Here is a 57,499-nt window from a genome sequence, read left to right on the forward strand (position 1 = left end):
AAGCCCCGCGAGGGGCGCGGGGTCGGGGGTCGGAGCGGCTCGGAGCCGTCAGCCCTTGAGGCCCTCGCCGAGCTTCTCGTCGGTCTCGCTGAAGGTGGTGCCGACCTGCTTGAGGTACTTGGCGATGCCCTCAAGACCCTTGTTGACGTCCTCGAAGCCGCTGTTGAAGTCCTCGAAGAACGGACGGAAGTGCTTCTCCGCGGCGGGGGTGCTGTAGCCGTCCGAGATCAGCGCGTCGACCTTGGTCTTGATGCTCTGGAGGCGCTCGGTGAACTCGTTGAACTCCTGGGTGAGGGAGCCCGAGGTCTCCTCGGTCTTGTCGCTGTCGACGTTGTACGCGGGCATGTGTCTCTCCTCGTGTGTGTGCTCTCCGGGCGGCCGCGTCCGGCCGAGGCCCCGAGGGCCTTTCTGTGCTCATTGTGGCTGATACGTATTCGTGGGTGCTGGTTCGCCCCGGAACCCGCTGACCCGCACCGGTTGGCGGAGATTCAGGTGTCCTCGTCCGCGGGGACGTCGCGCTCCCAGAACCGCGCGGAGCCGGTGATGGCGTCGAAGAGGTCCAGGACCTCGTCGACCTCGTGTGAGTTGGGGCTGGTGCAGCTGACCAGGATCCGCTTGTCCAGGCCCGGGTACTCCATGGCCGTGTGCATGGCCACCGTGCGCACGATCGCCTCGTCGGTCTCGTAGTCCGTGATCCCGTGGATGCGCCCGCACTGCCCCAGCCCGGACTCGGTCAGGTCGACGACGCTCTTGCGCAGCCAGGTGCCCTCGCGTGCGGTGGCCGAGTCCTGGTAGACGTAGTCGACCAGGCGCAGCGGGTCGATGGTGTTCTCCCCCCGTCCCGCAGGGAAGGCGAACACGCAGACGGTCGCCATGAAGAACCCGTCGTCGTACTCCTGGAAGGCCCCGGCTGCCGAGATCAGCCCGGACCCGGTGGCCTCGTTGGTCACCCTGGACATGTCGGCGATCAGCTCGTTGAGCGCCTCGGCCTCCTCCGGCCGGTTCCCGTATGTCTCCAGGACCTTGGCGCGCAGCTCGGCGAGCGCGTTCCCGGACAGGTCGTACTGCGTCCAGCCTTCCGGAAGCGCGTAGTCGAACAGGATGTCCCGCTTCGGGACGTCCTCCTCGAACAGATAGGGCATGGCGGTCGGTTCTCCTCGTGCGGGCGGGTGTGGCTCTCCGCGGTCTGGCTAGACGGCGGACTGGTTGGGGTGCCCGGGGGGCGGAGGGCCTGCGGGCGCGGACTTGTCCTCACTCAGGCTCGTGCCCAGTTCCGTGTCCGCCTCCTCGAAGGTCTCGATCACGGGGGTGAGCGCCTGGAGTAGGGCACCGAGGTCCTCGGCCTGGCGCTCGTAGTTCTTCTTGCAGTCCTTGCCGTAGTCCTTGGCCTTGTCGACCAGGTTGCCCGGACCGATGTCCTCGGCCCGGTCCTCGGGGCTCCGGTAGGAATCGCCCTCCTCGGCTTCGGCGAAGGCGCTCTGGATCCTGCCGAGCGACCCCCGCATGTCGATCAGGGCGTCGGTGTCGATACTGACGATGGTGGCCATCCGGCCCCCTTCCTGGTTCGTGCGTCATCCGGCGGTGCGGTGTCAGCCCTGGTCCCGCATCTTCTCCACGTCCTCCAGGCTGACGTCGTAGAGCTTCGCGAGCCTTGCTTCGAGGACCTTCCTCTGCGCCTGGGCCTCGGCGAGGAAGCGGTCCGCCCGCTCCTGCTCCTCGACCGCACCGGGGTTGGAGTGCTCGGTGTCGCGGGTGGCCTCGTACTCCTTGAGGTTCTCCTCGGTGAGCAGCTTGTTGAGCGCGTCGAGCTGGTCCTCGACCTTCTCGCCCTCGCGGAAGTCCTCGTGGAACTCGTCAAGGTACTCGTCGCGCAGGTTGTTGCGCATGGCCTGGTGGCCCAGCTCCAGGGGGAGGCCGGGCAGGCCGTCCGCGCCCGCGTACCGGCCCTCGGCCGCCGCCTTGGGGATGGCCGTGCCGAGCTGCATGAAGGACTGCACCACGTAGCTGGGGTTGGGCGTGCCATCGGGCCCGAAGGCGATGCCGTCCGAGAGCCAGTCCAGTCCCGTCGCCTCGGCCGCGAAATGGCGGGCGAAGTCGAAGCCCGTTCCCGCGACCACGTTGAGGATGTTCTTGAACAGCTCGAAGGGGATCGCCTCGACGGCCGCCCTCCGGGTGTTGGGCATGTCGGTGACCGGATCGCGGCCCGGACGTTCCGGGCGATCGGAGCCGCGTCGTCCCTCCCCGTCTGAGGTGGTTCCCGACCCGTCGCGGCCGGAGCTGGCGGTGCCGCCGTCGGCCGACGGTCCCGGCACGTCCACCCGGTGCTGGGTGCCGTCCGGTGCGCTGACACGGACGTGGTTCTCGGTGACGCGCAGCTCGGGGCCACCCCCTCCGGGGTCGACCCGTGCTCCTCCCCTGGCGTCCCTGACCGTGGTTCCGTTGCTCGCGTCGGTGACCTCGGTCCGCCCCGAGGCCGTCCGACTGCCCGCGACGTCCCCGCCGGTCTCGAACCTGATCTGCTCGGGTGAGTTCCTCGGGTTGCGCCACTGGATCCCGCCGTCGCCGGTGTGCACCGGACTGCGCACTCCACCCCTTCCGGGGTCGGCCGTGACCTCGATGCTCTGGGCACCGTTGCGCCCGCTCGTTCCAGCGGGACCGGTGGACACCTCCCACGTGCCGGAGTCACGGCCGGTGCCCCGCGCGCTCAGGCCGTCGGGCGTGATGTCGACGGTCCGGTCGCCGGAGCCGACGGTGCCGGGTTCCCGGCCCGGGGCCATCGTCGTGTTGACCTCGTTGCCCCTGGCCCAGACGCTCGTCCCCTCGCTCGTGGACACCGAGTTCTCGTGCTGCGAGCTCTCCCCGAACGATCGACGGGGTTCCCTGTCGCTCCTGGTCTCGGCCACCCTCTCGCCCGGGATCACGCTGCTCTCGTCCGTACGCGCGGTCGTGGAAGCCTCGCCGTCGGACACCCGCACCCGGTCTCCGTCGGTGTCGCCCCTGAGCTGTCCGGGGCCGGAGACGCTGAGCCGTCCGCCACCGTTGTCCGCCCGGTGGCTCCCGTCCCTGGTGCTCACCGCGACGGAGCCGTCACCGCGGCGCGTCACCTCCAGGGAGTTCTCCCTTCCGCCCGGAGCCGCCATGCTCACGTCTGCGTCTCCCGATGTGCGCACCGACCAGCCGTACGGGCTCTCGACGCGCATCGCGGGGGCCGAGCCCGGCCCGCCACCGCCACGCCCCGGCTCGATCGTCACCCTGGTGAGCGTGCTGCCGTCCGGGGAGCTGATCACCATGAAGGGTGAGTCGGCACCGGGGCTCAGGGGCAGACTCGGGTAGGTCTCGCCCCTTACGGGCGTACCGTCCATGTTGTAGGTCCGCTGTCGGCCGCCGTCGACCACGCGAATCGCCCTCGTTCCCTGGTGGTCCACAACCTCGACCCGGGCCCCGTGGTCGAAGCTGACCTGTCCCGGTTCAGCGGTGACGTTCCCGGCCCTGAACACGGGCCGGGTACCGCCCCGGGTGTCGGCCTCCTGCCGGAGGGTGGCGTCGTTGCTCTGTGAGAAGACGGATGCCCGGAGGTCGATGCCGCCGTCCGCGCGGATCTCGGCGCTGGAGGGGCCGCCCCTGACCCTTCCGGTGCCGTCCTGGCGCAGTGCGAAGTCCACGCCGTGGTCCGCATGGGACAGGTGCGCGGAGTCAGGCCTGACCTCGGCTCGGGCGTCGCCGGATTCGACCCGGACCGTCCCGTCGGCACGGTCGAAGCCGTGCGAGGAACCACCGGGGACGTCGACCCGGTAGCCGTCGACCCCGACCTCCGCGTTTCTGCCCGTGGTCGGGTCGGTCACCTGGGAACGGGGAGGACGCCCCGTGCTGTCGGCTGCCGCCCGGGTGACGTCGGGGCCGTCACCGTCCATCCTCTGGTCGACGGGGCCGTCGCCGGTGTGGCTGACCCGCAGGCCGTCCGCGTCCTGGCGGACGGTGAGACCGTCCTCGGTCCGGACCTCGTTGCCGTTCGCGTCCCGCGAGACCGAGACGTCGCCGTCTCTCGTGGACACCGTCAACTCGCCGTCGCGGTAGGAGGCGCGCCCCCTGCCGCCGGGGCCGGTCACCGCCAGGTCGCCCGTGCGGATGGCGCCGTCGCGCTGGGAGCGGACCGACGAGCCGTCCGTCGAGGACACCTCGAAGCCCCTGCCCGTACTCCGCACGCCCGTGCCGTTGACGTCCGCTCCGTCACGGGTGACGTTCAGGGTGAGGTCCGATCCGCCCTCGCTGGCGGCCGGGTAGCGGTAGGAGGTGTTCTGCTCGCCGTCCGGTCCACGCGTGGTGGTGAACTCTCCCCGGCCGGTGGTTCGTGTGTGGGTGACGGTCGAACCGTCCTGGGCGGAGGCACCGGAATCAGCACGCGGGGAGTCGGGGGGCTGGGTGTCCTCACCGCGCTGGCGGGGCGCGGCCTCGCTGGAGGTCTGCCCCGGGGACCGCTGCTCGGGCCGGATCGGTTCCTGCCCGCCGCGCGCTGGCGCGGACTCCTCCGCTGACCGCCGAGGGCTCTGGGAGCCGGGCTCGCTCTGGGCCCGGTCAGCACTCGGGGTCGGGGACTCGCTCGGGTCCTGACCGGTGGTCCGAGGAGCGGGGTTCGGCTCTGTCCCGCCGTGCGTCGATGAGGCGCTCCCGTCAGAGCGCGCACCGGGTCGGGCGGAGGCATCGAGGGCCTGACCATCGCGGTTCCCGGATGAGACGTCCACGTCGTCCGGTTCACCGACCCGTGTCCGCGAACGATCGGGGGGCTGCGGTGTGTTCGTGCCGCCCCCGGACCGGGTCACCGGCGCGAACTCCTCCCTGGGTTCCCCACCGGCGTCGCGTCCACTCCGGCCCTCACCGGAGTCACGGCCGCCCGCTCCGTCCCCGGACTCGGACGCCGAATCCCGCGAACCACCCTGGTTGGTCGGGTTGCTCGCGTCCGAGTCGGGGGCCGGGTCGGCGGAGGTCCGTCCGTCACCGGACCCACCGACGACACCATCCGCGCTACCGGCGTTCGGGGCACCAGCCGTGTCTCCAGTCCCAGAGACGTCACCGGAACCGGTGGGTGTGGCACCCGTACCGGCGTCACCCGAGCCTGCGGAACCGGTAGCCTCCCCGGCACCGGAAGCATCACCAGAACTCATGGTCGCAGCACCCACAGCAGAAGCGCCGGGACCTGTGGCACCGTCAGCACCGGCACCCGACACGGATGGTCCACCGGTGCGGCCGCTGCCCGAATCCTCCCCCGTGCCGGAGGGGCTGGTGTTCCCAGAGCTCCCACCGTCGGCACCAGCGAAGCCACCAGAGTCCGTGGAAGCAGCGGCGTCAGCGGAACTGGTCGCGTTCTCGGCCCCACCGGACGACGTGTTCGTGGCTGCCCCAGTCGCGGGATCAGCTGGGGACGGACCGGCAGCCGTTCCGCCCTCCGGGCCTCCCCCGTCCACGGAGCCACGTGTGCCCGTTCCGTCCCCGGTCGTCGCGGTGCTCGACTCTCCGGAGCCGCCGCGGCCCCCGGAGTTCGTCCCGTTGTCCGAGGACGCGCCCGAGTCCGGGGGTCCATCCACGTCAGGCCCGGAACCGCCGGGGTCCGGCGTCGAGTCGGTTCCACCGCCACCGGAACCGCCGTTGTCCGCACCGCCCCCGAAGAAGGTGGGCAGCGTCCCGTTGTCCTTGAGTACCCCGGCGGTGGACCCTGCCGCGCTGGTCCCGACAGCGGTCAGCGCCTCGCTGGTCCAGTTGATGTCGCTGAGGCTCCTGCCCTCACCCGCGACCTGCACCGTGACCGACGATGCCATGCTGGCCGCGCTGTCCTTGGCGATGGTGGTGGCGATCTTCCCACCCGTGGTGTTGGCCGCCTGGCTCACCCTTCCGGCCGTGGTTCCGGCCGCCCGGCTCACCCTGGCGGGAACCGCGCGGCTGGCACCGCTGCGGACCGAGGAGGCCGCCCTGGACACACCGCCGCGCAGGCGCCCCGGGGTGCGGGTCGCCGCCTGGCGCGCCATCCCGGTGACCGCGCGCCCGCCCTTGAGCAGGGTGCCGCCGGGGATGAGGGAGAGCGCGTCCATGCCGAGGGTGACCACGGTCTCCATGTTGAGACCGAACTTGCCCTCCTTGACGAGGGAGGACGTGCTGATCGCGAGGACTGCGGCGGCCAGGGCGATACCGAGTCCGGGGATGAAGATGGCCGCCAGGCCCGCGACGACCATGGCCACCGCGTACAGCAGAGGGTTCTCCTCGACCCATGTGACGATCTTGTCCAGCCAACCCCACAGCTTGCGCGGGCTGCCCTGCTTGGCCTCCTCCAAGGCGTCGGCGCACTCGCGGGCGGCCTCGTCCATGTCGTTGAGGACGCTGGTCAGCCTGGTGATGAACGCGTCCCGCTCGGGGTCCTCACCGTCGACCCTCTTCTTCCAGGCGTCGGTGTCCTCCAGCGCCGTGTAGGCCGAGGCGGCCTGGTGGGCGATCGACGCGCTGTCCTGACGGGCCGTTCCGAGGGAGATCTCCCACTTGTCGAGGGCCCTGTACCCCTTCTCGTAGGCCTCCTGGGCCTTGTCCAGGTGCTTGGGCAGCTCGTTGACGAGCTCCTTGAGGGCCGCGACGGTGTCGCCCTCACCCAGGGAGTTGCCCTCGAGGCGCCGCATGTCGGCGGCGGCCTGTTCGGCCGCGTCCGACAGCCTCTCGTAGAACCTGCTCAGGGTGCGGACGTCACTCGTCTGCCACGGAACGGGGTCGTCGGGGCGGTCGAGCAGGTCCCACCGGAGGTACTCACGAGGTTGTTTGGCCACGTCCCGAAGTACTCGCTTTCCAGGTCCGACAGGGCACCGTCGTGATCCGCGCACAGGCAGCGGCACGAACAGCCAGGGGTTCGCGGGGCTCGGGGGCGTAGGGCAACGCGCGAGTCCGACATCATAGACTCCCACCCCCGTGAGTGAACAGATGCCTCGAAAGGCCCCCGAGTTCCCGTGAACCGGGAGGAGTCTTTCCGCATCTTCCCCCCGGACGATCCCACCAGCGCAGACACCAACGGGAGAGAGCGCGTGACCCTGACAGCGGCGGCACGACCCCTCGGAACACGGTCGGCGGCGACGCGGACGGCCCGCACCGCCACCGGCCTCGCGGTCAGCGCCTCCCTGGTGGCGGCTCTCCTGTCCGCGACCGCGTCCCCGGCGAGCGCCGACACTGGGGGCACCTACGACATGTGCCCCCAGGTCTACTACTACGTGGTCCCGGAGGGCTCCCCCGGGCTCGAGGCGATCGCCGACCTCATCCTGGACGACCCCGAGCGCGCCGACGAGATCCACGAGCTCAACGCGGGCCGCACCCAGTCGGACGGCCAGGCTCTGGGCGAGGACCGCGCGCTCCAGGCGGGCTGGCGGCTGGTGGTCCCCTTCGACTCCGGCGGGGAGGGCGTCTACGAGGGCCGCGACCCGCTCTGCGTGGTCGCGGTCGACCAGGCCAACGCCCAGGGGGTCGCTCCACCGAGCCCGCACCCGGCGCCGCCCGCCTACTCCCCGCCTCCCGAGGAGGAGCCGTCAGCTGAGCAGGGCGAGGTCACCGACGTCACCCCGCAGGACGACAAGCCCAAGATCGACCCGCGTCTCCTCGCGGCCGGTGCCGCGGTGCTGATCCTGCTGACCCTGCTCACGCTGTTCTGGCAGCCGATCGGCCGCGCCATCGCCTGGCCGTTCCGCAGGATCGCCGCGCTCCCCTGGCGCAGGCCCCGCAAGCCCAGGTCCGCTCGGATCGCAGCGGCGACGCGTCGCCGCCGGGCCGCGACCGAACGCGTCACGGCGGACCCCGACGCCGTCCACCGGGCGGGGGGCGCCCACGCCGACCTCCTCGGAGCCCCCGCCGAGGTTCCCGCCCGTCCCGTCGCCATCCTGACCACGCCCGGGGAGACGACCGCGATCGTCCCCGCCGGAGCGACCCCTCCGGCGACCTCGTGGCGGGTCGTCGACACCACCACGTGGCGCTACGCGCGCGGCTCGGGGTCCTCCGGCCCGCTCAACTTCGCCGCGTCCACCCACACGATGGTCCGCCCCGTGGTCAACGGGGTCCTGGCGTGCCTGGGCACGCTGGAGGACGGAGACGCGCTCGTCCACGTCGACCTCACCAGGACGCGCGGTCTGCTGGCCGTGGGCGGGGACCGCACGATCGCCGCCGACGCGGTGCGCGTGATCGCCGACGCGCTCCACTCCAAGGGCCTGACGGTCCGGGTCCTGCGGTCGGGTCAGCCGCTCCACTCGTTGGTGACCGCGGCTCCGCCCGACCTGACCGCCCCGGACCCCGTCCACGGCCTGGAGCACAGCGCCGAACACCCGCTTGTGGTGGTGGTGCCGCGTCCGCTCGGAACCGCCGACGAACACGTGCTCGGCGGCATCCCCCCGAACACCCTCGTGGTGGGCACCGGGGAGTCCATCCACGCGCGCTGGCAGTGGGAGGCCCACGAGGACGGCACCGTCGACACCGGGGCACTCGGCCTCAGGGTGGTCCTGCGGTTGCCCGAACGCCGCCAGTGAGCGGGGCCGCCGCCCTCGGGGGCGCCGGGCTGTCTCAGCCCGGGTTCCCGGTGCGCTCCTCGCGCTGGATCTCGCGGACGCGGCGGTAGCTGACGACCTCGTGGGGGAAGGGGACGCGGAGGGCGTTCGGGTCCATGCCCTCCGCGAGCAGCGCCCGGAAGAGTTCGTCGGGGGTGTCGGTGCGGGCGGTGACGTACGTGCCGTTCCGGCTGACGATCTCGACGCCCTCGCCCGCGCGGGCGTTGGTCAGGTTGAACCTGCCGAGGCGTCGCGCGTGACGGCCCTCGAAGCGCGCCCTGCCGACGTACCCGACCGAGCCGACCCGAAGCCTGACGCTCCGGTAACCCGCGTTGATCTCCAGTTCGCCCTTCGCGACCCTGACGTGGACGCTGGAGACGTACACGAGGGTGCCGCCGAGAGCGGCGGCGAGAAACAGCACCGCGCCGAAGGGCCACCAGAACGCGCCCTCGTCCACGATCAGGATCCCGGTGCCGACCACGACGATCGCCAGGGCGGTCACCATTCCCGCGATCCGCAGCACCGGGTTGGTGACGACACCGCGCTCGTAGCGGGGCCCGGGGGCCGGTGTCCGGTCGCTCACCGGATCAGCTGGCGGCGTCGGAGGGGGCGGGGGACTCGGAGTCCTCGGCGTCCCCGTCCTGCGCCTCCTCGGTGGCTTCGAGGTCCTCGGGCGCGGGACCGAGGACGAAGCGCTGGCGGTCCTGGACGAGGATGGCGTGACCGGTGTCGGTGATCGCCTCCACGTAGGCGGAGAGCTCGTCCCCCACCACGTCCATGGTCTCGGCGTCCAGCACCAGCTGGAGGTCGCCGTCCTCGTTGGAGCGGGAGTCCCCGTAGACGAGGCCGCCGTGGGCGAAGGCCGGGGAGATCGAGCCGTCGTCCTCCTCCAGGCCCCAGCGGACCTCACCCTCCACGAGGTCGACGGCGACCATCGTGGCCTCGCCGCTGGCCTGCGACAGCAGGAGCGTCCCGGTGTCGGGGTCGTGCAGGAGCCCGGGGTAGCCGGCCTCGTCGAAGTGCCGGGAGACCGGGTTGGTGCCCGCCTCCTCCAGGGTCCACAGCGGCTCGCCGTCCACGGTGTCGTGCGCGGAGAGCACCGAGGGCGCCTCGGGCTGGGCCCAGCGCAGCAGCACCGTCGCCGGGTCGTCCGCGTCCTCCGCGTCCTCCGCGTCCTCCTCGGGCTCGGCCTGGGGCGCCGGGAACACCCCGAGGATCTGCGGGACGGGGGTCGGCGCGGTGGCGGGCAACCCCAGTTCCTCGTCGCTCGCGGCCACCGACCACAGGAGTTCACCCGCGTCGTCGGGGTCGAGCGAATGGGCGCGCAGGACGGAGTCCCCGGAGTCCAGCAGGACGGTGTCGTCCCAGGCGGCCACCGGCACGCCCAGGCGCTCGGGGTCGTCCGCGCTGGCCTCGGTCTCCTCCCGGTCGGTCTCCTCGTCGGCGTCGGTCTCGCCGTCCTCCGACTCCGGATCCTCCGACTCGGGGTCCTCCGCCTCGAAGGTGTAGGACCACAGCTCCTCGCCCTCGGTGTCCAGCACCGAGAAGTCGCCGTGGGGCTCCTCCGCGCTCCACTGGGCAGGGCGGCGCACCGCGAGGCCGTCCAGGTAGAGGTCGCCCTCCTCTGCCGGTTCCCAGAGTCTGTCCCCGTCGGCGTCCAGGACGAAGGGGGTGTCGTCCGCGTCCGTCATGAGCAGGACCGACGCACCCTCGGTGTCGGTGTCGAATCCCCGGAAGCGCGCCTCGCCCTCCCAGAGGGTGTCACCGGTGGCGGCGTCCTGGAGCAGGTGGCGGTCCTCACCGCCGGAGCTGATCAGGAAGGCACCGCCGACCGAGCTGATCCGCACGCCCAGGGGGTCGTCGAGGATGTCGTGGGAGTCCGCGCCGTCACCGTGCAGGTGGCGCAGGACCTCGCCCTCGATGCCGGGAGGCGCGTCGCCCTCGAACTCCGTGGGGATCGGAGGTGGCTCCTCCTCCGGTGCGGGAGCGGGCGGCTCCGGTTCAGGATCACCGGTGCACCCCGCGACCAGCAGCGCCGCAAGGCCACAGGTCAGCGCCTGAAGCACCCGTGAGCTGCGCATTGACGGTATCTCCCCACGAAACGATGACGTTTACGGCAAATCCTAAGCCGGGGAGCGGCCAGGTGGATACACGGTGTCGGCCACTCGTTACGGCCCTGTGAGCGCGCCGTTCCCGGGCTCAGGCGCCGATTTCGGGCTCCACCTCGATGGTGGTGACTCCCCTCACCTCGGACTCGGCCCGGCCTCCGGTCAGCTCGGCGAGGCGGACCTCGAAGTCGGGAAGTTCGGCCTCGGGCAGCGCCACCTCGATCCGGACCCGCTCCTCGTAGGCGACATCCCGGACGGTGACCGAGGAGTCGCGCAGGTCGCTCTCCAGCCGACCTCCGAGGACGTAGTCGGCGAACACGTCCACCACCAGGAGTCGGCGCCGTTCCAGCAGGCCCAGTTCCTCGACGGCGGCCGACACCGCGTTGCCGTAGGCGCGGATGAGCCCGCCCGCGCCCAGCTTGGTCCCGCCGAAGTAGCGGGTGACCACCGCCACCGTGTCGGTGATCCTCCGGTGGCGGAGCACCTCGAGCATGGGCACCCCGGCGGTCCCGGCTGGTTCGCCGTCGTCGCTGGACCGCTGGACGCCTCCGTCGTCGCCCAGCACGTAGGCGGTGCAGTTGTGGTTGGCGCTCCAGTGCTCCTTGCGGCGCTCGGCGATGAACGCGCGGGCGGCGTCCTCACTGTCCACCCTGGCCATGGCGCAGACGAACCGGGACTTCCTGATCTCGATCTCGTGTTCGCCGCCGCGCTTGATCGTTCTCATGTCGCCTGTTCAGAAGGGTTCGTGGTGGGACGCACCAGTCTGCCATCCCTGAGGGGGCCGGCCTCCTGCCGCACGGTCTGCTGGTACGGTCCCCTCACCGGAGGGGCCCAGGAGCGCCGGGAGAGCCCGCGCAGCGGGGGCCGGGCGCACGGGCGCGCCCTCACGAGGGCGGTGCCGCCCCTCCGCCCACACCACAGTTGCCGCACTGGTAGTTATCCCACATGCACTTTGGGTAACGTTGCGGACAGCCACAGCACTGATCCCCGGGGAGTCCCGACATGCGCACCACGCCACCCGCCGTCGGTCTGGTCCTGACCGCCCTTCTCGCCACCGGGTGCGCCCAGGGCGCCCCCTCCACGAGCGACGGGGCGACCTCCACGGACAACCCCGCCGCCCAGCCCACCACCGCCCCGAGCGTGACCGCTTCGATCTTCCTCCCGCCGGGCGAGAGCGCCGGGGCGATCACCTACGACGAGACCGCGGTGCCCGAGGGCGCCACCGCCGACGTCCAGGTCCGTGTCCAGGACGGTTCCACGTTCGTGCAGTTCACCGGGACCGGCCTGGAGGCGGACCGGGACTTCGGCGCCCACGTGCACACCCGCCCGTGCGGTGACGACCCCGCCGACGCCGGGCCGCACTACCAGAACGAGGTCGACCCGGCGGCGAAGGACGACGAGCCCTCCACGGACCCCGAGTACGCCAACTCGGAGAACGAGGTCTGGCTGGACATGACCACCGACAACAGCGGCAACGCCTTCGTCACCTCGACGGTGGACTGGGAGTTCCGCGAGGGCGAGGCGCACTCCCTGGTGCTGCACGACGAGCACACCGCCACCCACGAGGGGCACGCGGGCACCGCCGGGGACCGCCTAGCCTGCGTGACCGTCGAGTTCTGAGGCCCGCGGGCGGCCCCGGCGGCGGGGCTCAGTCCGGCAGCACCCTGCGCAGCACCACCTTCTCCGCGAGCGCCCAGGTCGTGGAGGCGAACAGGTAGATCCCGGCCGCCAGCGGCACGCACGCGGCGATGACCACGGTCATGAACTGCATGTAGGAAAGCGCCGCGAGCATCGGGGGCTGCGCGGGGTTCTCCCGCATCATCGGCAGCACCACGTAGCGACGGTTGGCCCAGGCCACCAGGGCCAGGAGGACCAGCAGCGCGGCGAAGACCGGCGGGACCAGGAGCCCCTCGACGCTGGCGACCAGGGTGGATCCCAGTTCGATACCGCCGAAGGTGTGTGCGAGCAGGGGCTCCTCCCCCGGTCCGGCACCGATGAACAGCCCGTACAGGGCCACGACCAGGGGGATCTGCACGAGGCCGGGCAGGCAGCCCGCCAGCGGGGAGGTGCCCGCCTCCGTGTAGACCCGGCGCTGTTCGGCGAGCATCCGCTCCGGGTTTTTGCCGTGGCGTTTGGTGATCTCCGCGAGCCTGGGCGCGATCCGGGCGCGCTGCTTCTCCGCGCGCACCTGGGCCACCCCCAACGGCAGGAGCAGGAGGCGGACGGCGACGGTCAGGCCGACGATCGCCAGCCCTGCGGCCAGGGCGCCCGCGAGCGGTGTGAGCGTGGTGGTGAGGGCGGCGAGGACCGCCGAGAGCATGCTGATGACGGCCGCGATCGGCCCGAAAGTGTACAAGGTCGGGACCCTTCGTCTGGGTGGGAAGTTCAGACGTCAGGCCGCTCGGAGCCGAGCCACGGCACGGGCGTGCGTGGGCACAGCGGCGTGCGTGGGCACGCGTCCGGGCGTGGGTCAGCGAGCGGCCGGAAGGGCCGCGCCGGGGGCTCGGGGACGCGGTCTGCCCGCCGCGTCGGGGTCGCACAGGGTGAGGACGGGGAGTTTCCTGGCTCTGCGGCGCATCGCGTGCGCCGTGCCGGTGGCGGTGTCGCCCACCGGCCACAGGGCCGTACCGCGCAGGGCCAGCCAGGTCAGGGCCGCGCCGACCGCCACGACCAGCAGGGTCAGGGCGCCGCCCTCCACACCGGGGAGCGGGAGGTCGACGGGGAGGAAACCGAGGGTGAGGAACTCGAAGAAGGGCATCAGGTACTGCACGCGCGCCCTCCCTTCCCGTCCGTTGGCACTCATCGTACCCAGTCGCCACCAGGCCGACGAAGGGCCCCTCACCCCGCGGAGAAATCCGCCGACACTCCGCGGCGGCTCCCCACCTTTCGCGTGATCCTGTAGCTAAATGACACAGAGTAGCCAACTCCGCACACGGCAGCGCCCTTCGGTGCCCGGCCGCGTCTCCAGTACCTGTGTCCCAAGGGCTCGCGCGAGCCCGGTGAAAAGGGGAATCCCGTGCCGATCCGCCCTGCGAACCTCGCCACCATGTCCGCGACCATCGCCGGGGCCATCTCGGGGATGGCCAGCAGGGAGGAGACCGCCCCTGTCCTCGTCACCTTCGAGTCCGGCCACGAGCAGTCCGTGGAGAACGGCGGCTGCCGTGTCCTGGAGACCGGTCAGGGCGGGGTGGTCGAGATCGAGGGCGAGTCCCGGTTCGCGCTCTTCGCGGGCACCAGCTGCCAGGGCAGCCGCACCCTGGCCTCCGGTCAGGGCTCCGTTCGCTTCGGCACCCCGGTCCTGGCCGGGGCCATCGTGATCGGCTAGGCGTTCCCCGCACGGATGCCGGGGACCTCGTCCGGAACGCGGTCGAGGACGTCCCCACGGGAGCGCAGCACCTGTCCGGCGGCCGCGTGCCCGAGGCTGAGCCGCCGGTCCGGTACGAGGTCGTCGAGCAGCCCCGACAGGAAGCCCGCGGCGAAGGCGTCGCCCGCACCGACCTCCTCCACCACGTCCACCGACGGGGCGGGCACGAACACCGTGTCCGCCCCGTCGAAGCTCGTCGCCCCGTGTTCGGCGTCCTTGACCACCAGGGTGGGCACCTCGGGGAGGATCGCCCGGACGTCCTCCACCGCCGGGGTGCCCCAGAGGCGTTCGGCCTCGTCGCGGCCGACGAACACCACGTCGGCGCGGCGCGCGAGGTCCAGCAGGACCGGCCCGGCCTCGCGGGCCTCCCATAGGGCGGGCCGGTGGTTGACGTCGAAGGAGCGCAGCGCACCGTTCCCGGCCCGCCGGTCGAGGAGCTCCCGGACCAGCGCGGCGGCGCGTGGGGACAGCGCCGAGGTGATCCCGGACAGGTGCACCAGCCGGGGCCCCCGTGACCACACCTTCTCGGCGTCCACCACGGACATCGTCGATGCGGCCGACCCCTTCCGGTAGTAGAGGACCCCGGCTCCGCCGGGCGCGGTGTCCTTCACGTACAGCCCGGTGGGGAGCACCGGGTCCACCTCCACGCCGCGCACGTCCACCCCGCAGCGGGCGACGGAGTCGGTGACCATCCGTCCGAAGGGGTCCGCCCCCACCCGGCTCACCCAGGCGGAACGGTGGCCGAGCCGGGCCAGCGCCATGGCCACGTTGGACTCGGCGCCACCGGTGCCCACCGTCAGGCGGGCGCCCTCGGCGAGGGCCCCTGGGGAGGTGAGCACCGCCATGGTCTCCCCCACGCAGACCGCGTCGATCCTGGTCATCGGGCGTTCCTCCGAATGGATCGGCCGGGCAGGCGGTCGGTGCGACGCCCGTCCCGGACGGTGAACTCTCCGGCGATCATGACGTGCTCGATGCCCACGGGAGCCTGACGCGGTTCCTCGTAGGTGGCCCGGGCGTGGACGGTGTCGGGGTCGAAGACGACCAGGTCGGCGACGCCCCCGACGTGGATGCTCCCCCGGTCGACGAGGCCGAGGCGCAGGGCGGGCCGCGAGGTGAGGTGCCGGACGCACTCCTCCAGGCTGAGCAGCCCGAGTTCGCGCACGTAGTGGCCCAGGTAGTGGGGGAAGGTGCCCCAGCCGCGCGGGTGGGGGCGCTCCCCGACGAGGATGCCGTCACTGCCCGCCGTGTGCGACCCGTGACGCATGATCGTGCGGATGTTCTCCTCGTTGCCGACATGGAGGAGGCAGCCGCTGCGCAGCTCGTCGGCGATCAGGAGGTCGACGAAGACCTTCCCGGGGGCCTCGTCGCGGGCCCTGGCGAGGTCCGAGACGGAGGACCCCACCGCCCAGGAGAGGGCGGGGTCGGCGGTACCGGAGACCACGAGGGTCGTCCAGTCCATGGGGACGCCGTGGTTGCCGTCCGTGCCCTCCACCTCGATCTCCCGCAGGACCCGGGTGCGGATGGCGGGGTCCCGCAGGCGTTCGAGGGTGGCGGTGGTCCCGCCCTCCTGGACCCAGGAGGGCAGCGGGGCAGCGAGGTAGGTGGCGCTGGCCCGGTAGGGGTAGGAGTCGAGGGTGACGTCCAGGCCGTAGCGGACGGTGGCCTCGTCGATGGCGTCGAGCACCTCGGGGGCGCGGCCCCGGTTCTGCGGGAAGTTCACGTGGCAGTGGGCCAGGTGGAGGGGCACCTGGGCGCGGCGGGCCACCTCCAGGCACTCCTGGTAGGACTCCACCACGCGCGAGCCGTAGTTGCGGTGGTGGGGGCAGTAGTAGCCGCCCGCCGCGCGGACGGGTTCGAGGAGGGCGACGATCTCGTCGTCGCTGGCGTACATCCCGGGGGTGTAGGTGAGCCCGGCGGAGAGTCCCTGCGCGCCCTCGGCCATGCCCCGGGCGATCATCGCGCGCATGCGGTCGGTCTCGGCCTCGGTGGCGGGTCGGTCGTCGTTGCCCACGACCGCCATGCGGACGTTGCCCTGGGGGACGAGGTAGGCGGCGTTGGTGGGGGACCCCCGGTCGATGAGGTCCAGGTACTCGCCGACACCGCGCCAGGAGTAGTCGAGGTCGGGGGTCCCGTTCCACGCGGCGATCTGTTCGCGGACGAGGTCGACGGTGGCGTCGGTGACGGGCGCGTAGCCGAGCCCGTCCTGGCCGAGCACCTCCAGGGTGACGCCCTGGAGGACCTTGGCCTCGTGGGCCGGGTCGGCGAGCAGGGCGAGGTCGGAGTGGGCGTGCATGTCCACGAACCCCGGTGAGACGGCGAGGCCGCTCACGTCGATGATCTCGCCGGTGCTCCTGGCGCTCCCGGGTGGGACGATGTGGCTGATGCGGCCGTCACGCAGGACGAGGTCGGCGAGGCGGGAGGGACCGCCGGTGCCGTCGATCACCCGTCCCCCGGCGAGTACGGTCTCGGGCTGCACTGTTCCTCCGTTCGGGGTCCCCGACACCCGGTTCGGCGTCTCCGCCGTCGGAGTGTCAGTGTGGCCCAAGATACGCTTCAGCAAAGATAATTGGTAACTTTGTTGCCAATAAATGTGTTCGCGGACCTGCGTGACCACACGATCCCCGGCGCGCGCAGGAGCACGCGAGACCCGACCGAAGGAGACGCATGTCCAAGAAGGCGGTCCAGACCGACCAGGCCCCCGCTCCCGCCGGTGCCTACAGCCAGGGCGTCGTCGCGGGCGGTTTCCTGTACACGGCCGGGTTCGGCCCGCAGGACCCCGAGACCGGCGAGGTGGCACCGACCGTGGGTGAGCAGACCACGCGGGTGCTGGCCAACGTCGCCGCCGTGCTCGCCGAGCACGGGCTGACCCTGGACGACGTCGTCAAGGCCACGGTCCACCTGGAGAACCTCAAGGCGGACTTCCCGGAGTTCAACGCCGTCTACGAACAGCACTTCACCGCCCCCTACCCGGTCCGCACCACCGTGGGCTCCGACCTGGCCAACATCCTGGTCGAGATCGACGTCGTCGCCAAGCTCCGCGACTGACCGATCGCCTCGGTCCGCATCCCGGTCGCGGCCCGATCGCGCCCCGGCCACCCGTTCACCGCCCGGTGAGCGGCCCCCGGGGACGCGGCTCATCGACCGGCCGTCCCCGACATCGGCTCCCCGGGGGCGGCCGGTTCCCTCGTGTCGGCCCCGGCGCGCGGCTGCCGGGGCGTCCGCGCCGGACGCCCTCCCGGATCCCCCCGGTGTCATCAATCCGAGAGGCCGCCACGCACCGGGCCACGACGGCGCGCCCGCACCACGAGGTCGTGGACGGTGTGGACGGTCCCGTCCAGGGTCTGCTCCGACGGCCGCGCCTCGTTGACGATCACGTCCCACTCCCCCTCCATGAGCGCGGCGGTCACCGCGTCACCCTCGTAGAACAGCTCCGGGTACGGCGGACGCGGCACTCCCGTCTCCAGGTCCCTGGGGTGGTGGGCGACCACCAGGAGCTCCCCGCCGGGCACCACCGCCGCCGCCAGGTCCGCGAACAGCAGCGCCCGGGGGTTCGGGTACAGGTGCATGAACTGGACCGTGACCAGCTCGTACTCGGGGGTCGGCGGAGCCCACCGGGTCACGTCCGCGCGCAGCCAGGTGATCCGGTCCGCCACCCCCGCACCCGCCTCCACCGCGTGCGCGGCCGCACGGTCCAGCGCCACGGACGAGATGTCCACGGCCGTCACCCTCCAGCCCCGCGCGGCCAGCCACAGGGCGTCCGCGCCCTCACCGGCGCCGACGTCCAGCGCCCGCCCGGGCTGGACGCCCTCGATCTCGCTGACCAGGTGCCGGTTGGGCCGCCCGCTCCAGATCCGGTCACCGGAGCGGTACCGGTCGTTCCAGAAGTCCTCGCCCATCTCCTCGGGCAGGGAGCCGTACTCGTCGGTCATGTGTCGACCACCTCCTCCCCCACTCTGCTCAGCGCGGTGCGGTGATGCGAGTTCCCTTGCCGAACCGGCAAAGGAGTCGCACGAAAGAGGATGAGAAGACGGTCCGGATATTCACAGGAATCTCAGAACTGATCCCTATTCACACGTATCCCACGAGACGTCCACAATTCCCCCTCACTGACACCTCAGAGGACTCACAGAAATGATCATCTGGCGCGGCTGGGGCATTCTGGTCCTACTCATCGCTGCGGCCATCGCCGTCCCCTGCGGCATCGTCGCCGGGCACCTCATGGGCTCCCAGGCCTCCGGCCTCGGCGGAGCCGTGGGCTGCGTCCTGGCCGCCGTCGCCGTCCACTTCGTCGGCCGGAAGCTGAACGCCCCCACGCAGGCCTTCGACCCGGCCACCGGGCAGCCCGTCCGGCACCGCAACGCGCACACGCTCTTCTTCGTACCGATGCAGTACTGGGCGTTCATCCTGCCGGTCGTCGCCGTCGGCATCGCCGCCACGGCCTTCCCGCTCTGACACCCCGCGAACCCCCGGGTCGCCCCCCGGCCCGGGAACGCCCCCGCCCCTCCCCTGCCTGGGAGGGGTGGGGGCACCTCTCAGGAAGCCTCCGACTCCGGCTCGCCGAAGTCCCTCAGACACAGCTCCAGCAGGGCCAGGACCCGTTCCTTGAGCTGCTCGCGGTCGTGCGCGCGCAGCGCGGTCGCCCCCTCCACGCGCCGCACCCGGCCCACGCCCAACAGGACGGCGGCGACCAGCGAGGCGTGCACGCGCGCGTCGGGTCCGCCCAGGTAGACGGCGAGGGGATCGATCAGCGCGCTCTTGAGCCGCCCCTGGTAGACCGACTGGAGGTCGGGGTCCCCGGCGGAGTCGTCCAGTGACAGCTGCAACGGGGTGCCCTCGCCGTGCAGACGGCCCACCGAGTGCTCCGCCAGCCGTTCCGTCAGGTCCTCCGGGGAGCCCTCCTCGATGAGCCGGGGGAACACGCCGTCCTCGCGCAGGATCTCGGTGAGCAGACCGGCCTTGGAGCCGAAGTAACGGTTGATGAGCGCGACGTTCACCCCCGCGTGGGACGCGATCTTGCGCGAGGAGACCGCGCCGTACCCCTCACTGGTGAACAGTGTCTTGGCGCTGGCGAGAATGCGCTCCCGTGTCGCCTCACGGCCACGCGTCGGCGCCTCGGCGCCGGCTCCGGTCCGTTCCGGACGCTCCATCTGCACACCCCTTGGTGGCCGCGATCGGGCTTTCAGTACTCCAGGTTGACACCTCGGTACACCCCACGCATACCGGAAGCGCCCGAGAGATACCGATTTGACAGGTCAACAGCGTTTACATATACCTGACGTGGATGCTTGCCCCCGGTGTGCGTGCCGTGGGGCTTTCGTGCGTCCGGAATCGGGGGCCTCATGGAACAGTCAGTACAAGGGACATCCACCACCCGGGGCTCCTCCCCGGGGACCGCCTCCCCCCAGGACCTCCCGGCCCCCGCACCACTGCCCGAACCCACACCCGAGTACCCCTCACGTCCGGTCGTACGGCGGATCATGGTCGGGCTCGTCCTGGCGATGCTCACCTCGATGCTCACCAACTCGATCATCGGCACGGCGCTGCCCACGATCATGGGCGAACTCGGCGGACAGGACCGGCTGGCCTGGGTGGCGACCGCCGCCCTGCTGACCATGACCGCCTCCACCCCCGTGTGGGGCAAGCTCTCGGACATCTGGGGGCGCAAGCTCCTCTTCCAGATCGCCCTCGGCATCTTCATCGTCGCCTCGCTGGCGGCGGGATTCGCGCAGGACATCAACTGGCTGATCGCCGCCCGGGCGCTCCAGGGCCTCGGCGTCGGCGGCCTGGCCACACTGCCCAACATCATCCTCGGCGACGTCGTCTCGCCCCGTGAACGCGGTCGCTACAGCGGCCTGATCGGCATGGTCTTCGGCGTCTCCACCGTGCTCGGACCGCTGGTCGGCGGGTTCCTGGTGGACAGCCCGCTCGGCTGGCGCTGGTGCTTCCTCATCACCGTGCCGCTCGCGGTCGTGGCCTTCGGCGTCATCCAGTTCATGTTCCGCATGCCGTTCACGCCGCGCCACCGGCCCACCGTGGACTGGCTGGGCGCCGGACTCATCTTCAGCGCCGCCAGCACGGTGATCGTCCTGCTCAGTCTGGGCGGCACCCAGATCCCGTGGAACTCCGTGCCCGCGTACGCCATGGGCGCCGCAGCGGTGCTGCTGACCGTCGCGGCGGTCCTGGTCGAGCGCCGCGCCAAGGAACCGATCATCCCCACTCGCCTGTTCCGCGACCGCACGTTCGTGCTGGCCTCGGCGGGTTCGGTCACCGTGGGCATGATGATGTTCGGCCTGATCATCTACATGCCCCAGTACCTGCAGATGGTGCACGGCATGAGCCCGACCGTCTCCGGGCTGATGACCCTGCCGCTGGTGGCCTCGTTCCTGCTCACCTCGATCGGCTCCGGCTTCGCGATCAGCGGTACCGGCCGGTGGAAGGTCTACCCCGTCGTCGGCATGGCGCTCTGCGTGATCGGGTTCACCGTGCTGAGCCTGGCCCAGTTCGACCCGGGGCTGACCACGGTGGTGGTGGGACAGATGCTCGTGGGCCTCGGGTTCGGCCTCAACATGCAGATCCTGCTGCTGGCCACCCAGAGCGCGCTGCCGGTGAGGGACATGGCCTCCGGGACCGCCTCGGTCACCTTCTTCCGCAACCTGGGCGGGGCCATGGGGGTGGCGGCCTTCGGCGCCGTCATGGTGAGCCGTCTCAATGCCGAACTCGCCTCGGCAGCGACCTCCGCGCAGGAGGCCCTGGCGCTGGACACCGCCAACGGCACTGACTCGGGTGCCCGGGAGCTGACGGTGGGACTGGAGCAGGCGGCCGAGTCCGCCCAGGGCTCCCCGGAGCTGGTGCACTCGCTGCCGGGCCCCGTGCGCGACGTGGTCGTGGGCGCCTTCGACCACGCCATGCAGGGGGTGTTCGTGGCCGGTGTCCCCATCGCCGTGCTGGGCCTGGTCGCGGTCTCGTTCATGAAGGGCGTGCCGCTGCGCGGTGGCGGGCCGAAGCGGGCCCCGCGGGCTCAGAGGTAGCGGCGGAAGCCCGCGGCCGAGGTGTCGAAACCCAGGGCGGCGTAGAAGCGGTGCGCCCCCTGGCGGCTCTCGTGGGAGAGCAGCTCCACCTTGTAGCAGCCCGCGCGCGTGGCACGGTCCAGAGCGTCCTCCATGAGCGCCCGGCCGATGCCCTGGAGTCTGGTGTCGGGGTCGACGACGAGGTTGTCGACCACCGCCCAGGGCTGGGCGTCGTGGGTCAGGTTGGCCACCGTCAGCAGGTCCAGGGTCCCGATGATCTGCCCCCGGCGCTCCGCCACCAGCACGGTGCGGTCGGGGTCGTTCTCCATACGGGTCCAGGCGCGTACGGCGGCGGAGGACATGCGAACATGAGCGCTCTGCGTGTGGGTGGTGTCACCGAGTTCGCGCAGGAGACGCAGGATCGCACCGAGGTCGGACCGAATGGCCGCGCGGATAATCATGGCTGTCGGCATCGTAGCCGACAGCCTGCGACAAGGCGGACGTCACCCTACAACTGACCACAAAACGCCAAGGGCGGGACCGGCCGGTCCCGCCCTCGTGACACACCTGACGACACCGGTGCGAAGCCCGGTACGGCGCCGTGTCAGGGCTTACGGATGACCCGCACGCCCTCGTCGTTCGTGGGCGGGTGCTGCTGTCCGCTCTCGGGGCGACGGTACACGCCGGTGATACCCGGGTCACCCCCGGCCTCCTCGGCGGGCGGAGCCGACGGCGCCTGCTGCGGACCGCTCGGCTGCTGGTGCGCCTGCTGCCCCGGGGCCGGGGCGTCGAATCGGGCACCCTGCGGGGGCTGCGGGGCGATGACCCTGGGCTCACCGCCCTTGCCCTCGTCCTGCTTCGGGCGCTGCTGGGCCTCGGGCCTGGGGGCGTCCTGCTGGCCCTGCTCGGGCTTGGGCAGCGGCTGGATGCGCACGGTGGCCTGGTCCGGCTCCTGCTGGAGCGGGGGAAGCTGGGTGGTGGCCTCCTCCTTCTTCTCCGGCTGGGCGGGCTTGGGGGCTTCGGGAGCCTTGGTGGCCTCGGCGGCCTTGCCCTCCGGAGCCTTGCCCTCCGGAGCCTTGGCCTCGGGGGCCCTGTTCTCCGGCTTGACCGCGGGCTTGGGGCGCACCGGGTTCTGCGGGCCCGAGTTCGGTTGACCCTTGGGGGCCTCGGCCGGAGCGGGAGCCGTCTCCTCGCGGGACAGCCCGGTCTCCAGGGCGCCGGCCTTGTCCTCGGCGACGACGAGGTCGGCCAGCGTGGAGTGCATGTCCTTGAGGCGGCGCAGCGCCTCGGCGTGCGTGGCCGTCAGCGTGGCCAGACGACGGTCGGCCGTGTCGTGGATCTTCTTCGCACGGGCCTCGGCCTCGCTCAGGCGGCGGTCGCCCTCCTGCTTGGCCTGCTCACGGAGCTGGTCGGCCTCCTTCTTGGCACCGCCGACCATCTCGTTGGCCTCGGAACGCGCGGAGGAGACGATGCGCTCGGCGTGCTCCTCGGCGTCCTTGCGGTGCTTGGCGACCTCCTCCTGGGCCTTCTTCTGGGCCTCCTTCACCTCGGTCTCGACCCGGGAGCGACGCTCCTTGGCCTCTTCCTCGGCGATGCGGAGGATCTCCGCCATGCGCTCGCTGATCTGCTCGTGCTCAGGCTTGACCTGGGCCTTCTCGCGGGCGATCGCGAGGTCGCGCTTGTACTGCTCCAGTTCGTCGTCCATGCGCTGGAGGCGCTCACGGAGATCCTTGAACTGGTTGTCCATTCGGACGTAGTAGTCGTCGACGTGCGCCTTGTCGTAGCCGCCCTTGCGCACCGTCGGAAAACGGTCTTGTTGCAGTCCGCCGCCCGGCAACATATCGCTCATGTGCCTTTCATGTCCTTAACACCGTCGCTGCGCGTCGCAGGTGGTGAGAGATGGTGAGAGTTGCCCCGTGCCCATTTGTCGTCGAAGCACCCGTCGAACCGTTCGGTCTGGTTCGCCCGCGGATGCCCGTTGTCGAGCTCCGGCTCGGCACGATGAGGGGCACCGGCCGAGAGCGGAGCGTGAAGCCGTGGACACCGTCCAAACGACCAAGGTAGACACGCGCTGCGCCGAGGCGTCAAGAGCCCCGGCGCATACGTCGCCGTGCGGACCCTGGTCACGTTCTTACTAAGGTATGCGCGATCATCCCCGTACGGGGGCGTAGCGGTCAACTTCCTGCCCTCTCGCCCCAGGGGACATAAAGCGAGAGGACCCACGCATGGACAGCGAGACGGACGGATTCGCCATGGAGCCGCGCCCGGGGGCCAGGATCGGCGGGGCGCCCTTCGGCGAACCGGAGATCCATCCCACAGCCTGGATCGCCCCGGGCGCGGTGGTGGTGGGACGCGTCCGTCTGGGCGCCGAGAGCAGCGTCTGGTACGGATCGGTCCTGCGTGCGGACACCGAGGACATCGTGGTCGGCGAACGGGTCAACATCCAGGACCAGTGCGGACTCCACTCCGACCCGGGTCAGCCCGCCGTCCTGCATGACGACGTGAGCCTGGGGCACAAGGCGATGGTGCACGGCGCCATCGTGGAGGAGGGTGCGCTCATCGGCATCGGCGCGATCGTCCTGGGCGGGGCCAGGGTCGGCCGGGGCGCGCTGGTGGCCGCCGGTTCGCTGGTCGCCCCGGGCAAGGTCGTCCCCCCGAACACCCTGTGGGCCGGGCTCCCCGGCAAGGTCGTCCGGGAACTGAACGACGACGACCGCCTCGTGCTGGAGCACACCCCCACCGCGTACGCCGCCTACGCCATCCAGCACCAGGACGTCGCCTGGCGCTGATGGCGTCGGACCTGCGGAACCGGTGCGCGGGTAACCGCGTACCGGCTCTGCGTGCGGTGAGGGGCCCGGCGCCCTGTCGGACGTGCTCCCGCACCCTGCGGGTCGGTTTCGGGGGAGGGATCCGTGAGTCGGGGGAGCCGCCCTCGAAACCCCCTTCCCGCCCGAGCGGTCCTCGGCGAGCGGCCCCGAGCACCGCGCACGCCGTCACGGGGACGGCGGGACGTGTGGCTCCCACCGCCGCAGGGACGTCGGGCGGCGCCCCGTCCGACGGTGGCTCGCCTGGGTGACATCCCGCATCCCCTCCCCCCAAGGGGATGTGGGGCACTGGCTAACCCGGATGAGCCCGGCACTGGCCCACAAGAGTCATGCGCTCCGGGGTCCTGCGGCCGTAGCCTGGTGGTCCTCTCTCCTTGTGGGATCGGTTCCGTCGCGCCGCGCCCACATCGCCCCGGCGCGCGGGGTTTGCCGTCCTGTCCTGCGACACCGGTGCCCCGGGAGGTGAGTGGTGGTGAACGGCCTGGGTGCGAACGGGCTGAGTGTGTGCGACCGGCTCCACGACCACGTCGCGCTCGACGAGATCGAGCTGTACGCCGAGGTCCTCATCGCGGTGGCCGACACCGACCACAGGCTCAGTCCCGCCGAGATCGACCGCGCACTGGGGCTGACCGGGCGCACTTTGGTCGGCGACCGACCCGGCGGCGGCAGGGCCCGGGGTGCCGACACCGCCGCGAACCCACCGGTCTCGCCGACCGAAACCAGCGCACCGGACGAGGGCACCCGGCACGCCGCGCCCGGCTCCACGAGCACCGCTCCCACCAGGAGGAAACGGCCGCGCCGAGGGGCCGTACCCGAGCAGCCGTCCGAAGTCAGGTACGCCGGACCGGTACCCCCGGCCCGTGACGGCCACCGTCCGCCCACCTTCGTCGTTCCCGTCCACGGCGGCGTCCAGGACGGTCCCTCCGCGTCGCATCCGCTGTGTGACGTGGTCCTGCCACACTTCGTCCCCTGGCGGGCCTGGCACCTCTGAGGTCACATCCGCCCCCGCGGCCTCCGTTTCGGAAACAGAACCGTCCGAAATCGGCCTGATCCGGCCACGTTCGTCCCGCTCCGCGTCGGCTCGTACTGGGTACTGCTCCTTCAGGGCCCCTCAGCCCACAAACGGCCAGCAGCCCCTTCAGGAGCCGAGATGCACGCAGGACCCGACAGGCCGGAACGCGAGGTTGAGCGCCCGGACCCACACGCCCCCGCCGACCGCCCTCCCCGCCGCGTCGGCGAACCCGACAACGCGCGCCGCGTCACCCTCACCATCGCCGTCGTGGTGACCTCCCTCTTCCTCCTGGTCACGGCCGGAGGCATCGGTTGGTTCCTGGCCAACGGCACCGGAAACGGAACGGGACCCGCAGGGGACACCGCTTCGGCCGACGCCGCCGAGGAGGCGGAGCAGGCCACCGGGCCACCGCCCGGCGACGAGGGCACCGTCACCGACTCCAGGGCGGGTCTGGCCTACCTGCTGCCCGGCGAGGGGTGGGCCCGGCTCGGCGATGACCAGGTTCCGGCAGAGTACTCCTCGTACACGGTGTACGGCTCGGAGGAGGACCCGGACGCCATCATCGTCACCGGCACAGAGGACCTCGGCCCCCTGGAACCCATCGCGGCCACCGGACTGTCCCTGGCCACGGAGATGGTCGGTGAGCTGGTCACCGGGGGTGCGGACCTGCGGATCGAGCCCTCCGGCGAGACCACCCTGAACGACCGGCCCGCCTTCGGCGCCACCATGGACGACGCCTCCGACGAGGACGGCGGCTACGGTCGGTTCCTGGTGGTCCAGATGACCGACGACCGGGGCGCGTTCATGCTCGGCCTCAACACCAGCGGCGGCGAGGACGCCACGGCCGGGATCGACGCCGCCTTCGACTCCCTGGGCACCGTCTGACCACTCCCCCGCGAGGCCCCCCGGACGTTCCGCGGCGCCCCGGTCCAGGGCGCCGCGGGACAGGGAGGACCTCGGACGGGGTCACGCGGAACCCGGCCCGCTCCGCGGCCGGTCACCGCCACCGATCACGCCCCTCGGGGGACGGTCAGAACGGGATCACGGCGCGGAGCAGGAAGCCGCCGTCCCTGGTCCTGGCCCGGGACAAGGTTCCCCCTGCCAGGGCGACCCGCTCGGAGAGGCCCGCCAGTCCGTTGCCGTCACTGCCCCCGGGCGTCCGCACCCTCGCGCTGTCGTTGTGCACCTCCACCACCAGCCCCCTCGACACGTTCGCGCCGTCCCGGGTGAGCCGGAAGCTGATCTGGCACTCCCGCGCGTCGCTGTGCCGCAGGACGTTGGTGCCGCCCTCCCGGACCACCCAGGCCGCCAGCCCGGCGACCTGCGACGGGAGTTCCAGGCCCTCGAGGCCGGTGACCACGGTCCGCGTGCCACCCGAGTCCAGGACGGCGCCGACCGCGGCCACCTCCCCCTCCAGATCGGCCTCCCGGTCACCGCTCACCGCGGAGCGCATCTGCTGGAGCGCCTGCCCCGCCAGCCCCTGGACCTCGGCGATCTCGGTGACGGCCCGATCCGGGGCCCGGTCCACGAGCCGCCCGGCCAGCTGCGCCTTGACCGCCAGCGCGGAGAGGCTGTGGCCCAACAGGTCGTGCATGTCCCGCGCGAAGCGGAGCCGTTCCTGGGTCACCGCGAGCTGGGCGCGGGCCCGCTGTCCGGCGACCGCCTCACGGCTGATGTCCCAGAGCCAGATTGTGCCGAAGGTGCTGAAGAGGAAGGTCAGGGCGACGATCACGGCGAGGAGCCAGACCAGCCCGTAGACGAGGGGGTTGAACGCGTTCGTTTCGAAGACGGGCGCGAAGGTCGGGATCAGCGGCAGGGGTGAGAGCAGCAGCAGGGCGCTCACCACCGCGCCGGGTCGGCCCGTGGTGAAGAGGATTCCGGTGCCCCACCAGGCCCCGATCATGATCAGAGCCAGGAAGGGGTTGTTCAGGAACACCGCGCTCAGCAGGAGCAGCACGACGGACACCCAGAACAGCCGCGGGCTGGGCCGCCGATTGCCGTCCAGCCGTTCCCGGAGCAGGCGGATGAGCAGACACGCGACCACCACGACGAGGAGCGTGCCGACCGCCGAGGTCCAGAACGGAAGTCCGTACTCCGCGCTGACGAGCAGATCCATGAGGGCCAGCCCCACGAGGAGCAGGCTGTTGAAACCGATGAGCGCCATGATGATCCGGCGGGAGAGGCGGACCCGCCGGTCGTTGGCCAGCTCGTTGAGCAGCTCCGGATCGTCCTCCGGCGGGGGTGCCCCCTCCTGCGAGAGCTCGACGGGCGTGCCCGGGGCCTTCGCGGCCACGGGGCCCCCCGGCGTCGGACCCGCCCCGTTCTCGTTCGCCCCGGCCAGCGCGGGTGCCGGGCCGTCCGCCAAGGGAAGGGTGGCCCGCAGCAGAAAACCACCGTCGTCCGTCCGGGTCGCCTCCAGCGTCCCGCCGCCACCGGCGATCCGCTCGGCCAGACCGGCCAGCCCGCTGTCGGACCCCACTCCGGACGGGGCGCCCTCCCGCGCACGGTCGTTCCTCAGCTCAACGACCAGTTCGCCGAGGCCGGGAGCCGATCCGGGTTTCTCCGCGAAGGCGATCCGGCAGTTCTGGGCGCGGCTGTGCCGCAGGACGTTGGTGCCGCCCTCCCGCACCACCCAGGCGGCCAGGGCAGCAGTGTCCGCTGGCGGGTTCAGGCCCGTCAGGCCGGTGACAGCGGTGACGGTCCCGTTGGACTCCAGGACCGCGCGAACCGAGTTCACCTCCGCGTCGAGGTCGATGTCCCGGTATCCCCGGACCACCGAGCGCACCTGTCTCAGCGTCGTCCGCGCCAGTTCGTGGACCTGGCCGATCTCCCGCCTGGCCTCCTCCGGGTTGGTCCGGACGTGCCGCCCGGCGCGAGCGGCGCCGATCCGCAGCGCGTCGAGCCGGTGCCACAGCAGCTCTCGGATCTGGTTGGTGAAGCGGAGCCGCTCTCCGTCCACCGCCAGCTGGGCGCGGGCCTGCTGGCCCTCGGTCACCCGCCGGATGCCGTCCCACAGCCAGATGGTGTAGAGGCAGCCGATCCACAGGAAGAACGCCCAGAAGAGCATGACCAGCCCGTGCCCCAGCAGACTGCCGAGGAACCCCAGGGGGCCGCCGAGACCTCCCGGCCCGGGCAGCAGCGCTGTCCGCATCGGGGTGACCAGCGCGTTCACCACCGTCACGGCGAACGCGCCGACCGTGACGTACAGCAGCTCACGCCGGGAGGAAAGGAAGGCGAGCAACGCCCAGGCCGAGGCGACGATCCCGAGGACGCTTGGGCTGTGCCAGTGGAACAGGCACAGGACCAGGAGCAGGGCGACGGTGCTCCGGTACAGGATCCGGTTGGGTCGGGTTCTGCCGTCCAACCGGTCCCGGATCATCCGGAACATCGCCAGGGCGCTCAGGACCGAGGCGGCGAACAACGCGACGGTGCGGACCACGGCGAGCACGAGGACGTAGTCGGGCTGGTCGTCGAGGACGCTCCAGGCGTAGGAGAGATCCATCAGGAGCCCGGTCCCGGCCCAGAACGGGACCAGGAACGGGAACGCCGCCATGCTGTACAGGCAGTACCGCCGCGCCCACCGGATCCTGCGCGCGAACCCGGCACTCATCCCCGGTGGCGCGGGCGTCTCGGTGCCCCGGCCTGCCGGAGCCGTGGCACCACCGTCCTCCGGCACCGCCACGGACGCCGCGCGCCCGCCCTGCTCCCCCACGTCCGCCTCCCGCTTTCCCCCGGCGCTTTTCACCGGACTCCAACGTAAGGGCGGATCACCCCTCCACGACCGTTGTCCACAGGCCGGATCTCCGCCGGGTCCTCCCGCACGGCGGAGCCGGGTGGCCCCGTCCCGGCCTCCCGGCTCCTCCCCTGCGCCCGCTGCCTACGGCTGGCGGGGGTCCCACTTGAAGTAGCGCCGCACCAGCAGCGACAGCACCACGATCCAGGCCAGCATCACGCCGAGGGAAGGCAGCGCGCTGCCCCACAGGGCGGCGGCGCCCAGCGCCTCCGCGCCCTCGTACCCGCCGAACACGTCGTAGCCGGTGTAGGCGGCCTGGGCCATCTCGGCCGCCGGGGCGACCGGCAGGAACTGGGCGACCAGTCGGACGGGCTCGGGCATCAGGTCGAGCGGGAAGAAGACCCCACCCGTGAGGAGGAGCCCCATCATGGGGACCACGGAGAACATCTGAGCCGACTCGGCGCTGCGCACCAGCGGCGTGATCAGCAGGCCCACCAGGCTCATCGCGACGGCGCTCAGCAGCACCGCGGCCACCAGCATCACCGGGTCGGCGGGCAGGCTCCCGCCGAGCGCGGCGACCGCGCCGAGGATCAGGACCGACATCGCCAGGGAGAACAGGACGACGACCACCGTCACGCCGCCGAAGATCGCCGTCTGCGGGATCCCGCTCACCCGGAGCCGCTTGAGCACCAGCGCCTCACGGCGCGCGGCGAACACGTTGGAGGGGTGACCGATCCCCAGCATCAGGCCGATACCGATGACGGCCGACGCCAGGGTGAGGTCGTGGGTGGTGAAGTCCCCGAAGACCGGGACGCTGGGTGTCGACAGCAGCGGCAGGAAGAGGATCAGCGGCATCACCAGGTACATCAGCGCCGTCTTGTACCGGACGAAGAGGATGAACTCCGTGCGGGCCAGGCGCAGGGTCCGCTTCAGGGTGCCGGGAGAGGTCCGGTCGGTACTCGGGGTGGGAGGCCGGGTGGTGGTCGTGGTCATGGTGTCTCCTGGGTTCTGGTGCCGGGGTCGCGCGGCGGCGCGTGGTCCCGGTGACGGGGTGGGGTCGGAAAGCGACGGTCACGAGTGCCGCCGGGGTCCGCGCGACACGCGCCGGACCCGCGTCCTCACGGGGTGACGAGGTCCGAGGCGCCGTCCGCGACCTGGAGGAAGACGTCCTCCAGGGAGGCGCCGCGGACCTGGAGGTGCTGGAGGACGGCCCCCTGTTCGGCCGACCACGCGACCAGCGCGGCGACCGCGCGGTGGGCGCGCTCGGCCACGTCCCCGCCCGTGACGGTGTAGGTGGCCCACAACTCCTGGCCGCGGGTCTCCACCTCGATCGTGGCTCCGTCCACGTCGGGCAGGTCGGCAGTGCGCACGTCGCCGGGGAGCAGGAAGCTCACCCGGTCACCCCAGCCCGCGAGCACCCCGGCCAGGGTGCCCTCCACCCGGATCTCGCCCCGGTGCATGATGGCGAGCCGGTCGGCGAGGCGCTCGGCCTCCTCCAGGTAGTGCGTGGTGAGCAGGACCGCCACCCCGCTCTCCTTGAGGTCGTTGATGATCCGCCAGGTCTCGTGCCGCGCCTCGGGGTCCATACCGGTCGTGGGTTCGTCGAGGTAGAGGACCTCGGGCCGGGTCAGCAGCGCCGAACCCAGGTCGAGGCGGCGCTTCTGCCCGCCGGAGAGCTGCCGGACGCGCAGTCCGCGCTTGTCCGTGAGGTTGACCAGGTGGAGGATCTCCTCGACGTCCCGGGGGGAGGCGGCGAGGTCGCTGGTGAGCCTGAGGCTCTCGTCCACGCTCAGGTCCTCCAGGAGCCCGCTGCCCTGGAGGACGGCGTTGACCCGCTCCCGCACGCCGGGGGGCTGGCCGAAGGGGTCCTGTCCGAACACGCGGATCGTTCCGGAGCTGGGCCGCCGGAATCCCTCCAGCGTCTCGATGGTGGTGGTCTTCCCCGCGCCGTTGGTGCCGAGAAGGGCGAAGAGCTCACCGGGCCGGATCTCGAAGGAGACGCCCCGGACCGCCTCGAATTCGCCGTAGTGCTGGTGGAGGTCGCTGACGACCACCGAGGGACCCGTGGTCGACTCGGGGTCCTGGGTCGCGGCGGAAGGTCCGGTGTGCTCTGTCGTCGTCATGCCACCAGAGTCCCTCGAACCGGGCCCCGGCTGACAGACGCCGCTGTCACCCCTCGCCGATGACACTTCATCCGCCCCCGCCGCTGACAAATGTCATCCCGGGGCCCGTCCGCGTTCCGTCCCGCGGCTCCGGCCCCTCCGCCGGACCGCGGGAACACGGCCGCGTTCGTACGTGCCCCTTCGTCAACTCACGTACGAGCGCGGCCGTCGCCGCCTGTCGGGGCCGCGCCCGTCCCCTCACACACAATGCCGGGCGCGGACCCTCGGCGGTCACCAACGTTCTACACGACTCGAACCGGGCGCGTGGTGGAATGCGGCAATTCCGAAGGGTGGATTCCCGCGACGCGAGGATTGGCTGCTTTCTTCTTGGGAAACATCGTCCCGAGGGCGCCGAGCCCGAGCCGGGCGCAGGCCGAACGCTGGTGCGAATGGCATCACCCCCGCGACCTCCGGAACGCCGAGAACCCCTGGGTGATCAGGGAAGACGGCCGTCCACACCGGACCCCAAAAAATGCGGCCACAGGCGATCACACGATCCGCGAAAGGTTTTACTGACATCTCCCGGGAATTCCTTCGGCCCGACAAAGGCGCTGGTCAGGGCCGTGACCGAAAGGGCCGATTCCGCCGTGCACCCGTTCCGGGACCAAGGACACCAATCGCGTCCCGACCGTTTCCCGCCGCGTGGCTCAGGCGGTGACCAGCCGGACCGCCGACTCCACCGCGGAGCGCTGCGCAGACAGGTCGGCCCCCTCCGGCAGGCGCGCGCAGGTGAGCCACAGGCCGTCCATGAGCACCATCAGCAGTTCCGCCGCCGCCTCCGGTTCCTGCCCCGGGGCGAGCTCACCCTGGTCCCTCGCGTACTCCAGGGCGACGCGGAGGTGCCCCCTGGCCTGGGTGTCCAGTTCGGCCAGCACCCCGGCGAAGACCGGGTCCACGGCCGCGCGTGCGTAGAAGGCGGCCCAGATCCGCGTCTGGGCCCGGCGCCGCTCGTCGGTGGGGAGCAGGTCCAGGAGCACCTGCCGTAGCCCCTCAGCGACGGTGAGGACCACCGGGCCGACCCGGAACCGGCCGAAGCGCGCGGACACCTCCTCGACGGAGGCACGCAGCGCGAAGTGCAGCAGATCGTCCTTGGTGGCGAACTCCCGTTGCACGGCGCCCACGGACAGCCCCGCCTCGGCGGCGACCACCCGCACGCTGACCCCTTCGAGCCCCTCCCGGGCGGCGATGCGGTGGATCGCCTCGGCGACCCGATCCCGTCGGGCTTCCCTGTCTACGACCTTCGGCACGAGGTCATTCTGGCACACCCCCGCTTTTTCGATACACCCGTATCGAGCTGGGAGAGCTTCTGGAGGTTCCCGGAAAACGGGCAGGTCGGACCAGTGGCCAGGCGGCTCCCGGCCCCGGACACGCGGAGGGGGCGGGGTGCGCGTGGCACCCCGCCCCCTCCGAGCACGGATCGTCGTCACCGCACCGGGGCCCGCCCCGGCGCGGCACGGCTACTGGGCGTCGGCGGTCTCCTTCTCCTCGCCCGGGGCCGGGTTCTCACCCTTGACCGAACGCAGGAGCAGCTGGGAGACGTCGACGACCTCCAGCGACTCCTTGGCCTCGCCCGACGACTTCTTCTCGTTGATCGCGTCACCGAGCATGACCTGGCAGAACGGGCACGCGGTGGAGACGGTGTCCGGGTTGGTGGTCAGCGCCTCGTCCACACGCTCGGTGTTGATGCGCTTGCCGATCCGCTCCTCCATCCACATGCGGGCACCACCGGCGCCGCAGCAGAAGCCACGCTCCTTGTGGCGGTGCATCTCCTGCGTCTTGACGCCGGGCACCTGCGCCATGATGTCGCGCGGGGGCGTGTACACCTTGTTGTGGCGGCCAAGGAAGCACGGGTCGTGGTAGGTGATGTTCTCGTCGATCGAGTTCACCGGGGTGAGCTGCCCCTCCTCGACCAGCTTGGCCAGCAGCTGGCTGTGGTGGATCACCTCGTAGGTGCCGCCCAGCTGCGGGTACTCCTTGGCCAGCGTGTTGAAGCAGTGCGGGCAGCTGGCCACGATCTTCGTGACCCCGGCCTCGTTGAGCGTCTCCACGTTCTGCTGGGCCAGCATCTGGAAGACGTACTCCATGCCGAGGCGGCGCGCGGGGTCACCGGTGCAGGCCTCCATGCCGCCCAGGACGGCGAACTTCACGCCCGCGATGTCCAGCAGCTCGGCGATGGCCTTCGTGGTCTTCTTGGCGCGGTCCTCCAGGGCACCGGCGCAGCCGACCCAGAACAGGTACTCCGTGCCCTCGGGCAGCTTGTCCTCGACGACCGGGACCTCGACCGGGTTCTCCTGGGAGGCGAGCTCCTCGATCCAGTCCATGCGCCGGTCCTCGGCCATGCCCCACGGGTTGCCCTTGTTCTCAAGGTTCTTGAGCAGGGTGTTGGCCTCGGACGGGAAGTTGGACTCGACCATGACCTGGTAGCGGCGCATGTCCAGGATGTGGTCGATGTGCTCGATGTCGACCGGGCACTGCTCCACGCACGCACCGCAGTTGGTGCAGGCCCACAGCTCGTCGGGGTGGATGACGCCACCCTCCTCCTCGGTGCCGACCAGCGGCTTGTTGAGGAGGGCGAGGACGTCGACTCCGGCGTGGCTATCGTCGGCGCCCTCGGCGATGGTCTCCTCGGTGATGCCCTTGAGGAGGTAGGGGGCCTTCTCGTAGGTGTGCTTCTGGAGGTCGAGGATGACCTTCTTGGGGGAGAGCGGCTTGCCGGTGTTCCAGGCGGGGCACTGGGACTGGCAGCGGCCGCACTCGGTGCAGCTGGTGAAGTCCAGGAGGCCCTTCCAGGTGAAGTCCTCCAGCTTGCCGGCGCCGAACGGGTCCTCGTCCGGGTCGGCCTCCTCGAAGTCGAGGGGCTTGGTGCCGGACTTGTCCATCATCTGCTTGGCGGCGCCGAGGGTCGGGGTGCCGTCGGCGTTGCGCTTGAAGTAGATGTTGAACGGCGCGATGAAACGGTGCCAGCCGATGCCCATGGTGAGCTTGAAGTACAGGATCGCGAAGAACGCGTAGCTGATGATCAGCTTGAACGCGGCGACCAGGGCGATGGCGGGCTCGGCCACGGCGACGTCGGTCGGCAGGATCGCTCCGACGGCGTGGGAGATCGGGGTGGCCCAGACCGGGAACGGGAAGTCCTCGATGGCGACCTTGAGACCGCGGATCACGAAGATCGAGATCAGCAGGGCCCACAGGTAGGCCTCGACGTAGTACGCGGTCCACGTCTTGGAGTTGTAGAAGCGGGAGTCCCGGCCCTTGCGGTGGGGGCCGTTCAGCAGGCGGTAGACCGTCAGACCGATGATGCTGACGAGGCTGGCCCCGGCGATGATCTCGATGGCCAGGCCGTAGAGGACCCAGTCGTGGATCAGCGGCAGCTTGAAGTGCGGGTAGAAGACCTCACCCTGCGCCTCGATCACCGTGAAGACCAGCAGCGGGAAGGAGACCATCACGAACCAGTGGGCCACACCGACCCACGGCCGCTTGAGCATCCTCGTGTGTCCGAGGATCTCGATGAGCGTCATCGTGAACCGTTGTCCGAACGGCCCCTTCCGCTCCGGCTCCACCGTTCGGCCGACACCCACGGTTCGCACGATCTGGCGAAGGGCCAGACCGAACAAGGTGAACGCGACCACGGCGAAGACCGAGGTGATGATGCCCAGCGTCAAGTACAGAGGATGCATCGTCCGTGGCCTCCCATCCTGCTTCCGTCTACCGGTGCGCCACACACCGGTGGTCCCTATTGATGTTACTAGCGAGTAATAGCACGGTGGCCACCGACCCGGAGTCCACCCGCTCGGCGGCGGGTGCCCACGGTAGCCAGTCGCGAGGCGACTCGGTTCACGCGGGTGCGCACCGGCACACCCCGAACACACCGCACACCCCCATCAAAGCGGACCGGGGGCACGACACGGGCCACCCGACCCCCGGGACAACCCCCCGCCGTGTCGCGGCGCGCCGCGACACGGCGGGGGGTTGTCCCGGGGCGGGTGGCCCGTGTCGCGCCCCCGGCATCCCTGGTTTCCAGGTCAAGGATGTCCCCGAGTTCTCCCGGGGTTCACCCGATCCCCTCGTGAAATCGACCCAGGTCGGGAACATCCCCGCACGGCCACCCGTTGTCAGGGCGTAGGAAGCAACTTGAGTGGGGTCGACTCAACTGACTTGACAGCCCCAACCCGACGAAGCAAAATTACGCCTGAACGACTCAACTTTGACGGAGGAAACAACCATGGCACGTGCGGTCGGAATCGACCTCGGTACGACGAACTCGTGTGTCGCGGTCCTTGAGGGTGGCGAGCCGACGGTCATCACCAACGCCGAGGGCTCCCGCACCACCCCTTCGGTCGTGGCCTTCGCCAAGAACGGTGAGGTGCTCGTCGGCGAGGTGGCCAAGCGTCAGGCCGTCACCAACGTCGACCGGACCATCCGCTCGGTGAAGCGTCACATCGGCACCGACTGGTCGGTGCAGATCGACGACAAGACCTTCAACCCGCAGCAGATCAGCGCCTTCATCCTCCAGAAGCTCAAGCGCGACGCCGAGGCCTACCTGGGCGAGGACGTGACCGACGCGGTCATCACCGTCCCGGCCTACTTCAGCGACTCGCAGCGCCAGGCCACCAAGGAGGCCGGCACGATCGCGGGCCTGAACGTCCTGCGCATCATCAACGAGCCCACCTCGGCCGCGCTCGCCTACCACCTGGAGAAGGAGGACGAGGCGACGATCCTCGTCTACGACCTCGGTGGCGGCACCTTCGACGTCTCCCTCCTCGAGGTGGGCGACGGCGTCGTGGAGGTCAAGGCGACCAACGGCGACAACCACCTCGGCGGCGACGACTGGGACCAGTCGATCGTCGACTGGCTGGTCGAGAAGTTCAAGAACTCCAACGGCGTGGACCTCGCCAAGGACAAGATGGCGCTCCAGCGTCTGCGCGAGGCCGCCGAGAAGGCCAAGATCGAGCTCTCCAGCTCCAGCGAGACGCAGATCAACCTGCCCTACATCACGGCCTCGGCCGAGGGCCCGCTGCACCTGGACGAGAAGCTCACCCGCGCCGAGTTCCAGCGCCTGACCGCTGACCTGGTCGAGCGGACCAAGACCCCGTTCCAGCAGGTCATCAAGGACGCCGGGATCAGCCTCGACCAGATCCACCACGTGGTCCTGGTCGGCGGGTCGACCCGTATGCCCGCCATCGCCACGCTGGTCAAGGAGATGACCGGCGGGCAGGACCCCAACAAGGGCGTCAACCCGGACGAGGTCGTGGCCATCGGCGCCGCGCTCCAGGCCGGTGTGCTCAAGGGCGAGGTCAAGGACGTCCTGCTGCTGGACGTCACCCCGCTCTCCCTGGGCATCGAGACCAAGGGCGGCGTGTTCACCAAGCTCATCGAGCGCAACACGACCATCCCGACCAAGCGCTCCGAGATCTTCACGACGGCCGACGACAACCAGCCGTCCGTGCAGATCCAGGTGTACCAGGGCGAGCGTGACATCGCCCAGTACAACAAGAAGCTGGGCGTCTTCGACCTGACCGGTCTGCCCCCGGCGCCGCGCGGCGTCCCGCAGATCGAGGTCGCCTTCGACATCGACGCCAACGGCATCGTCAGCGTCACCGCGAAGGACCTGGGCACCGGCAAGGAGCAGTCCGTCACCATCTCCGGTGGTTCGGCGATGTCCAAGGACGACATCGACCAGATGGTCCGCGACGCCGAGCAGTACGCCGAGGAGGACCGCAAGCGCCGCGAGGAGGCCGAGGTCCGCAACAACGCCGAGTCCCTCGTCTACCAGACCGAGAAGGTCATCAAGGACAACGAGGACAAGGTCCCGGCGGACGTGCGCTCCGAGACCGAGGCCGCCGTCGCCGAGCTGAAGACCGCTCTGGAGGGCACCGACACCGAGGCCATCCGCTCCGCGAGCGAGAAGGTCGCGCTGGCCAGCCAGAAGATCGGTTCCGCGATCTACAGCCAGGGCCAGCAGGGTGAGGGCGCCGCTCAGCCCGGTTCCGAGAACGCCGACTCCTCCACCGAGGACGCGGACGTCGTCGACGCCGAGATCGTCGACGAGGAGAACGGCAAGGGCAACCAGGGGTCCTGACCCCGAGGACCGGTGAGAGGCGAGGAAGGAGGGAGCGTCGGACATGGCGCCGTCGGACAAGGACAAGAACAACCCCGAATCGGGTGACGAGAACCAGGGTCCGGTGATCCGCGACAACCGCAAGGTCGACCCCGAGACCGGCGAGGCCCGCACCCACGAGGGTGCGTCCGCCGAGGAGACCACGGACTCCGAGGAGGAGCCCGAGGTCGTCGAGGTCGAGATCGAGGACGTCCCCGAGGTTCCGGACACCCCGGAGTCCGTGGTGACCGAGGCGATCAACGCGGACGAGCGGGTCATCGAGCTCACCAACGACATCAAGCGGGTGCAGGCGGAGTACGCCAACTACCGCAAGCGTGTCGAGCGCGACCGCGTGGCCGTCCGTGAGGTCGCCACCACCCAGGTCGTCGGCGAACTCCTGCCGATCCTGGACGACATCGGTCGGGCCCGTGAGCACGACGAGCTCAACGGCGGGTTCAAGGCGGTGGGTGAGGCCCTGGAGGCCACTGCCACCAAGCTGGGCCTGGAGAAGTACGCCGAGCAGGGCGACGAGTTCGACCCGAACGTCCACGAGGCGCTCACCCTGGTTCCGGTTCCGAACATCTCCGTCCAGACGGTGATCGAGGTGTTCCAGCCTGGGTACCGCATGGGTGAGCGGGTTCTGCGCCCCGCCCGCGTGGTGGTCGGCGAGCCGCTGGAGGGCGCGGGGGACGACGAGTCCGCCGCCCCGTCCTCGGACGCCGACGACTCCACCGCCGAGAACGGCGAGGACAAGCAGTAACAACGCCTCGAGCAGGCAGGCATGGACCCGGCCGTGGCCGACGTGAGAGCGTCGGTCACGGCCCCGGGCCGCCCCCGGCACCCCAGCGGTACGGGGCCACGTGGAAACATCGGACGCAACCGGCACCAGCGGGAGAAGGCACCAGTCGATGAGCACCAAGGACTACCTGGAGAAGGACTACTACAAGGTCCTGGGAGTCTCAAAGACGGCCTCCAAGGACGAGATCAAGTCGTCCTACCGCAAGTTGGCCCGGGAGAACCACCCGGACGCGAACACCGACGACCCCAAGGCCGAGGACCGCTTCAAGGAGATCTCCGAGGCGTACAACGTCCTGTCGGACGAGAAGCGCCGTAAGGAGTACGACGAGGCGCGCTCCATGTTCGGCGGGTCGTACCGGCCCGGCGGCGCCGGTCCCGGCGGGTTCGACATGAGCGACATCTTCGGCCAGAGCTCCGGCGGCGGGGCCGCTGGCGGAGAGCGCCTGAGCGACATCTTCGGCGGACTGTTCGGCAACCGCGGGCGGGGCGGCACCGCCACCCGCAGCAGGCGCGGATCCGACGTCGAGACCGAGGCGACACTGAGCTTCCGCGAGGCCGCGGACGGGGTGACCCGTTCGTTCCAGCTGAGCAGCGAGGCCCCGTGCCCCACGTGCAAGGGCACGGGAGCGCGCGCCGGCACGGCCCCGCGCATGTGCCCCAAGTGCAGCGGCACCGGGCACGACAGCACCAACCTGGGCGGCTTCTCGCTGTCCGAGCCGTGCAGCGAGTGCAGGGGACGCGGCCTCGTGGTCGACGACCCCTGCCCCACCTGCACCGGCAGCGGACGCGGCAAGAGCACCCGCACCATACAGACCCGCATCCCGGCCGGAGTCAACGACGGCCAGCGCATCCGCATCAAGGGCAAGGGCGCCCCCGGCGAGCACGGCGGCCCCAACGGTGACCTCTACGTCGTCGTCCACGTGAAGGGGCACCCGGTGTTCGGCAGGAACGGCGACAACGTGACCATCACCGTTCCGGTGACCTTCCCCGAGGCGGCCCTGGGCGCCGACGTCCGGGTACCCACCCTCGGCGGCTTCCCGGTCACCGTGAAGGTGCCGCCGGGCACCCAGAACGGGCGCACGCTGCGGGTGCGCGGCAAGGGCGGCACCCGCAAGGACGGAACCACGGGGGACATGCTCGTCACCTTCGAAGTGGCCGTGCCCCAGATCCTCAACGGCGACGCCCGTGAGGCCCTGGAGAAGTTCCGCGCGGCGACCTCCGACTACGACCCGCGCGACGGGCTCGAAGCGCGGGCGAAGGGCGCGTGAACAACGTGAACGATCCTGCCTTCGGCGTCGACGCACCGGTCTACGTGATCTCGGTGGCCGCTGAGCTGGCCGGGATGCATCCGCAGACGCTGCGGCAGTACGACCGGCTCGGGATCGTGTCTCCGGGCCGTACCTCCGGCCGGGGTCGCCGGTACTCCATGCGTGACGTACGGACGCTGCGCGAGGTGCAGCGCCTGTCGCAGGAGGAGGGCATCAACCTCGCCGGTATCAAGCGGATCCTGGAGTTGCAGCACGAGGTGGAGCAGCTGCGCGAGCAGGCGTTCCACCTGGCCAACGAGCTTGAGGCGGCCCGCCGGGCGGTGTCCCGGCGGGGCCGTCCGGCCCGTCCCGAGGGCGGGCCGGTACGCGGGGAGCTGGTGCGCCGCACCCGCGTCACGATCTTCAACACCGCCGATCCCGAGGGCGAGCACCCGGACCAGGGCCGCCAGGGCGGGGCGGGCGGCCAGAGTGGCCCCGGTGGCCGGGGGGACGAGCCCGAGACGGGCGGTCCGGCCCAGGGCTGACCGACGGGAACCGCGATGCGGGACCCGAAGAGTTCGGCCCAGCATGATCACTCTGAGTAACAATATATGTGGAAGGAGTAACCGGACGTGAACTACAAGCTCACGCGGAAGAGCCAGGAGGCCCTGGCCTCCGCGATCCGTGAGGCCACCGCCGACGGCAGCCCGCAGACCGAGCCGCTGCACCTGCTGAAGGCCCTGCTCGACCAGGCCGAGGGCATCACCCGACCGCTGCTCAAGGAGGTCGGCGCCAACCCCGACCAGCTCAAGGACAAGGTCGAGTCCGCCATCGGCGCCCTTCCCAAGGCGGCCGGTTCGACGGTCAGTTCCCCGACCTCCTCGCGCCAGCTCATCGCCTCCATCAACACCGCCGCCCAGCGCGCGCAGCAGATGGAGGACGAGTACGTCTCCACCGAGCACCTGCTGGTCGGGCTGGCCACCGACGGCGGTGAGGCGGCCCGGCTGCTCAACGAGGCCGGGGCCGCCCCGGACACGCTGCTGGAGGCCTTCGAGCGGGTACGCGGCACCGGCAAGGTCACCTCGGAGAACCCCGAGGACACCTACCAGTCGCTGGAGAAGTTCGGTGTGGACCTCACCGAGCGCGCCCGTGAGGGCAAGGTGGACCCGGTCATCGGGCGGGACGGGGAGATCCGCCGGGTCATCCAGGTCCTGAGCCGACGCACGAAGAACAATCCCGTGCTCATCGGTGAGCCCGGCGTGGGCAAGACCGCCGTGGTCGAGGGCCTGGCCCAGCGCATCGTGGCCGGTGACGTCCCGCAGTCGCTGCTGGGCAAGCGCCTGATCAGCCTCGACCTGTCCGCGATGGTGGCGGGCGCCAAGTACCGGGGCGAGTTCGAGGAGCGGCTGAAGGCGGTGCTCTCGGAGATCAAGGAGTCCGAGGGCCAGGTCATCACGTTCATCGACGAACTCCACACCATGGTGGGGGCGGGCGCGGCCGAGGGCGCCATGGACGCGGGCAACATGCTCAAGCCGATGCTGGCCCGGGGCGAGCTGCGCATGGTGGGCGCGACCACCCTGGACGAGTACCGGGAGAAGATCGAGAAGGACCCCGCGCTGGAGCGCCGCTTCCAGCAGGTCATGGTGGGCGAGCCGTCCGCCACGGACACCATCGCCATCCTGCGCGGGCTCAAGGGGCGCTACGAGGCGCACCACAAGGTGCAGATCTCCGACTCCGCCCTGGTGGCCGCCGCGACGCTGTCCGACCGCTACATCACCGCGCGGTTCCTGCCCGACAAGGCGATCGACCTCATCGACGAGGCGGCCTCCCGGCTGCGCATGGAGATCGACTCCAGCCCCGTGGAGATCGACGAACTGCGCCGCACGGTGGACCGGCTCAAGATGGAGGAGATGGCCCTCGACAAGGAGTCCGACCCCGCGAGCCAGCAGCGGCTGGAGCGGCTGCGCGCCGACCTCGCCGACCGCCAGGAGCAGCTCACCGGCCTCGTGGCCCGGTGGGAGCAGGAGAAGGCCGGACTGAACCGGGTCGGCGACCTCAAGGGCCAGCTGGACGAGATGCGCACCAAGGCCGAGCTGGCCGAGCGCGAGGGCCGCTTCGAGGAGGCCTCCCGGCTGATGTACGGGGACATCCCGCAGTTGGAGAAGCAGGTCGAGGAGGCTTCCAAGGCCGAGGAGAACGCCGAGGCCACCACCGGCGACACCATGGTCAAGGACGAGGTGGGCGCCGACGAGATCGCCGACGTCGTCTCCGCGTGGACCGGCATCCCCGTGGGTCGGCTGATGGAGGGCGAGACCTCCAAGCTGCTGCGCATGGAGGACGAGCTGGGGCAGCGGCTGATCGGCCAGAAGGACGCCGTGCAGGCGGTGTCCGACGCGGTGCGCCGGGCCCGGGCGGGGATCTCCGACCCGGACCGCCCCACGGGTTCGTTCCTGTTCCTCGGCCCGACCGGTGTGGGCAAGACCGAGCTGGCCAAGGCCCTGGCCGAGTTCCTGTTCGACGACGAGCGCGCGATCGTGCGTATCGACATGAGCGAGTACTCGGAGAAGCACTCGGTGTCCCGGCTCGTGGGCGCGCCCCCCGGCTACGTGGGCTACGAGGAGGGCGGCCAGCTCACCGAGGCCGTGCGGCGCCGCCCGTACACGGTGGTGCTGCTGGACGAGGTGGAGAAGGCCCACCTGGAGGTGTTCGACACCCTGCTCCAGGTGTTGGACGACGGGCGCCTCACCGACGGTCAGGGCCGTCAGGTGGACTTCCGCAACACCATCCTCATCCTCACCTCCAACCTCGGTTCTCCGTTCCTGGTGGACCAGTCACTGGAGGAGGCCACCCGCAGGGAACGCGTCATGGACGTCGTGCGGGCCACGTTCAAGCCGGAGTTCCTCAACCGGCTGGACGACGTGATCATGTTCGACGCGCTGTCCACGGAGGATCTGACCCGGATCGTCGACATCCAGGTGGACAAGCTGGCCCGGCGTCTGGCCGACCGGCAGTTGTCGCTGGACGTGACCCCGGCGGCCCGGGAGTGGCTGGCGCTGACCGGATACGACCCGAACTACGGCGCCCGCCCGCTGCGCCGCCTGGTGCAGTCCAGCATCGGCGACCCGCTCGCCCGCGAGCTGCTCTCGGGTGAGCTGACCGACGGGGACAGCATCCGGGTGGATGTCAACGACGAGCGCGACAAGCTGAACGTGACCACCCGCAAGGCGGCCTGACCGGCGGCGAGGGACCGTGCGCGGTCCCTCGCCGTCCCGGTTCAGAGGATCAGGAGGATCCCCAGCCCGCTCAGCACCAGACCGACGACGATCGCGGTCCAGGCGTAGCCGGTGAAGCGGGCCCGTTCCTCCTCGTCCTCCTTGCCCATCGCCACCGCCGCGAAGGCCACGCCGACGACGCCGCCGATCAGGTTGCAGCACACGAGCGTGAGGATGGCGACGGTGAGGGCGGCTCCGGGGCTGCTGTCACCAGAGGACGTGTGGGCCATGGGTACTCCAGGGTCGGGGGATGTCACTCCGTGGGATGCCCTCTGGGGCTCGGTGGTTTGCGGGGACGACCGGCCATTTCTGCACGTTGTCGGAAAACGGACACAGATATCATTGGTCACTTCGTTCGAGCGCTGTCGGCGAAGTACACCGCTCATCAGGCTGAATACGGCATCGCCGGTATCCGATACCGATCGCCTCACTCACGGCCCGAACATGAGAACTCAGATCGGCGCTTTCAGCAGCCTGAACTCGTTCCCCGAAGGGTCGGTCAGCAGATGCCAGGGGGCCTCGTCCTCGGTTTCCACACGAACCGCGCCCCTTTTCACCAACAGTTCCAGGGCGTCGGCCTCCCGTTCGTCCTTGTCGAGACGCAGGGCCAGGCCCATGACGTTCGGTTCGGCCGCGGGCTTGGGGCCGAGCTCGTCACAGAACGCCAAGTGGATGCCGAGACCGTGCGGGGGACGCAGCTCCGGGGCGTTCCCCTCGGCGGGTGTCCAGCCGGTGATCCGGGCCCAGAAGTCCCGATCGGCCCGAGGGCGCGCGGAGTCCACGGGCAGTGAGCCCAGCCCGGGTCCTGCCTGCTCATAGCGATCGCCGGGCATCACACAGAACAGGTTTCCCTCGACGTCGGCCAGCACCTCCCATGCAGCGTCCCCCTGCCCCACATCGCGGGGGGACGCGCCCAGCGAGCACAGGGTTCGGGCCCAGGACCGGTGGTCACTCCCCCCGTTGAGGTCGAGGTGCAGCCGCGTGATGGCTGTCGCGGACCCAGGTGTGGAGGTCGGGGCCGCCATGACGCGTAGCGGCACACCCGAGGTCGGAAGCAGCAGGCCGAATGCCTCTCCACGCACGATCGGCACCCTCAGGGCCTGCGACCAGAAGCGGGCCAGGGTGGTGGGATCGTCGGCCTGGAGGGTGATCGAGTCCAAGAGCATGGCGTGGAGGGTAACGCGGGGGTGCGACCCTCGGAGCGAGCTCCCTCCGCAGTGCTCCTTCAGCTGCGACCACGTGGCCGAAACTGCTCGGGGCCGTCGCTTCCTCACAGGGTGGAAAGCCGCAGCTTACCGATACCAGCCGCGCGGACACCGAGGCAATCACCCAGAAAGTGCGCCTCTATTTCTGATAGCCGCGATTGCCCACATTCGCGAGAAGTAGTTAGTCTGACGGAGTTGGGCTATGGTTCCGTCGACTTGTGGAGGTGCACATGTGGGATTGGGTGTAACAGCTGATTCTCAGTTACGCGCGGAAATGACGCCTCAGGGCTCGTGAACGCGCAGGCCAACGAGACTGCCCCCGCGCCTGTGGGGGACCCAGCGGCCCTCAGAACTCTCTGGGGGCCGTTCTGCTTCTCGCACGCGGGGACGGTCGGGGCCCGGTGGGTTCCGGGTCCCGACCTCCGGTCGGTTCAGGTCAGGATGCCGGTGTGTTGGGTGAGGTTCTGGTCCAGGATCTCCAGGGCGTTGAGGCCCAGGAGGAGGGTGGAGCTGATGGCGGTGGCGGGCCATCCCCACCACGGGCGAGGTGCCCTGTGACGGCCCCGAGGCGGGACCGGTTCGGGCTCAGCAAGGGAAGCGGCCTCGGCCGCTTTTTGCGCGGCCTGCTCGCGGTGTTGGCGAGCCACGCGCACCCAGTGCGGGACGGGGCCGTGTTCGAGCATGTAGGCCACCCGGGGGTTGTCGCCCATCTGGCGTAGGAGGCGTTCCTGGCGGTCCTGGTGCGTCTCGGTCCAGGCGGACTCTGATTGCAGGGCCGGGACGGCGGGCCGGGGTGAACGCGCGTTCGTCCGGGGGAAGCGGTGGCCTCGGGGTGCGGTCAGGACCGACCGGATCTGCGCGCTGACCTGGGATCCGCTCATCGGGCAGCCCCGCCACAGGTGTCCCCACCGCAGGCCAGTGCGGGGTGGGTGAACTCGGCCCAGATGACGGTGCCCAGCCCGGCGCAGAACGGGAAGTCCAGCACCGGCCGGACCCCCCACCGGGTGGCGAGGCGACCGAGCAGCAGCAGGCCCCGGCCACGTTCGGCCTGATCCCACCCCTTGCGCGTACGACGACGCGGAACCTTCGGAGAAGAGTCCGAGGTGGTGTTGGTGCGGGTGCCGTCATCGATGATCGAGACCCGGACCGTGCCCGGACGGGGCAGTTCCAGGGTCCGCACGACCCGTCCGTCGGGGTCCTGCCCGGAACGGGAGTGCTCGCAGGCGTTGGCGAACATCTCGCTCAGACACAACACCATCTCCTCCCTCGCCTCGACCGGCAGGCCGGTCATTCGGCCGAGGTCCACGGCCAGGTCGGCGCGGACCTGGCGGATCTGGGTGAGCTGGCCCGGGTAGACGCGGCACTCCCACCGAGGCACGGCGGGTGGGGTGATCGAGTGGTTGGGGGCATGGGTGTGCGGCACAATGGGCATGTCGGCAATCTCTTCCTTAGATGAGTGGTGCTTGTCGGCCTGCTCTGGGGGTGTTGACGCACCCGCCAGAGCTTTTTCATGGAAGGGCTTCGGGGGCTCTCAGGCAGCGGGCGGAGGTTCCGGGTCACTCCTGTGAACACCCAGGTGCCGGTGGGCGAGCAGCCGCAGGAGTTCGGTGCGGTTGGGTGCGGTGATGCGCTCGTAGGGGTCGCCGTCACCGGTCCAACCCAAGGGACGGCGCGCCACGTAGACCTCGTTCGGGTGCTTGCCTTCGATGGTCATGTTCCAGTGCTTGTGCAGCAGGGTGCAGAGCACGTGTTCGGGAACCGGGAGACTCTCGCAGGGGTCGCTCTGCTTCGGGACCGCGCCCGCTACCGGCCTGTTGCCGGGAACCCGGGTGGGTGCGGGGTGATCGTGGATGGCCCGGTCGATCAGCTGCATCGCCACCTCGGCGTCGCTCTCCTCCCGGGCGATCCGCAGGGCCTCCAGGACCAGGGGGATGCGGTTGCGAAGGGTGTGGTTGTGCCACACGTCCAGCTGCGCGGGAGTGAGATGGGTGGGCGCGGTCAGGGCGTCCTCGGCAACGGCCAGCATGTCCCTGGTGTCGACGTCCAACATCAGCACTCCACCTCAGCTTCTTCGGTGTTGATCCGCGTCCGGGGGCTGTCAGCCAGGGCGTGGGACAGGTGGAACCAGACCTGCCGGAGCTTCGAGTTGCCGTTGTCTCCCCACCGGTCCGCCAACGCGTTGACCAGCCCCAAACCGATCCCCTGGCCAGTGGTGGAGCCGAGGGGGTCCAGGTTGCTGGCGGTGAGCGGGCCGGGGGCCATGAGGTGACGGGTGCCCTGGTCCTGGCAGGTCAGCGTCATCCCGGTCGCGCCCCTGTCCACGGTGAGTGAGTAGGTGCTGCCGTGCTCACTCGACAGAGCGTGGGCGAGGGCGTTGTTGGCCAGTACCGAGCCCAGGAGGGTGAACAGGAACTGGTGGTCCTTGCTGCATTCGGCGGCGCTGGTGTCCAGGACCGCTCGCACTAGAGGCATGAGGCCGGGGAGTCCGGCGAAGGCGTCCTTGCGCCTACGGAAGGGCGTTCCCACGGTTCGAGAGAAGTAGTGGGCGTGGAACGGCTTGATGCAGTTGGCCAGGGGGACCGTCGACTCACGGTGGGTCAGCTCGGGAGAGAGCGCACTCACAGGGCAACCGCCCAGCGCCGCAACCCGGCCATGACAGCCTCCAGGACCTGCATGGGGGCGGAATCGATCGGCCGCCGCGGCGAGGGGATCAACGGCCCCCGAGAGCGAGAAGTGGTGCGGCCGGGGTTCGCGGCGAAGGCCCGCACACGCGCGGCCTGCCTGGGACGACGGCGATGGAACGCTCCGGACGCGAGATGGCACATGCATGCCAGCGCGGAGAGCTTCAGGGATCGGGGCGCCATGGGCGCACACCTCCGGTAAGGACCGTGCCGGGTGGGAAGCCCAGCGGGGAGCTTGGTGCCTCCCATGCTGACCCATGAAGAGCAAATCTGCAATATCCACGTCACATGGATAATAAGATTAGCGTGAATCAACCACACAATGTGAATGGTGCGACAAATGTCGGGTTTTCATGCACGGAGCGTAGGATCAGGAGCCCAGCCACCCCACGTCCGTAGGAGGGACGACACTTTGGCCGCCAGCCCCACACTGCGAAGAAAGCGCCTGTCACGGCAGCTCAATGCACTCAGGGCGGAGAGCGGCCTCACTGTGGACGCCGTCGCAAAGAAGGCGAAAGCGTTGAGACCCGACCGGCCGTGGTCTGCCGCCAAGCTCACTCGGCTGGAAACTCAGCAGTGGAAGCGGCTCCACACCGATGACCTGCTCGCACTTCTGGACGTCTACAGCGTCACTGACAAGGCGGAGCGGGCCTCCTACGTGCGCACCGCCACCGAGGCATCACAGACGGGTTGGTGGGTGAACTACTCCGACATCCTCGGCTCTGGCGCCTACGTTGACCTGGAGACTGAGGCCTCCCGCATCCGCACATACGAGGCCTTCTACATTCCAGGCCTGCTCCAGACAGAGGAGTACGCCCGCTCCGTCATCAGCGCCGGTGTCACCGACACCCGCCAAATTGAACGGCGCGTGGAGGCTCGGATGGTGCGGCAAGCGCTCCTCAGCCCTGATGCAGGACCGAAGCTGTGGGCGATCCTTGATGAAGCCGCCTTTCACCGAATTCCCGCCGCTGTCCTCCCCAGCCAGGTGGAACACCTTCTTGAAGTCCAAAAGCCCGATGCCCGGGTTCAGATTCAGATCCTGCCGTACAGCAGTGGGCCGCACGCAGCGATGACGGGCCAGTTTGTCATCCTGGACTTCCCAGCGGACCCGTCCACGGTGTACTTGGAGCAGTCGGTGAGCGGCCTGTTCCCGGAGGACCCCGTGGTCTTGGACCATTACGAGATGCTGTACGACCGAGTGCACGCCCAGGCGCTGAGCGTCGAAGCGTCGCGCGACTTCCTGAAGAACCTGATCGAGTAGAGGACCGTCATGCCTGCCGCATCCCAACTGGCATTCCGAAAGAGCAGCTACAGCAGCGCCACCGGGCAGAACTGTGTCGAGGTCGCTGACGTCCCTGGTCTGTCCGCCGTGCGTGACACCCAGAACCAGGAAGCTGGACACCTGGAGTTCCCTGCCCAGGAGTGGGCGGCATTGCTGTCCACTGCGATCCGCCCGTAGCGGTAACGCCAGTGGCCCCCGGTCAGTTGACCGGGGGCCACTGGCGTTCCTACCAGAAGCATCCCGCGAACACGGTGCCTCGCTGCCCCGCACGCGGATGTGCGTATGTAGTTCTAGGTGTACGCTCCTCCACAAGTGACTTTTGATGTAATACATCGAGTGACAATCAGCGGCCACATTTCGGAGGAGACGTGTCTGATCGCAAGACCGAGGATCTGGTCACTCTCAAGGAATGGGCCGCCCGGTGCGGATACAACCATGACTACGTGGTGCGCGTCATGCCTCGTTACTACCCCGACTTCCCCGCCCCGGAGCGCACGCGCCTCGGGGCGAGCGCCAGGGGCGGTGGTGGAGGCAGCAACCTGTACGACGCGGCCAAACTGGCCCCTTTCGAGCCGCACGGGCCCGACCCGGTGGAGCTGGCCGAGGAGGACCTGGACAAGCAGGTCACCCTGGGTGGGTTCGCCAAGTTGATCGGGGTCAACACCGGCAGCCTGGTCCAGGTCAAGGACGACCGCCCGGACACGCTGCCCTTCACCGTGGACGGCCAGCGCCACTGGTACCCCCGGGCCAGGTACTACGCCCGCGATCTGCTGTTGATGTGGAACAACCGTCCTGGCGCAGGGGCTGGCTCGGACAAGCGCCGCCCGGCCCTGCCCTGGCACCGCCCTACCCCGTGAAGTCGTGAGTTCTGGCACCGGGCCGACCCAGCCCTGACTCGACGATGCCCCTCAATCGAAGCCTCGCCCCAACCCGAAGGCCAGCTTCCAGGAACCTCACAACCCCAGGACGCGGGCCTCGACCTCCGGGTCCAGGCCCACCTTGGGACGGTCCGGTCGCTGCTCTGCTTCCCCGCCCACGGACTCCAGCCACGCCCAGGTGTCCGCGACGGTCTCCTCCACCGGCCTACAACGCAGCCCGGTCGCGAGCGCGCGGTCGACATTCCCCTGATGCAGGAACCCGTGCAGCTCGCCCGGGGGCAGCCAGACCGGCAGTTCCCGCCAAGGAGCGATCCCGGCCTCCGCGATGACCTCGGGTGAGGTCCAGCGCAGGTCCGCGTCGGAGCCGGTGACCTCCCTGCACGCCGCCAGGAAGCCCTCCATGGTGGTGTGCCCGATCGGGCTGACCATGTTGTACGGCCCGTTCAGCCCCTTCTGCGCCGCGTCGAGGGTCCAGGCCGCGAGGTCTCGCGCGTCCACGTACTGGAGCGGGAGATCCCTCGGCCCGGGAGCCAGCACCGGCCCGCCCCTGGCGATCCGGCTGAGCCACCACGGCAACCGACCGATGTTCTCGTACGGGCCCAGGATCAGCCCCGCGCGGACGAACAGCGACCGGTCACCGAACACCGCCTCCGCCGCCAGCTCACCGCCGCGCTTGGCCCGCGCGTAGTCGGTGCCGTCGTCGTCAACGGAGGCCTCCACCACGGGGGCGTCCTCGTCGGCTCCGGGCGCGGCGGGCGAGACGTACACGGAACGGCTGGACACGTAGGAGTAGTGGCCGACCCTGCCGTGCAGCAGCCGGGCCGCGTCAGCCACCGCCACGGGGGTCTTCGCCCAGGTGTCGACCACCAGGTCCCACTCCCCCGACTCCAGGGCGGCGAGCCCGCCCGGCTCGGTGCGGTCACCGTGCCGGACCTCGGCCCCGGCGGGCGCCGCGTGCGTCCCCCGGTGGAAGACGGTGACCTCCCAGCCCCGGGCGACCGCCTCCTCCGCGACCGCTCGCCCCACGAACTCCGTACCGCCCAGAACCAGAAGTCTCGTCATGCGGCCAGTCTGGACGGTGGTCCCGGGCCGACGCCAGGGTTCCTGCCCACGGCAGAACCGGGGTCAGGCGGTGCCGCGCCGGTCCTCACCGGGACCGAGGAAGCGCAGGAGCCGCTCCGCGGTCTCGTCCGGGGCGTCCTCGGGGAGGAAGTGGCCCGCCCCCGCGATTCTCTCCTGGACGGCGGCCGGGATCGCCGCGGCGAGTTCGTCGCCCATCGCGGTGGGCATCCAGCTGTCATCCTCTCCCCACAGGACCAGGGTGGGCACGGTGACCTCGCCCAGCCGACGCACGACGTCCTCGGTGTCGCGGTAGCTGACAGCCGCGACCTGATCAATCCAGCGCCGCTGCCCCTCCTCACCAGCCCACGGTGCGAGGTAGGCAGCCGCGACCTCGTCGGTCATCGGACGGCTGGTGGCAGTGTGCACGCGGGGGTTGATGATGTCGGCGAACACGCTCGGCTCCATGGTCGCGTAGACGTCCGCGTGACGCTGCATGTGTTCGGTGAAACGGGTGTTCCACGGGCCGATGACGGCGGCGTCCAGCAGGGCGAGGCGGCGCGCGGGGACCCCTTCTACGAGGTGGGCGCGCATGACCACACCGCCACCGATGTCGTGTCCGACCAGGTCCGGCGCCTCCAGGTTCCAGTGTTCGACGAGCTCGGCCAGGGCGCGGGCCTGCCGGGCGATCGACGGGGCCACCCCCGGTGCGGGGTGGGAGCTTCCGAAACCGAGCATGTCCCACACGTGGACGGTGTGCTCCCGCGCGAGGGCGGGGACGACCCCGCGCCAGAGGTAGGACGACGCCGGGGTGCCGTGGACCAGGACCACGGGCGGGCCACCGTCCCCGAAGACCCCGGTGAGGACCTCGCCGCCGGAGAGGCGGACGCGGTCGGTGAGCTGCCAGTTTTCGGTGTCGGTCGACACAGCGAACCCCCATGTAAGGCGTGTAATCTATTTTCAACGCTTACGCTAGCATGGAGTAAGGCTTGAAAATAGATTTCACCGATTACATCCCCGGGGCGGCCCTGGCCACCGACCTGGTCAACACCTCTCCCCAGGTCCGCGAGGCCGGAGACGCGCTCTCCGGCACCGGGGCGCTTCGGGAGTTCCTGGCCGAGAACGGCGTCGACTGGGGTGAGCCGAGCCCGGACGACCTCGAGGAGGTGCTGACCCTGCGGCGCCGGGTCCGCGGCATCCTGGAGACGGAGGACGAGAACGAGACCGCCGAAGCCGCCAACGACCTGGTCGCGCGGGCGGCTGGCGGCCCCTCCCTGGAGCGCGACGCTGACGGCCGGTGGCGGTGGTACGTCGGCATCGTGCCGGACGCCTCGTTCGCGGACCGGCTGGCGGTGCTCGTCGGAACCGGGCTCCTCGGCGTCCTCGAGGTCCTGAGCCACGACCGGTTCCGGTACTGCGCCTCACCCCTGTGCGAGGGCATGTTCGTCGACACCAGCCGTGCGGGGCGACGGCGCTACTGCACCCCGAGCCTGTGCGGGAACCGACTCAACGTCGCGAACCACCGGGCCCGCCACTCACAGGACCGCCCCTGACCGTCCAGACCCGGGCGCGTTCCAGGAGAAGGCCACGTTCGCCTTCGTTACGGGTGAGTTCGGTCGGGCGGACGGGCTCCGCGCGCGCTCCAGTCGGTGTCCTCGGGTCGAACCGGACGCCGCTTCTCCAGGGCGGAGACCAGGGCGTCCTGGCGAACTCCTCAGCGAGCCAGGCCTGCCCGACCATGCCGGTGAGCGTGGCGACGAGGCAGGCCGACTCGACGCGCCAGAACCGCCTCCACCTCGCGTCCGACGCCGGTGTGGCCCATGGGTCCTTCGCAGCACCACGGGCCACACCGGTGCAACGGGGTCCGGAAACCCGGGGCGGAGCTCAGCCGTTGCGGCTCTCCTCCTGGGCACGCCGTTCGCGCTCGTGCTCCTTGACCTCCTCGGGCATGCCCTCGAGGTCCTCGAGCTCGGCGATGCGCCGCAGCTGGAGCTTGAGTTCGGTCGGATCGCCCTTGGCCGGGTGCGGGCACCGCTTGGCCCACTCCAAGGCCTCCGCGTGCGAGGACACCTGGAGCACCCAGTACCCCGCGATGAACTCCTTGGCCTCGGTGAAGGGACCGTCCAGCACCGTGGCCTCACCGTCGCTGAAGATGACCTCGGCCCCGGCGGAGGTGGGCGCGAGCCCCTCCCCTGCCAGCAGGACTCCGGCCCGGATCATCTCCTCGTTGTACTTGCCCATCTCCTCGTAGACCTCGGCGCCGACCTCGTAGTCGGCGGCCTCGGTCTCGGGAGTGCTCATGATCGACATCAGGTAGCGCATGGTGTTCTCCGCTCCGGGTGGGGTGCGGGTCCGCTCCCCCGCTCTCACCGGTACTCGAACGGGCCGACCCGGAATCGACACCCGTCCCGAGATGCTTCCTACTTCACTCCTGCCCGAGTTGATGCTCATGTTCACCCAGGTCAGCGGCATTTTCCTGTTTCTCGGCCATCGCCACGGCATCGGTGTCGTCGCCCGGCCCATGACGCGCCACGGCGCGGGGCGGCCAGCACCGGGAAGACCAGCGAATCATCCACGCATGCACCGTGGGGGCGGAGATGGGAACAGCAACCGCCTTCCCGGGACAACGGGGATCTCCCGGATCACCGGGACCCGAGGGCACACACCCGCCCTGGCCACAACTGGTCAGGAGAGGCCCCGGGGGCCGTCCTGAACTGGGGCGTTCGGTAGAGTTCCGGGACGGTTCGAACAGCGCGAGCGGGGGCACGGGATGGGCGTTTTCCTGGGTGCCGCCTTCGGTTTCCCCACGGTCCTGTTCACACCGATGCTCATCGTCGTCCTGGGCTACTGGATCTTCGTGATCGTCGGCGCCGCCGACACCGAACTGCTCGACAGCGTGGACTCCAACGGCGACGCCGTCGGACTGAGCGCGTTCCTCAGCAGGGCGGGACTCGGCCGGGTTCCGGTGACCGTGGCCCTCACTCTGCTGATCTGTGTCGCCTGGTTCGCCAGCATGATGGGAAGCATCTTGACCACCCTCGTCGACACCACCTCCACCCCCCTGCTTTACGCCCTCGGCGCCGTGGTGCTGGTCATCGCCCTGGTCGTCGCCTGGGCGGTCACCAGCGGCGTGGTCATGGGGTTCCAGCGCTTCCTGCCCGCGCGCGGCGGCGACTCCAAGCACGAGCTGGTCGGGCGCACCTGCGTCATCCGGATCGGTGAGGCCCGCGAGGACTTCGGCCAGGCCGAGATCACCACCGCGGGCGGTGCCTCCATCTCCATCCCCGTACGCACCATCAGCGGTGAGGTCCTGTCCTCGGGCAGCACCGCGCTGATCTTCGACCACAGCTCGGACGACGACGTCTTCCTGGTGACCGCCTTCGACGCGGCACTCGACCCCGGCCAGAACTGACCGGGGCCGCCGTCCGAGTCCCTCTCCGCAGGGCGCTCCGGTGCGGGACGCCTACCTACTCCCCGTCCTCCGCCTCCTGACGGTCCCTGTCCTCGGCCTCGTCCGCGCGCCGTGCCATGGTCCGCAGCGCGGGCAGGAGGAGCAGGGTGGCGGTGATGACGACCACCCCGCCGATCAGTGACGGCAGGCGCAGGTCGACGCGGCCGAGGAAACCGCCGATGAGGGCGCCCACGGCGTTGAAGGTCATCGCGAAGATCTGCACGGACCCCAGCACCCGTCCGCGCAGTTCGGCGGGGATGGCGAGCTGGGCGACCCCGATGGTGACGGTGTTCGACAGGGCCATGGCCACCGCGATCAGGGCCCAGAAGAACCCGGCCACGTACGCGTTGGGCGACACGATGAACCCGATGCAGCCCACACCCATGACCGTGAAGGCGATGACCTGGGTACGGAAGCGCCCCAGGAAGGCGACCACGCGCGAGACCGAGAGCGCTCCGAGCAGCGCCCCGACGGCGGCGGAGGAGATGAACACTCCGTACAGCGCCTCCGGTACCCCGAAGTGCACCCGCAGGATGAGGACCAGCACGGACGACTGGAGCATGAAGCCCATGGCCACGAGCGAGCCGTGCAGCGCCAGGTACCTGAGGGGCCGGTCGTTCCAGAGGAACGTGGTCCCCTCGCGGACGGAGGCGAGGATGGAGACCGCCGGAGTCCGGGCGTCCCGTACCGCGGCCCGGGGCCGTCGTGCGCTCAGCGGCAGGCCGATGAGGATGAGGGCGCCGAGAAGGTAGGCGCCGGCGTTGACCGCGAGCGGGAGAGCCGCCGCGACCACGATCAGGAGACCGCCGATGGGAGCACCGCCGAAGTCCTGGACGACCACCCGGCCGCCGACGATACGGCTGTTGGCCCGGTCCAGGGAGGTCTTGGCGACCAGTTCGGGCATGAGGGCGCGTCCGCCGATGTCGTAGAACGCCTCGCAGGACATGACGACGAACATCACCGCGTAGAGGGTGAGGATGGTGGCGTTGCCCGCGGCGACGACCACCGCGAGCGCCACCAGGGTGGCGGCGCGCACCAGGTTCGCGACGATCAGCACCTTGCCCCGGTCGAGGCGGTCGACGAGCGCGCCCACGAACAGGCCGAAGATCAGCCAGGGCAGGAATCGCACGAAGGCCAGCCCGGCGACCAGGACGGGGTCGTTGGTGAACATGGCCGCCATCAGCGGAAGCACCGTCGCCATGATTCCGTCGGCCACGCTGCTGCTCATGCTCCCGACCCAGAAGCGGTTGAAGTCGCGGCCCAGGCCACGGACCGGTCTGCCCGGTCTGGTCTGTACGGACATGGTCTCTACTCTCGATTCCTGGTGCTACCGGCTGGTGGGGAGGAGGGGCGGGCGGGGAGACGGGGTGGGGACGGGCAAGGGCGGCGCGGGTGGCGCCGCCGGGCCGGTGTGTCCGGGTGCGGGCCCGTCGCGCGGGCCCGCACCAGAGGGTGGAGCGGTGGTGCTCGGTCAGACGGCGGCGAGGCTGCGGGGCCGGATGTCGGTCCAGTTCTCCTCGACGTAGCGCAGGCAGGCCTCGCGGGTGTCCTCCCCCGCGACGACGTCCCAGCCAGCGGGGACGTCGGCGAAGGACGGCCACAAGGAGTGCTGGCCCTCGGCGTTGACCACGACGTAGAAAGTACCCTCGGCGTTGTCGAACGGGTTGTTCATCGTCAGCTCCTCAGCTGTTCGAAGGTGGTGGATTCCATCTGGGCGGACACCAGTCGACCGATCAGTCCCACCGACTCCGGGCGGGTCATCCCCATGTGCGTGGAGTCGATGTCATGGACCTCGATACGGCCGTCGATGTGCTCCTTCCAGTACTCGACCTCGGGCGAGTACTCGTTCCTCCCGCGCGTTGCGCGGAAGAAGACCGTGTCCCCGGTGAAGGTTCCGGGAGTGTGGTGGTTCATGACGACCGCGTGGTTGACCGCGGCGTCCACGAGGGCGGCCAGGTCGGCGGGGGCGAACTCGGCCAGGACGGGATCGCCCTGCCGTACCCGCCGGACCACGTCCTCGCGGTCGATCGGGGCTCCCACGGAGCCGACGCCGGGTGGGACGTCGAGCATCATGGCCAGCACCTCGTCATGGGAGAAGTCGGTGCGCTCGGCGCCGGGCGGTACGGGATAGGAGTCCATGAGTCCGAGGAAGGACACCTCCTCGCCCGCGTCCTGGAGGCGGACCGCCATCTCGTGGGCGACGAGGCCGCCGAACGACCACCCCAGCAGCCGGTACGGGCCGTGGGGCCGGACGGAGCGGACGCGCTCCAGATAGTCCTCGGCGATCTCGGCGACGCTGCTCGGCAGCTCACCCGGGACGGTGAGCGCCCGCGTCTGCAATCCGTACAGGGGCTGGTCGCCGGGCAGGTGCTGGACCAGACCGGCGTAACACCAGCTCATCCCCGCGCCCGGGTGCACCGCGAAGAGCGGGGGGCGCTCTCCGTGCTTGCGCAGGGGAAGCAGGACCTCCAACGCGCCCGCGGTGTTCTCCACCGGGGCGTCGCCGGTGACCTGCTGGTCCCCGCCCGGCTCGCCCGCCAGCGCCGCGACGGTCGGCGAACGGAAGACGTCCCGGACCCTGAGCTCGATCCCCAGGTCCGCGGCGGCCCGGCCGACCAGCCGGGCGGCCAGGAGCGAGTGCCCGCCGAGGTCGAAGAAGGAGTCGTCGATCCCCACCCGGTCCAGGCCCAGGATCTCCGCGAACAGCGCGCAGAAGGCCTCTTCTCGGGGTGTGCGGGGCTCGCGGCCCACGGCGGTGGGCGTGTACTGCGGCGAGGGGAGGGACCGCCGGTCCAGTTTGCCGCTGGAGTTCAGCGGGAGGGTGTCCAGGACGACGGTTGCCGCGGGGACCATGTACTCCGGCAGCGATCGCGCGGTGTGCGCGGCCACAGCTTCGGTGTCGATCCCGTGGCCGTCCTCGGCCACGAGGTAGGCGACCAGCCGCGGGTCGCCCGGCCGGTCCTCACGGACCACGGCGACCGCGTGGGCGACGGCCGGGTGCGCCGAGAGCACGGCCTCGACCTCGCCGAGTTCGATGCGGAAGCCACGGATCTTGACCTGGTCGTCCTCACGCCCATGGAAGCGGATGTCGCCGTCGGGGGTCCGGGAGACCCGGTCTCCGGTCCGGTACATGCGGGAGCCGGGTGAGCCGTGGGGATCGGTCACGAACCGTCCAGCGGTCAGGCCGGGCCTGTGCAGGTATCCGCGTGCCACGCCGTCACCGGCCAGGTACAGGTCACCGACGACGCCGTCCGGCACCGGTCGCAGCCGTTCGTCCAGGACGCGGGTCAGCGTGCCCGGAAGGCCCCGGCCGATGTGCGGGTGCGCGCCGGTCACCTCGGCCATCGTGGCGTCGACCGTGGTCTCGGTGGGGCCGTAGAGGTTGAACGCGGTGACGTCGTCCGCCCCGGCGGCCAGATCGGTCCACGTCTGCGCGGGCACGGCCTCCCCGCCCAGGGCCAGGCGCAGCGGCCAGGCCCCGGCCGGTCGGGGGAGAAGCCTGTCGCGTACCAGTTCCCAGTGGGTGGGGGTCAGGTTCAGGTAGGTGACACGGTGCCGGGCCACCTCGCGGACGAAGGAGTCCGGTTCGTCACGGATCTCGTCGGCGACGACCAGCACCGTGTCCCCCCGGCAGATCGCGCCCCACTGCTGGATGGAGGCGTCGAACGCGGCGCTCGCGGTCCAGGCCGAGACCCCGGGTTCGGGCAGGTGGTAGCCGCTCTCCTCCAGAGAGGCGACCAGGTGGGCGAGGTTGGCGTGGGTCACGGCCACGCCCTTGGGTCGGCCCGTCGATCCGGACGTGTAGATCACGTAGGCGAGGGAGCCGGGGTGCCGGGAGACACCGGGGTCGGTCGCGGGCGCGTCCGGCGCGGCCACCTGTTCGTCGGCGACCAGTACGTGGGTGGAATCGGGGAGCGCCCGCACCGCCTCGTGCACGCGGTTCCGCGCGTCCGTCAGCAGCAGTCCCTCGCCAGCCTCCTCCAGGATGGCGGTGATCCGTCCCGCGGGGTTGCGCGGGTCCAGCGGCAGGAAGGGTGCGCCGCTCCGGAGGACGGCGATCATGGCGACGACCAGGTCGGCCGAACGCCCCATCAGGAGGGCCACCGGACGGTCCGCGCCAGCGCCCAGACCGATCAGCGTGTGGGCGAGGCGGTTGGCCCGCGCGTCCAGCTCGCCGAAGGTGAGTCCGGTGTCGCCGAAGAGCACCGCGGTGCGGTCCGGCGTGCGTCGCACCTGTTCCGCGAGCCTTTCGAGGAAGGCCGGGTGCCGCTCTCCGGGGTCAGGGTGCGTCTCGGCGGGCCGTCCGACGCGCTCGTGCGGCATGAGGACGTCGAGTTCGTCGAGGCCCTGGGAGGTGTCGGCGCCGAAGGCCTCCATCACGGCGACCAGGCGCTGGAGCAGGGATCGCGCGGTCCGTTCGGTGAACAGGCTGGTGGCGTACTCCAGTGCGAGGACCGCGGGACGGGTGCCGTCCGGGGAACGGTCGCCGACGGTCAGGCCGAGGTCGAACTTGGCGGTGTCGATCTCCGCCCGGCCGTACCGGCCGGAGTCCTGTCCGGGGGTGCCCGGTTCGTCCGAGACCTCGCCCGTGGCCAGGGAGAGCATGGCCTGGAAGAGGGGGTGGTGCGCGGTGCTGCGGGTGGGGTTGACGAGTTCCACCACCTGCTCGAAGGGCAGGTCCTGGTGGTCGAACGCGGCCAGGTCGGCCTCGCGGACCCGGGCCAGCAGGTCGGCGAGGGTGGGCGACCCGGACGTGTCGGTGCGCA

General features: G+C 70.5%; 51 protein-coding genes (1 of these 51 cut by a window edge). 19 read left to right on the forward strand and 32 right to left on the reverse strand.

Annotated elements, in window-relative coordinates:
* Positions 1-48: 48 nt before the first annotated feature.
* The 4 genes from ADX84_RS02285 to ADX84_RS02300 form a co-directional block, all read right to left on the reverse strand.
* Positions 49-345: a WXG100 family type VII secretion target gene (locus ADX84_RS02285; RefSeq protein ID WP_049566612.1), complete on the reverse strand. Its 297-nt coding sequence runs from the start codon at positions 343-345 to the stop codon at positions 49-51.
* Positions 346-488: 143 nt separating this feature from the next.
* On the reverse strand, positions 489-1,142 hold the full coding sequence (locus ADX84_RS02290) for a hypothetical protein (protein WP_049566615.1): 654 nt from the start codon (positions 1,140-1,142) through the stop codon (positions 489-491).
* Positions 1,143-1,190: 48 nt separating this feature from the next.
* Positions 1,191-1,547: a hypothetical protein gene (locus ADX84_RS02295; RefSeq protein WP_049566617.1), complete on the reverse strand. Its 357-nt coding sequence runs from the start codon at positions 1,545-1,547 to the stop codon at positions 1,191-1,193.
* A 42-nt stretch (positions 1,548-1,589) separates the two neighbouring features.
* Positions 1,590-6,800: a hypothetical protein gene (locus tag ADX84_RS02300; protein WP_049566620.1), complete on the reverse strand. Its 5,211-nt coding sequence runs from the start codon at positions 6,798-6,800 to the stop codon at positions 1,590-1,592.
* Positions 6,801-7,052: 252 nt separating this feature from the next.
* Between ADX84_RS02300 and ADX84_RS02305 the strand changes: the two genes are divergently transcribed.
* Positions 7,053-8,534: a hypothetical protein gene (locus ADX84_RS02305; protein ID WP_049566843.1), complete on the forward strand. Its 1,482-nt coding sequence runs from the start codon at positions 7,053-7,055 to the stop codon at positions 8,532-8,534.
* A 34-nt stretch (positions 8,535-8,568) separates the two neighbouring features.
* Here the strand turns inward: ADX84_RS02305 and ADX84_RS02310 are convergent, their stop codons facing one another.
* The 3 genes from ADX84_RS02310 to ADX84_RS02320 form a co-directional block, all read right to left on the reverse strand.
* A complete protein-coding gene (locus ADX84_RS02310) occupies positions 8,569-9,135 on the reverse strand; it encodes a hypothetical protein (protein ID WP_049566624.1) in 567 nt (188 codons plus the stop codon).
* Between the two features lie 4 nt (positions 9,136-9,139).
* On the reverse strand, positions 9,140-10,633 hold the full coding sequence (locus ADX84_RS02315) for a PQQ-binding-like beta-propeller repeat protein (RefSeq protein WP_049566627.1): 1,494 nt from the start codon (positions 10,631-10,633) through the stop codon (positions 9,140-9,142).
* A 118-nt stretch (positions 10,634-10,751) separates the two neighbouring features.
* On the reverse strand, positions 10,752-11,384 hold the full coding sequence (locus tag ADX84_RS02320) for a YigZ family protein (protein ID WP_049566631.1): 633 nt from the start codon (positions 11,382-11,384) through the stop codon (positions 10,752-10,754).
* A 278-nt stretch (positions 11,385-11,662) separates the two neighbouring features.
* On the opposite strand from ADX84_RS02320, the gene ADX84_RS02325 reads away from it, so the two are divergent.
* On the forward strand, positions 11,663-12,280 hold the full coding sequence (locus tag ADX84_RS02325; RefSeq protein ID WP_049566634.1) for a superoxide dismutase family protein: 618 nt from the start codon (positions 11,663-11,665) through the stop codon (positions 12,278-12,280).
* 28 nt (positions 12,281-12,308) lie between these two features.
* Here ADX84_RS02325 and ADX84_RS02330 read toward each other — a convergent pair whose 3' ends face one another.
* A complete protein-coding gene (locus ADX84_RS02330; RefSeq protein ID WP_049566637.1) occupies positions 12,309-13,016 on the reverse strand; it encodes a membrane protein insertase YidC in 708 nt (235 codons plus the stop codon).
* A gap of 114 nt (positions 13,017-13,130) precedes the next feature.
* A complete protein-coding gene (locus tag ADX84_RS02335) occupies positions 13,131-13,430 on the reverse strand; it encodes a DUF6412 domain-containing protein (RefSeq protein ID WP_156208008.1) in 300 nt (99 codons plus the stop codon).
* Positions 13,431-13,676: 246 nt separating this feature from the next.
* Here ADX84_RS02335 and ADX84_RS02340 point away from each other — a divergent pair, with 246 nt between their 5' ends.
* Positions 13,677-13,985: a hypothetical protein gene (locus ADX84_RS02340; protein WP_049566643.1), complete on the forward strand. Its 309-nt coding sequence runs from the start codon at positions 13,677-13,679 to the stop codon at positions 13,983-13,985.
* Here ADX84_RS02340 and ADX84_RS02345 read toward each other — a convergent pair.
* The gene (locus tag ADX84_RS02345; RefSeq protein WP_049566646.1) at positions 13,982-14,905 is read right to left on the reverse strand and encodes a sugar kinase; all 924 of its coding nucleotides are present in this window, start codon (positions 14,903-14,905) and stop codon (positions 13,982-13,984) included. The genes ADX84_RS02340 and ADX84_RS02345 overlap by 4 nt on opposite strands.
* Complete coding sequence (locus ADX84_RS02350) at positions 14,902-16,500, reverse strand: amidohydrolase family protein (RefSeq protein WP_049566650.1); 1,599 nt, start codon at positions 16,498-16,500, stop codon at positions 14,902-14,904. The genes ADX84_RS02345 and ADX84_RS02350 overlap by 4 nt, the downstream gene beginning before the upstream one ends.
* 188 nt (positions 16,501-16,688) lie before the next feature.
* Here ADX84_RS02350 and ADX84_RS02355 point away from each other — a divergent pair, with 188 nt between their 5' ends.
* A complete protein-coding gene (locus ADX84_RS02355; RefSeq protein WP_049566653.1) occupies positions 16,689-17,069 on the forward strand; it encodes a RidA family protein in 381 nt (126 codons plus the stop codon).
* 209 nt (positions 17,070-17,278) lie between these two features.
* Here the strand turns inward: ADX84_RS02355 and ADX84_RS02360 are convergent, their stop codons facing one another.
* Positions 17,279-17,953, reverse strand: a complete 675-nt coding sequence (locus ADX84_RS02360) for a bifunctional 2-polyprenyl-6-hydroxyphenol methylase/3-demethylubiquinol 3-O-methyltransferase UbiG (RefSeq protein WP_049566656.1) — start codon at positions 17,951-17,953, stop codon at positions 17,279-17,281.
* Positions 17,954-18,155: 202 nt separating this feature from the next.
* Here ADX84_RS02360 and ADX84_RS02365 point away from each other — a divergent pair, with 202 nt between their 5' ends.
* Positions 18,156-18,476, forward strand: a complete 321-nt coding sequence (locus ADX84_RS02365; RefSeq protein WP_049566660.1) for a hypothetical protein — start codon at positions 18,156-18,158, stop codon at positions 18,474-18,476.
* 80 nt (positions 18,477-18,556) lie between these two features.
* Here ADX84_RS02365 and ADX84_RS02370 read toward each other — a convergent pair whose 3' ends face one another.
* A complete protein-coding gene (locus ADX84_RS02370; RefSeq protein WP_049566846.1) occupies positions 18,557-19,171 on the reverse strand; it encodes a TetR/AcrR family transcriptional regulator in 615 nt (204 codons plus the stop codon).
* 192 nt (positions 19,172-19,363) lie between these two features.
* Between ADX84_RS02370 and ADX84_RS02375 the strand changes: the two genes are divergently transcribed.
* Positions 19,364-21,052, forward strand: coding sequence for an MDR family MFS transporter (locus ADX84_RS02375; protein WP_049566663.1), 1,689 nt, complete (start codon positions 19,364-19,366; stop codon positions 21,050-21,052).
* Here the strand turns inward: ADX84_RS02375 and ADX84_RS02380 are convergent.
* A complete protein-coding gene (locus ADX84_RS02380; RefSeq protein WP_049566666.1) occupies positions 21,043-21,492 on the reverse strand; it encodes a GNAT family N-acetyltransferase in 450 nt (149 codons plus the stop codon). The genes ADX84_RS02375 and ADX84_RS02380 overlap by 10 nt on opposite strands.
* A gap of 143 nt (positions 21,493-21,635) precedes the next feature.
* The gene (locus tag ADX84_RS02385) at positions 21,636-22,871 is read right to left on the reverse strand and encodes an ATP synthase F0 subunit B (RefSeq protein ID WP_049566669.1); all 1,236 of its coding nucleotides are present in this window, start codon (positions 22,869-22,871) and stop codon (positions 21,636-21,638) included.
* Between the two features lie 385 nt (positions 22,872-23,256).
* On the opposite strand from ADX84_RS02385, the gene ADX84_RS02390 reads away from it, so the two are divergent.
* From ADX84_RS02390 to ADX84_RS02400, 3 genes are all read left to right on the forward strand, one after another.
* The gene (locus tag ADX84_RS02390) at positions 23,257-23,820 is read left to right on the forward strand and encodes a gamma carbonic anhydrase family protein (RefSeq protein ID WP_049566672.1); all 564 of its coding nucleotides are present in this window, start codon (positions 23,257-23,259) and stop codon (positions 23,818-23,820) included.
* Positions 23,821-24,328: 508 nt separating this feature from the next.
* The gene (locus ADX84_RS02395) at positions 24,329-24,847 is read left to right on the forward strand and encodes a hypothetical protein (RefSeq protein ID WP_156208009.1); all 519 of its coding nucleotides are present in this window, start codon (positions 24,329-24,331) and stop codon (positions 24,845-24,847) included.
* A gap of 159 nt (positions 24,848-25,006) precedes the next feature.
* On the forward strand, positions 25,007-25,753 hold the full coding sequence (locus tag ADX84_RS02400; RefSeq protein WP_049566680.1) for a hypothetical protein: 747 nt from the start codon (positions 25,007-25,009) through the stop codon (positions 25,751-25,753).
* Positions 25,754-25,898: 145 nt separating this feature from the next.
* Here ADX84_RS02400 and ADX84_RS25210 read toward each other — a convergent pair whose 3' ends face one another.
* From ADX84_RS25210 to ADX84_RS02425, 5 genes are all read right to left on the reverse strand, one after another.
* Positions 25,899-28,580 (reverse strand): sensor histidine kinase, encoded by a 2,682-nt coding sequence (locus ADX84_RS25210; RefSeq protein ID WP_082206258.1) that lies wholly within the window; start codon positions 28,578-28,580, stop codon positions 25,899-25,901.
* Between the two features lie 165 nt (positions 28,581-28,745).
* Complete coding sequence (locus ADX84_RS02410) at positions 28,746-29,594, reverse strand: ABC transporter permease (RefSeq protein WP_049566684.1); 849 nt, start codon at positions 29,592-29,594, stop codon at positions 28,746-28,748.
* Positions 29,595-29,719: 125 nt separating this feature from the next.
* Positions 29,720-30,724: an ABC transporter ATP-binding protein gene (locus ADX84_RS02415; protein WP_049566688.1), complete on the reverse strand. Its 1,005-nt coding sequence runs from the start codon at positions 30,722-30,724 to the stop codon at positions 29,720-29,722.
* A gap of 686 nt (positions 30,725-31,410) precedes the next feature.
* Positions 31,411-32,010, reverse strand: coding sequence for a TetR/AcrR family transcriptional regulator (locus ADX84_RS02420; RefSeq protein WP_049566852.1), 600 nt, complete (start codon positions 32,008-32,010; stop codon positions 31,411-31,413).
* Positions 32,011-32,220: 210 nt separating this feature from the next.
* On the reverse strand, positions 32,221-34,440 hold the full coding sequence (locus tag ADX84_RS02425; protein ID WP_049566692.1) for a (Fe-S)-binding protein: 2,220 nt from the start codon (positions 34,438-34,440) through the stop codon (positions 32,221-32,223).
* Between the two features lie 545 nt (positions 34,441-34,985).
* On the opposite strand from ADX84_RS02425, the gene dnaK reads away from it, so the two are divergent.
* The 5 genes from dnaK (at position 34,986) to clpB (ending at position 42,138) form a co-directional block, all read left to right on the forward strand.
* The gene (gene dnaK / locus ADX84_RS02430; RefSeq protein WP_049566695.1) at positions 34,986-36,842 is read left to right on the forward strand and encodes a molecular chaperone DnaK; all 1,857 of its coding nucleotides are present in this window, start codon (positions 34,986-34,988) and stop codon (positions 36,840-36,842) included.
* Between the two features lie 43 nt (positions 36,843-36,885).
* Positions 36,886-37,620: a nucleotide exchange factor GrpE gene (gene grpE, locus ADX84_RS02435; protein WP_049566698.1), complete on the forward strand. Its 735-nt coding sequence runs from the start codon at positions 36,886-36,888 to the stop codon at positions 37,618-37,620.
* Positions 37,621-37,768: 148 nt separating this feature from the next.
* Positions 37,769-38,926, forward strand: a complete 1,158-nt coding sequence (gene dnaJ, locus ADX84_RS02440; protein WP_049566700.1) for a molecular chaperone DnaJ — start codon at positions 37,769-37,771, stop codon at positions 38,924-38,926.
* The gene (locus ADX84_RS02445; protein WP_049566704.1) at positions 38,923-39,450 is read left to right on the forward strand and encodes a heat shock protein transcriptional repressor HspR; all 528 of its coding nucleotides are present in this window, start codon (positions 38,923-38,925) and stop codon (positions 39,448-39,450) included. Before dnaJ ends, ADX84_RS02445 begins: the two co-directional genes overlap by 4 nt.
* Before the next feature lie 87 nt (positions 39,451-39,537).
* Positions 39,538-42,138, forward strand: a complete 2,601-nt coding sequence (clpB, locus tag ADX84_RS02450) for an ATP-dependent chaperone ClpB (protein ID WP_049566707.1) — start codon at positions 39,538-39,540, stop codon at positions 42,136-42,138.
* 41 nt (positions 42,139-42,179) lie between these two features.
* On the opposite strand, the gene ADX84_RS02455 is transcribed toward clpB, so the two are convergent.
* The 6 genes from ADX84_RS02455 to ADX84_RS02480 form a co-directional block, all read right to left on the reverse strand.
* Positions 42,180-42,407 carry a hypothetical protein gene (locus ADX84_RS02455; protein WP_049566710.1) on the reverse strand — a complete coding sequence of 76 codons (228 nt, stop codon included), beginning with the start codon at positions 42,405-42,407 and terminating at the stop codon, positions 42,180-42,182.
* A 222-nt stretch (positions 42,408-42,629) separates the two neighbouring features.
* Positions 42,630-43,343 carry a VOC family protein gene (locus tag ADX84_RS02460; protein ID WP_049566714.1) on the reverse strand — a complete coding sequence of 238 codons (714 nt, stop codon included), beginning with the start codon at positions 43,341-43,343 and terminating at the stop codon, positions 42,630-42,632.
* A gap of 470 nt (positions 43,344-43,813) precedes the next feature.
* Positions 43,814-44,263, reverse strand: coding sequence for a hypothetical protein (locus ADX84_RS26530; RefSeq protein WP_234003821.1), 450 nt, complete (start codon positions 44,261-44,263; stop codon positions 43,814-43,816).
* Positions 44,260-44,814, reverse strand: coding sequence for an ATP-binding protein (locus tag ADX84_RS02470; RefSeq protein WP_049566718.1), 555 nt, complete (start codon positions 44,812-44,814; stop codon positions 44,260-44,262). The genes ADX84_RS26530 and ADX84_RS02470 overlap by 4 nt, the downstream gene beginning before the upstream one ends.
* Positions 44,815-44,913: 99 nt before the next feature.
* Entirely contained in the window at positions 44,914-45,432 is a 519-nt protein-coding gene (locus tag ADX84_RS02475) for a hypothetical protein (protein WP_049566721.1), read from the reverse strand.
* Entirely contained in the window at positions 45,432-46,004 is a 573-nt protein-coding gene (locus ADX84_RS02480; protein WP_049566725.1) for an ATP-binding protein, read from the reverse strand. Before ADX84_RS02480 ends, ADX84_RS02475 begins: the two co-directional genes overlap by 1 nt.
* Positions 46,005-46,475: 471 nt before the next feature.
* On the opposite strand from ADX84_RS02480, the gene ADX84_RS02485 reads away from it, so the two are divergent.
* The 3 genes from ADX84_RS02485 (at position 46,476) to ADX84_RS02490 (ending at position 48,202) form a co-directional block, all read left to right on the forward strand.
* On the forward strand, positions 46,476-47,324 hold the full coding sequence (locus tag ADX84_RS02485) for a helix-turn-helix transcriptional regulator (RefSeq protein WP_049566729.1): 849 nt from the start codon (positions 46,476-46,478) through the stop codon (positions 47,322-47,324).
* A gap of 9 nt (positions 47,325-47,333) precedes the next feature.
* The gene (locus ADX84_RS25220; RefSeq protein ID WP_082206260.1) at positions 47,334-47,522 is read left to right on the forward strand and encodes a DUF397 domain-containing protein; all 189 of its coding nucleotides are present in this window, start codon (positions 47,334-47,336) and stop codon (positions 47,520-47,522) included.
* Between the two features lie 191 nt (positions 47,523-47,713).
* A complete protein-coding gene (locus ADX84_RS02490) occupies positions 47,714-48,202 on the forward strand; it encodes a hypothetical protein (RefSeq protein ID WP_049566732.1) in 489 nt (162 codons plus the stop codon).
* A 96-nt stretch (positions 48,203-48,298) separates the two neighbouring features.
* Here the strand turns inward: ADX84_RS02490 and ADX84_RS02495 are convergent, their stop codons facing one another.
* Positions 48,299-49,285, reverse strand: a complete 987-nt coding sequence (locus ADX84_RS02495) for an NAD-dependent epimerase/dehydratase family protein (RefSeq protein ID WP_049566736.1) — start codon at positions 49,283-49,285, stop codon at positions 48,299-48,301.
* Positions 49,286-49,348: 63 nt separating this feature from the next.
* Positions 49,349-50,209: an alpha/beta fold hydrolase gene (locus tag ADX84_RS02500; protein ID WP_049566739.1), complete on the reverse strand. Its 861-nt coding sequence runs from the start codon at positions 50,207-50,209 to the stop codon at positions 49,349-49,351.
* A 62-nt stretch (positions 50,210-50,271) separates the two neighbouring features.
* On the opposite strand from ADX84_RS02500, the gene ADX84_RS02505 reads away from it, so the two are divergent.
* The gene (locus tag ADX84_RS02505; protein WP_049566742.1) at positions 50,272-50,835 is read left to right on the forward strand and encodes a CGNR zinc finger domain-containing protein; all 564 of its coding nucleotides are present in this window, start codon (positions 50,272-50,274) and stop codon (positions 50,833-50,835) included.
* 331 nt (positions 50,836-51,166) lie between these two features.
* On the opposite strand, the gene ADX84_RS02510 is transcribed toward ADX84_RS02505, so the two are convergent.
* Complete coding sequence (locus tag ADX84_RS02510) at positions 51,167-51,604, reverse strand: YciI family protein (RefSeq protein WP_049566745.1); 438 nt, start codon at positions 51,602-51,604, stop codon at positions 51,167-51,169.
* 448 nt (positions 51,605-52,052) lie between these two features.
* Between ADX84_RS02510 and ADX84_RS02515 the strand changes: the two genes are divergently transcribed.
* A complete protein-coding gene (locus ADX84_RS02515) occupies positions 52,053-52,694 on the forward strand; it encodes an OB-fold-containig protein (RefSeq protein WP_049566749.1) in 642 nt (213 codons plus the stop codon).
* 55 nt (positions 52,695-52,749) lie between these two features.
* Here the strand turns inward: ADX84_RS02515 and ADX84_RS02520 are convergent, their stop codons facing one another.
* From ADX84_RS02520 to ADX84_RS02530, 3 genes are all read right to left on the reverse strand, one after another.
* The gene (locus tag ADX84_RS02520; RefSeq protein WP_049566752.1) at positions 52,750-54,036 is read right to left on the reverse strand and encodes an MFS transporter; all 1,287 of its coding nucleotides are present in this window, start codon (positions 54,034-54,036) and stop codon (positions 52,750-52,752) included.
* Positions 54,037-54,204: 168 nt separating this feature from the next.
* A complete protein-coding gene (locus ADX84_RS02525; RefSeq protein ID WP_049566754.1) occupies positions 54,205-54,405 on the reverse strand; it encodes an MbtH family protein in 201 nt (66 codons plus the stop codon).
* Between the two features lie 2 nt (positions 54,406-54,407).
* Positions 54,408-57,499: the 3' portion of a non-ribosomal peptide synthetase gene (locus tag ADX84_RS02530; protein ID WP_049566757.1), read on the reverse strand. 7,402 nt of this gene lie beyond the right edge of the window; only the last 3,092 of its 10,494 coding nucleotides appear in the window; the start codon falls outside the window, past its right edge — the gene reads right to left on this strand; it ends in the stop codon at positions 54,408-54,410.

This window comes from Nocardiopsis sp. SBT366 (assembly GCF_001083815.1).
GTDB lineage: Bacteria > Actinomycetota > Actinomycetes > Streptosporangiales > Streptosporangiaceae > Nocardiopsis > Nocardiopsis prasina.

Coding starts and splice junctions, on each gene's coding strand:
- ADX84_RS02285 (WP_049566612.1), bottom strand. CDS start 345: ATGCCCGCGTACAACGTCGACAGCGACAAGACCGAGGAGACCTCGGGC.
- ADX84_RS02290 (WP_049566615.1), bottom strand. CDS start 1,142: ATGCCCTATCTGTTCGAGGAGGACGTCCCGAAGCGGGACATCCTGTTC.
- ADX84_RS02295 (WP_049566617.1), bottom strand. CDS start 1,547: ATGGCCACCATCGTCAGTATCGACACCGACGCCCTGATCGACATGCGG.
- ADX84_RS02315 (WP_049566627.1), bottom strand. CDS start 10,633: ATGCGCAGCTCACGGGTGCTTCAGGCGCTGACCTGTGGCCTTGCGGCG.
- ADX84_RS02320 (WP_049566631.1), bottom strand. CDS start 11,384: ATGAGAACGATCAAGCGCGGCGGCGAACACGAGATCGAGATCAGGAAG.
- ADX84_RS02325 (WP_049566634.1), top strand. CDS start 11,663: ATGCGCACCACGCCACCCGCCGTCGGTCTGGTCCTGACCGCCCTTCTC.
- ADX84_RS02345 (WP_049566646.1), bottom strand. CDS start 14,905: ATGACCAGGATCGACGCGGTCTGCGTGGGGGAGACCATGGCGGTGCTC.
- ADX84_RS02355 (WP_049566653.1), top strand. CDS start 16,689: ATGTCCAAGAAGGCGGTCCAGACCGACCAGGCCCCCGCTCCCGCCGGT.
- ADX84_RS02360 (WP_049566656.1), bottom strand. CDS start 17,953: ATGACCGACGAGTACGGCTCCCTGCCCGAGGAGATGGGCGAGGACTTC.
- ADX84_RS02365 (WP_049566660.1), top strand. CDS start 18,156: ATGATCATCTGGCGCGGCTGGGGCATTCTGGTCCTACTCATCGCTGCG.
- ADX84_RS02370 (WP_049566846.1), bottom strand. CDS start 19,171: ATGGAGCGTCCGGAACGGACCGGAGCCGGCGCCGAGGCGCCGACGCGT.
- ADX84_RS02375 (WP_049566663.1), top strand. CDS start 19,364: ATGGAACAGTCAGTACAAGGGACATCCACCACCCGGGGCTCCTCCCCG.
- ADX84_RS02380 (WP_049566666.1), bottom strand. CDS start 21,492: ATGATTATCCGCGCGGCCATTCGGTCCGACCTCGGTGCGATCCTGCGT.
- ADX84_RS02385 (WP_049566669.1), bottom strand. CDS start 22,871: ATGTTGCCGGGCGGCGGACTGCAACAAGACCGTTTTCCGACGGTGCGC.
- ADX84_RS02390 (WP_049566672.1), top strand. CDS start 23,257: ATGGACAGCGAGACGGACGGATTCGCCATGGAGCCGCGCCCGGGGGCC.
- ADX84_RS02400 (WP_049566680.1), top strand. CDS start 25,007: ATGCACGCAGGACCCGACAGGCCGGAACGCGAGGTTGAGCGCCCGGAC.
- ADX84_RS02410 (WP_049566684.1), bottom strand. CDS start 29,594: ATGACCACGACCACCACCCGGCCTCCCACCCCGAGTACCGACCGGACC.
- ADX84_RS02415 (WP_049566688.1), bottom strand. CDS start 30,724: ATGACGACGACAGAGCACACCGGACCTTCCGCCGCGACCCAGGACCCC.
- ADX84_RS02425 (WP_049566692.1), bottom strand. CDS start 34,440: ATGCATCCTCTGTACTTGACGCTGGGCATCATCACCTCGGTCTTCGCC.
- dnaK (WP_049566695.1), top strand. CDS start 34,986: ATGGCACGTGCGGTCGGAATCGACCTCGGTACGACGAACTCGTGTGTC.
- grpE (WP_049566698.1), top strand. CDS start 36,886: ATGGCGCCGTCGGACAAGGACAAGAACAACCCCGAATCGGGTGACGAG.
- dnaJ (WP_049566700.1), top strand. CDS start 37,769: ATGAGCACCAAGGACTACCTGGAGAAGGACTACTACAAGGTCCTGGGA.
- ADX84_RS02455 (WP_049566710.1), bottom strand. CDS start 42,407: ATGGCCCACACGTCCTCTGGTGACAGCAGCCCCGGAGCCGCCCTCACC.
- ADX84_RS02460 (WP_049566714.1), bottom strand. CDS start 43,343: ATGCTCTTGGACTCGATCACCCTCCAGGCCGACGATCCCACCACCCTG.
- ADX84_RS26530 (WP_234003821.1), bottom strand. CDS start 44,263: ATGAGCGGATCCCAGGTCAGCGCGCAGATCCGGTCGGTCCTGACCGCA.
- ADX84_RS02470 (WP_049566718.1), bottom strand. CDS start 44,814: ATGCCCATTGTGCCGCACACCCATGCCCCCAACCACTCGATCACCCCA.
- ADX84_RS02475 (WP_049566721.1), bottom strand. CDS start 45,432: ATGTTGGACGTCGACACCAGGGACATGCTGGCCGTTGCCGAGGACGCC.
- ADX84_RS25220 (WP_082206260.1), top strand. CDS start 47,334: ATGCCTGCCGCATCCCAACTGGCATTCCGAAAGAGCAGCTACAGCAGC.
- ADX84_RS02495 (WP_049566736.1), bottom strand. CDS start 49,285: ATGACGAGACTTCTGGTTCTGGGCGGTACGGAGTTCGTGGGGCGAGCG.
- ADX84_RS02510 (WP_049566745.1), bottom strand. CDS start 51,604: ATGCGCTACCTGATGTCGATCATGAGCACTCCCGAGACCGAGGCCGCC.
- ADX84_RS02515 (WP_049566749.1), top strand. CDS start 52,053: ATGGGCGTTTTCCTGGGTGCCGCCTTCGGTTTCCCCACGGTCCTGTTC.
- ADX84_RS02520 (WP_049566752.1), bottom strand. CDS start 54,036: ATGTCCGTACAGACCAGACCGGGCAGACCGGTCCGTGGCCTGGGCCGC.
- ADX84_RS02525 (WP_049566754.1), bottom strand. CDS start 54,405: ATGAACAACCCGTTCGACAACGCCGAGGGTACTTTCTACGTCGTGGTC.